The following is a 56,976-nucleotide window of genomic DNA, read 5'->3' as shown; positions in this document are numbered from 1 at the left end:
CTGGCCCTCGGCGTAGATCGTGTCGAAGGCGAGCGACGACTTCCCCGAGCCGCTCACGCCGGTCACGACCGTCAGTGACGCGCGCGGAAAGGAGACGTCGATATTCTTGAGGTTGTTCTGCCGGGCCCCGAAGAGGCGAACCATCGGGACGCCGGCGGTCGCGGCGCGGTCGGGCACGGCCCGATTGTCCCAGCGGTGCGTGTCGGTGTCAAACGGCCGCGAGTTCTACCGAGTGTGACGGGGGGTGCACCCTTGGTGCTCAACCTATTTGGCGATGACGATCCGGCCTCCGAGGACCCCGTCTGAGCTCTCGATCCGGTAGAAATAGACTCCGGAGGCGAGCGCGGACCCGCGATCGTCACGCCCGTCGATCCGGACGTCGTGGATTCCCGCGTCGGTGAAGGCGGAGGTCCAAACCCTCCTGACGCATCGGCCCCTGACGTCGAACAGACGAACGGTGACTCGCCCCAGATTGACCGTCTCGAAGGACAGAGTTCCGGTCGGGTTGAAGGGATTTGGCCGCAGCGAGAGGTTCGGCTCCTTCCCTCCGCCTCCCCCAGCCACTGCCAGTGAGAGTGGCGCGCGGAAACGCCGGCCACGGACCAGGCGCCCTTCCAGGGCGACTTCCACAGTGCGGCGGCCCCGAATCGTGGAGAACAGGCGTGAGAGATCGGCCTTCGTGAAGCACGCCGCGAGCTCCGCGATTCCGTTCCGGTCCGTGTCGCCCTCATCGGGGAACTTGGAGGGGATGGCTGAGATCTCCCCGACATCACCCGTCCCCGGCGAGACCAGTCGGAGGCTAGCCGGGTCCACATCGGCGTTAGAGTAAGAGCCGTTGACCGGTTCAAAACGAAGACATACCGGCGGGGACCCCGAATTCAGGGTGATCGTGCCATGTCGGGGCAAGGCACGCGATTCAAGTGGTGAGGAGACGTCGAAGACGTAAACGTGCCCCGAGCCACCAAAGTAGTCTGTCGCGGTCACCACGGCGTCCGCTACGCCGTCGCCATTCAGATCGCCCACCGCCATTCTCGCTCCGAAATCACTCCGCTCAAACAAGGCGCAAACGACGTCGTCCGGAACGGAATCAGCGCCGGCTCCACCGTAGAACACGAACGCCCGTCCAAAATCCCCGATCAACAAGTCCGGCTTCCCGTCACCGTTCAAGTCCCGGCCACCGAGGATTGTCCTTCCAAATTGGTGCCCCGAAGGGTCGCCAACCAAGATCAGATTTGGAGTGGGATTTGCGGTCGTAACGGGGCCGCCGAAGTACAGGTAGGCGCGGGTGGAGATTACGCCTGTCGAGTCGGCGACATGTCCTGTAAGGGCCACGTCGTCATAACCGTCTCCATTGAAATCCCCCGCGCCAGAGACAGAGTGGTTCAGGCCATTCGAGAAGCTAGACCTGACAGCCCAGTCGGGGCTGCCGTCAAGACTATGACCGCCGTAATAGATGAACGCCCTCGCGAAGCAGCAGGGGCCGGCATCCGGAACCTCCGCGTATCCGACTACCAGATCGGTCATTCCATCCCCGTTGAGATCACCAGCCGGTGCCACCGCATTGCCGAAGTGTGTAGAGAACTGCCTCACCTTCGGATAAGGGGTTTCCAGGATCAGGTCCGGGGTGGCATCGACCGTCGGTCCCCCGAAATAGATGTACGCGCGACCCTGCACTTCGGCCTCGGGATCAGTCAGAGGAATGAAATTCGGGGAGGTGACGACGAGGTCCTCATACCCGTCTCCATTGAGATCCCCCGCCGAAGAGATTGCAAAACCGAACAATTCGCCGGTGAACGTGCCTGACAACACGAGATCCGGGATGGCATCCATGGCGGGGCCGCCGAAATAAACGAAGACCTGGCCCTTGGAGTTGCCGTAGATGTTCCCGGCCACGACATCCGCGTACCCGTCCCCATTCACGTCGACCAGGGCCGTTCCATACGCCCCGAAATTGCCCGCAGCGTAGTCTGGCTCGCTCGGGATCGTGAGGTCGGGTATCGAGTCCATTCCCGGGCCGCCAAAGTACAGTAGGACCTCGCCCAGGAGCGTCGTTCCAGGGCCGTTAAGCGTAGCCCCGATGAGCACATCCTCGTAGCCGTCACCATTCACGTCCCGACCTGAGGCAACCGATCGCGCGAAGTACTGGGCGGAACCATCGGAGGTCAAAGTCAGAAAAGGAGTGTGTGTCGCCGCCAGCGCAGTGCTCGCTGTCGAGCAGGCAAACAGGCTGATGAGCAGGGCCGACGCGGGGATGGTGTGGAATCGAAGATATCCAGGCATAGGTTCCCCTCGGCTGTGGCAGCTCGGGAGGGGCGAACCACCCTGAGGGTACCTGAATTGTGCTGCAGGACCCATCGATTTCGATGAACTCGGCCGCCCTAATACTCAAAGATGGAGAAAAAACAGGGCCGACCGGCCGAAGCCGGACGACCCTTGAGGACGTGCCCAATCCGCTTGAATCTTGTTACTTCTTCTTGGCGCCCTTCTTCTTGGCAGCCTTCTTCTTGGCCGGCATTCGCAAATCACCTCCCCTCACGTTTGACTTGCTTCGGTATCAGCCCGCGGCCGAATTGCCGCCGGGCCCGATCAGGCTCTGAACTTCGTCCACGAGAACCGTCAGGTCGAACGGCTTCCTCAGGTACCGGTCCACCTTGAGGCGCTTGGCCTCGGACTTCACCTCCGGCGTCTCGTACGCCGTCATGAGGATGACCTTCGACTTCACTGCGGCCTCGCGGAGCCGCTTGATCAATTCGATCCCGCTCTCCTTCGGGAGGCGGTTGTCGACGACGATCAGATCGAACGGAGTGGCACCGAAGACGTGCTTCTCGGCCTGCTCCGCCGATCCCGCGACCGCTATCCGATATCCCGCTTCCTTGAGGACGCTGGAGACGGTGCGAACCAGAAGCTGCTCGTCGTCCACGATGAGGACGGACATCGGCAATCCACACCTCCCATAGTCCACGCTGAGTTCATCGCGCGTATAGATGAAGCACGAAGCGAGCCAACTGATCGCGCGCACGAACGCGGACGTGCGGCGAGCAGTGATCGCGCATCGCGTCCGACTCTTACGCGCGATACTTCGAAACGAAATGAAGCGCGCGCTCGCGCCGTGATTTCAGATCGATCTGTAACGGGAATGGACAGCGAATCTTCGCGCGCGCGCGATTCACGAGGCGCAGCGTGTGAATGTCATCGACTGTCGAGAAACGCGACATCCCAAGAAAGACGACAGGCGATTGGTGGGTTCGCGCGCGGAAGATTCGCGCGGAAGTTCGGCGCGCGATCAGCGCGGACGTTGATCCGTGATCGGCGCGGAAGTTTATTCCGCGATCAGCGCGGGAGGCGGGGACGCGCGGATTCTTCGCTCGCGAGCGATCCGCGCGCGGCTGCGATTCGCTTCAATCGCTCGATCAGGCTTTGGCGGGAGATGCCGAGCACGCGCGCGGCGCGCGACCGATTCCCTTCGGAGTGCTCGAGCACGCGGAGGATGTGCTCCTGCTCCACCTCGGCGAGGGTCGGCATCCCTTCCTCGCCCTCGCCCCGGGCCGCGAGCGCGTCGCGGAGCACGCGCGGCACCGATTCGAACTGCGCGACCATCTCGCCGGGGAGATGATCCTCGCGCAGCACCTCGTCGTCCTCGAGCAGCACGATCCGCTCGAGGAGGTTCCTGAGCTCGCGAACGTTCCCCGGCCAGCCGTAGGAGCGGAAGATCGACTCCACTTCCGCATCGAGCGAGAGGAACCGCTTTCGGAATTTGTCGTTGTAGAGAGCCAGGAAGTGGCGCGCGAGGAGGATCACGTCCTCGCCCCGCTCTCGAAGCGGCGGCAGGTCGACCGAGACGACCTTGAGGCGGTAGAAGAGATCCTGGCGGAATGCGCCGTCCCGGACCGCGGGGTCGAGCTCCCGGTTTGTCGCGGCAACGATCCGAAGGTCCACCGTGATGTCGGCCGCGCCGCCGACCCTACGGAACGTCCGGTCCTCGATGAAACGGAGGAGCTTCGCCTGGGTCGCGGCGGGCAGGTCGCCGACCTCGTCCAGGAAGAGCGTTCCCTGGTCGGCCAGCTCGACCAGCCCGCGCTTCGGCTCCCGCGCGTCGGTGAAGGCGCCGCGCTCGTGGCCGAAAAGCTCGTTCTCCAAAAGCTGCTCCTGGAACGAGGAGCAGTTCAGAGCCAGGAAGGGGGCGTCCTTCCGGCTGCTCTGGAAGTGGACGGCGCGGGCGACCAGCTCCTTCCCGGTGCCGCTCTCCCCTTCGATGAGGACGGTCGTCGCCTCGCTGAGCGAGACCTTCCCCACCACGTCCCAGATCCGGCGCATGGCCGGCGACTCGCCGATGATCCGGGTCTTGAGAAACGACTCGAGCTCGCCGCGGCGGAAGGCGTCGAGCTGGGTCTCGCGGACGATGCCCGACTTCAGCCGCTCCACGGCCAGCAGCATCTCGTGCATCTCGTACGGCTTCTTGAGGAAGTCGGTGGCCCCCTGCCGCATCGCCTCGACCGCGGTCGGGAGGTCCCCGAACGCCGTGATGACGATGACCTTCATCTCCGGGGCCAGCGTCTTCAAGCGCGGGAGGAGATCGAGGCCGCTCCCGTCGGGGAGGCGCAGATCCAGGACGAGGAGGTGGGGAGGGTCGCGCCGGACGGATTCCAATACCTCGGCCGCGGTGCCGACCGCGTCGACGTCGTATTCCTCGTCCCGGAGGAGCTTCACGAGGGACTTCCGGATCAGCTCCTCGTCGTCGGCGATCCGGATGCGGAGCTTCATTTCTCCTCCCGCCCTTCCTCGATCTCGGGCGTCAGGAGCGCCGGCAGGCTGAACCGGAACGCGGCCCCGCCCTGGGCGAGGTTTCGCGCGGTCAGGTTCCCGCCGTGCTCGCGCGCGATCTGGAGTGAGATCGATAGCCCGAGCCCGGTGCCCATGGAACGCGTCGTGAAGAAGGGATCGAAGATCTTCTCCTTCACCTCATCCGGGATCCCCGAGCCGCTGTCCACGACGACAACGTCGACGTATGCCTTCTTGTACCGGGTACGCCTGAGCCCGGCCCCGACCTTCAAGGTCCCGCCTTCGGGCATCGCCTGGATCGCGTTGATCAGGAGGTTCAGCACGACCTGCTGCGCCATGTCGGGATCGACGGTCACCTCTGGGAGATCCTCGTCCAGGTCCCGCTCGACCTCGATCGAGGCGTCTTCGAGCCGGCGCGCGAGGTTGTCGAGAACCTTTTCGGCGATCTCCCGGAGGTCGGTCGGAACGGGACGCCCGGCCTGCGGCCGCGCGAAGAGGAGGAGGTCGGTGATGATCTGCTCGATCCGATCGAGCTCCTTGAGGACATCCTGGAGGTCGTCGCGGCGGGAGTCGCCGGCGCGGAGCTTCGACGCCACGAACTGAACGGTCGTCCGGACGCCGGTGAGCGGGTTCCGGATCTCGTGCGCGACCCGCGCCGAGAGCTCGCCCAGGGAGATCAGGCGCTCGGTGTTCCGGAACACCTCTTCTTCCGAGTCCGCGTCGACGAGGTCCTCGATCCGGATCAGGACCGCGCCGCTTTCCCCGAGGCCGCTCGAGCTGTAGCGCATCAGGACTTCACGCTCGGCCACGGTGCCGCGCACCTCGCGGGTCGCGCGGCCCTGCTCGCCGCGGGTACCGCGCTCGGGCAAGTACCACCGTTCCGCTTCCGAGTCGAAGACCTCGCCGATCGGGCGGCCCATCACGTCCTCGCGATCGACGCCCCAGCCGCGGGCGAGCGTATCGTTGATCGCGGCGACATGACGGTCCTGATCGAGCACGAGGAGCCCCGTATCGAGCGCGTCGAGGACGTGCTCGAAGAGCTCCCGTTCCGCTTCCGGGGCTTCAGCGCGCGGCATTGCGAGATCTCCGCTCGGGGTGGCGCATCATGAATCATGACGTTGCCTCGCGACCGCTGGCACGTCAATGGAAAACGCGTGCCGATGGCCGACTTGCGCGGTCGTTTCGCGACTGTTAGCCTTATTGGGATCGTTCCGCGATTCCCGCGGCACCCCGGGCGGCGTCTCCGTCCCACTCAACTTCAAATCGAGGTATCGCCGATATGATGCAGTCGCTGCGCGAGAACATGAAGCTCATCATCTGGATTACGGCCATCGTCTTCCTGGTCGGATTCGGGATCTTGGAATTGGGCGGGGTGGTCGGCCAGTCGAATTCGCAGGGGCAGGGACCCAAGGGGGTCATCGCCACGATCAACGGGGACCCGGTCCGCTACCAGGATTTCAACCAGCTCTACACGCAGATGGTCCAGCAGCTCACGGCGCAGCGGGCGATGCAGGAGGGCGAGGACAGCTATGTGCGCGAGCAGGCGTGGCAGCAGATCGTGCGCGCCAAGCTCATGGAGCAGGAGGCTCGCCGCCGCCACATCCAGGTCACGCCCGAGGAGATCAAGGCAGCGATCCGGTTGACCCCTCCCGACTTCCTCATGAAGGCCCCGGTCTTTCAGACCAACGGCCAGTTCGACTACCGGAAGTACCTGAGCGAGGTCGACAATCCCAACTCCCAGCTCCCCTGGTCGCAGGTGGAGGCATACGTCGCGGCGAACCTGCCCGCCCAGAAGCTCCAGGACGAGATCGTCGCCAGCGCCAAGGTTTCCGAGGGGGACGTTCGGGACCGGTTCCTTCTCCAGAACGACAAGCTCGATCTGCACTTCGTCGGCTTCTCGCCCGACTCGTTCCCGGTGGACACGACCCGGATCGGCGGGGCGGACGTCGAGACCTACTACAAGGCTCACCCCGAGCTGTTCGTCGGACCGGCCGAGGCGAAGGTTCAGGTGATGCTCATCCCGCGGGCCCCGAACGAGTCGGACTTCGCCGCTTCGAAGGAGCGGCTCCAGGGGGTCCTCGACCAGATCCGGGCCGAGCCGGACTCCTTCGAGGCGTTTGCCCGGACCTATTCCGAGATCGGAAGCGCCGCCGCGGGAGGCAATGTCCCGGGGGAGCCGTACTCCGATGAAATGCGCCCTTCCTTCGTCAAGGGCCTGAGAGACGTGAAGGCGGGGCAGATCTCCGACATCCTGCGCGAAGAGAAATCCCTCCACATCTTCCGCGTCGACAACCGCCACCCCGACAAGGCCACGGGGCGCGAGCGGATCAAGTACCACGAGATCGCGGTGCGGGTGATGCCGGGCGCGGAGGCGATCCGCGTGGCCCGCGAGACGGTTGCCGCGTACACCAAGGAAGCGAAGCGCTCGGGCATCGCGGCGACCGCGACGGCGCACGGCCTCCGAACGTTCCAGTCCGACTTCTTCTCCGAGGGGCAGAGCCACAACGCGCTCTTCGAGAAGTTCCCGGACGTCGAGCTCTGGTGCTTCAAGGGCAAGGTCGGTGACGTCTCCCGCGCCCTCCCGTCGGAGGTCGGATGGTACCTCTATCAGATCCTGGATCAGCGGAAGGCCGGGCTGCGGCCGCTGGAATCGGTGGAGCGTGACGCCAAGGTCGCCCTGATCCGATCGCTCATGACCGCGAAGGCGACCGAGGCGGCGAGGCAGGCGCGAGCGGCCATCCTGGCGGGGATGAAGGTCGAGGATGCGGCCAAGCGATACCGGGCTTCCCGCAGCGGGGAGGCGAAGGACGTCACGCGGAACGGATACATCTCGAACTTCGGACGCGAGCCCAAATTGGTGGGCACGCTCTTCGCTCTGCCGGCGAAGGCATGGAGCCCCGTCCTGACGAGCGAGAGCAGCGTTCTCTTCGCCTTTATCGATGCTCACGCGACCCCGCCGGAAGAGGAGTTTCAGAAACAGGCGGGGACGATCCGCCAGAGCATCCTGAACGAGCGCCGGCAGGTGGCCTTCACCGAGTGGATGCAGGAGGTGCGGCGGCGGGCGAAGATCGTCGACTACCGCGAGAACTTCTTCGAAGTCTAGACGCTGGCGGGCGGCGGCTTCGGCCGCCGTCCAAGAACGCAAAAGATAGAGCGGCGGGTCCTGGGTACACCTGGTCCCGCCGCTTCTCTTTGGAGTTCCGTTTTGAGCTCCGTCTCGGCTCCAGCGTGCTTCCTCAGCTCTTCCGGTGCTCCTCCGCCGTGCCATCACCCACCGACTTCTTCTCGGTGGTCGTGAGCTCGGTTTCGACTTCCTTCATGCCCCGCTTGAACTCCTGAATCCCTTTCCCGATCGAACGTCCGATCTCCGGGATGCGCTTCGCTCCGAAGATGAACAGCACGATGAGAAAGAGCCAGAAGAGCTCCTGTGGACCCAGATTGAACATTTGCTGAAACCCCGCCTCTCTGAGCCTTCCTTTGGGGAGGCTCCGTGGTGGTCTAACGCGGCTGCGTCCAGCGCCGCGCGTCGCGGCCCACGATCACCGTGACTTCGATCATCTCCTGGGTCCCGATCTGCTGGATCACGTGCCGCGTGCCCAGGTACTCGGCCACGATCTTGCCCGGCTCCGGCGCCTCGGTCCGGCACACCACGAGGGTGTTCCGGTAATCGGCCCGATCCGCGTTGCTCACCTCGATCACGTCGAATCCGCCGTCGCGGAGGTACGACGCCAGATCCCCCGCGAGGCCGGGCCGGCCGCTCCCGTTCAGGAGCTCAATCCGGATCGGATGCTTTGGCTTCCCCATCGGCTGCGGACCGACGCGGAGCGCCACCGACACCGCGAACCCCGCAATCAGGACGAAGAGTGTCGCGATCGCGATGTCGAGCGTCTTCGATTCGCGGCTTTCCTTCTTGGCCACCGTCCGGGCGTCCGGCCGTCAGCGTCGCCGCCGCCCGGCGGCCGCGCGGCCACCGAGCGCGGCCTGAAGCCGCCGGTACGTTCGGTTCAGCGATTCGGGGAGCACCTTCGTCCCCGCGATCACCGGCATGAAATTGGTGTCGCCGTTCCAGCGCGGCACGACGTGCCAGTGAAGGTGCCCCAGCACCCCCGCCCCCGCCGTGCGCCCCAGGTTCATCCCCAGATTGAACCCGTGCGGCCGGTACTCACGCTTCAGCGCCTGCTCGATCTTGCCGAGCCACTCGGTCAGCTCCAGCGACTCTTCCGGCGCGAGCTTGGCGAGCGACCCTCGATGCCGAATCGGGGCCACCATCACGTGCCCCACATTATAAGGGTAGAGGTTCAGCATCACGAGGACCTGCGGCGTGCGGGCCAGCACGAGATTCCCGGGTCCCGGCTTCGCCCGGCCGAGCGAACAGAAGAGGCACTTCGCCTTTTTCGCGCGCTTGCCCGAAGCCTCCGCGATGTACTCCATGCGCCACGGCGCCCAGAGCCGCTCCATCTCAGCTCTCCCCCCAGGCGCGCAGGGTCTCGTCGACCAAGGAGAGCTGCTCGGGCGTGTTCACGCCAAACAGCTCGCGGGGGTCCGAGGCCTGGACGATCCCGACCCGCATCCCCCGTCCCTTCAAGATCGCGAGCGTATCGGTCAGATAATACTCCTTCTGGGTATTGTCGGCGCGGAGCAAGCCGAGGGCCTCGCCGAGGGCCTTTCGCTGGAACGCGTAGACCCCGGAGTTCACCTCCGCGATCTTCCGCTCCGCCGCCGTCGCGTCCTTCTCCTCGACGATCTTCACGAAGTCGCCCCGGCGGTCCCGGACGACGCGCCCGTAGCCGGAGGGGGCGTCGAGCTCCCCCGAGAGGAACGTGGCGCCGCTCATGTCCGCGACGTGCCGCTCGAGCAGGCGGCGGAGGGTCATGGTCCGGACCAGGGGCATGTCGCCGGCGAGAACCAGCACGGTCTCGCCTCCCTTCTCGGCTCCCCGCTCCACCTCTTCCCACGCCATCTGGACCGCGTGCCCGGTGCCGAGCTGCGGCGACTGCGTGACGAAGTGGAGATCGCGGTCGTTCAACGCCGACCGCACCAGCTCCTCCCGGTGCCCCACAACCACGATCAGCCGCACCGGGTGGAGCGGCGCGAGCTGGTCGAGAACGTGGGAGACCAGGGGTCGTCCCAGGGCCGGATGGAGCACCTTGGGAAGATCCGAGTTCATACGCTTCCCGAGCCCCGCGGCCAGGATCACTCCGGTGAACGGCGCGACCATCTCAGCGGTCTCCCCGCGGCGCGGCCATCTCAGCGGCCCCCGCCGGGCGCCACGATCGGCATGTTGTCGATCAACCTCGTCTTGCCGATCCGGACCGCGGCGATCAGGAGCCCGCGACGGGTGAGGCGCGGGAGCGGCTCGAAGCTCTTGGGATCGACGACCCCGACGTAATCGATCCGGTCGGGCGCCGCTTCGCGCACCAGCGCACGGCGCGTCTCCGCCACGATCGCGGCCGCGTCACGGCGCCCCGCCCGCGCGACCTGCTTTCCCGCGCGGAGCGCGACGACGATGCCGCGGGCCCGCTCCCGCTCCGAGGCGGTCAGGAATACGTTTCGAGAGGAGAGCGCCAGCCCATCCCGCTCCCGCACCGTGGGACAGACCACGACGCGCACCGGGAGATCGAGGTCGCGCACCATCTGCGTCACGAGGGCCGCCTGCTGGGCGTCCTTCTGACCCAGGTAGATCGTGTCCGGCTCGACCATCTCGAGCAGCTTGAGCACGACGGTGAGCACGCCGCCGAAATGCCCCGGCCGTGCAGCCCCCTCCCACTGGTCCCCGATCGGCCCGGGCACGACGCGCGTCGCGAACCCGGGAGGATAGATGCCCCGCGGGGACGGCATGAAGAGCCAATCGCACCCTTCCTCGCGGGAGAGGCGCAAGTCTTGTAATTCGTTCCGCGGGTAGCGGGCGAAGTCCTCGTGGGGGCCGAATTGAAGCGGGTTCACGAAGACGCTCACGGCGAGCCTGCGGTTCTCGCGGCGGGCGCGGCGCATCAGCGAGAGGTGTCCCGCGTGGAGCGCGCCCATCGTGGGGACGAAGCCGATCGACTCGCCGCTCCTGCGCGCGCGGCGGGAAAGCTCGCGCATCGCCGCGGGGCGGCTCACGAGGCGCAAGGATCTTTCTCGGGAGAGGCTGCTTCCGGGGCGGCGGCGTAGCTCTCCGCGGCCGCCGGGTAGCGTCCGGCCCGCACGTCCTCTCGAAACGTCGTGAGCGCGCCGCGAATCGTCCCCGCCACGTCGGCGTAGCGGCGGACGAATTTGGCGGGCTTTGAGAAGGAGAGCCCGATCAGGTCGTGGAGGACCAGCACCTGGCCGTCGCAGTCGGCGCCGGCGCCGATCCCGATGGTCGGGATCTGGAGCGCGCGGGTCACCTCGGCGCCCAGCTCGAGCGGGATTCCCTCGAGCACGATCGCGAAGCAGCCGGCGCGCTCGAGCGCGAGCGCGTCCTCGAGGAGCGCCGCGCCCGCTTCGCGGCCGCGCGCCTGGACCCGATACCCGCCGAAGCGATGGACCGACTGAGGCGTGAGGCCGAGATGCCCGAGGACGGGGATGTCGGCCGCGAGGATCGCCTCGACCTGGGGCAGCACGCGCTTCCCGCCCTCCAGCTTCACCGCCTCGGACCCGCGCTTGATGAAGCGAGCGCTGTTCCGGACGGCGTCCTCTGGACCCGCCTGGAAGGAAGCGAACGGAAGATCGGCCACGACGAGGGCGCGAGGCTGGGCGCGGACCACGGCGCGGAGGTGGTGCATCATCTCGGCCATGGTGACCGGGATCGTGGTGTCGTATCCGAGGACCACCATCCCGAGCGAGTCGCCGACGAGGATGAGGTCGATCGACGCTTCGTCGGCGAGCCGCGCCGTCGGGTAGTCGTACGCCGTGACCGAGGTGATCTTCTCCCCCCGCTGCTTCATCTCGCGGAAGGTACGCACGGTCACCTTGGGGCGGGCGTCGCGGGCGCCTGCGTCCCGGGCTCCGGCGGGGCGGGCGCCTGCGTCGCGGGCGCCGGCGGGGCCCTGGCTGGAATCGGGCGTCCGAGGCGTCAACGCCCCTCCCCCGCCCGCGCGCCTGGATTCACGTAGGCGACCCCCTCGCGATGCTGCTCGACCCGGTGGATGAGATCCTCGAGGTCCGAGCGGCGGTCGACGAAGTTCATCTCGTCGGTGCTGACCACCAGAAGCGGTGCCTCGCGATAGTGGAAGAAGAAGTAATTGTACGCTTCCGTGAGCGTCGCCGTGTACTTCGGATCCATCAGCCGCTCGTACTGGCGCCCCCGTTGTTGCACCCGCTGAGCGATGACCTCGGGGCTCGCCTGGAGATAGACGACCAGGTCGGGCGTCGGGACCTCGGCCTCGAGCTGCGGCGCGATCGCGTTATAGAGCGTCAGCTCCCGATCGTTCAGGTTCAGGTTCGCGAAAATGCGATCCTTCTGGAAGAGATAGTCCGCCACGATTCCTTCGTGAAAGAGATCGGGGTGAACTCGCTCGCGCAGATCCTTGTAGCGGCTGACGAGGAAGAACATCTGCGTCTGGAACGCGTAGCGCCGGGGATCCTTGTAGAAATCCGGAAGGAACGGATTCGCCTCTGGCTCTTCCAGAACGAGCCGCGCGTGGAAGCGCTCGGCCAGGAGCTTGGCGAGCGAGGTCTTCCCCACCCCGATCACCCCTTCGATCGCGATGTAGCGGCCGAGCGCCGAGGTCACGCGTTCCGCCTCAGTACCAGAAACGGCCGCCCTTGCGGACGGAGGGAGTGGGGTCGAGCCGGCGTATCAGTTTGCGGATGTGCTCGCGCGTCAGGGGGTGCAGGAAATCGGGATCCAGCTCCTGGAGCGGATACAGCACGAACGCACGGCGGTGCGCCTCGGGGTGCGGAAGCTTGAGGTCGGGCTCGTCGAGCGACGTGTCTCCAAAGAAGAGAAGGTCGAGGTCGATCGACCGTGGGCCCCAGCGCTGCGCGCGGACGCGCCCCATCCGCTGCTCGATCAGGAGGAGCTGCCAGAGGAGGGCCCGCGCTTCGAGCTCGGTCTCGAGCCAGGCGACCGCGTTCAGGAAGGGCGGCTGCTCGATCTCGCCGACCGGGTCGGTGTCGTATAGCGACGAGACCCGGACAAGCGCGGTCACGGGCAGCGCGCGAAGCTCCCCGACGGCCTTCCGGATGAGGTACTCCCGGTCGCCCAGGTTCGATCCGATGCCGACGAACACCCGCGTCACGCCCGTGCCCTCTCGATCTCCACTTCGGGAATGCCGCTGAATCCGGCCACCGGAATATGAAGTTTCCGGAGGCGGACCCGGACGCGCGGCGTCTGGAACTCTTTGAGTAGCGCGAGCGCGACCTCCTCGGCCAACGTCTCGATGAGCTTGCAACGCGACATCTCGATCCGGGCCCGCACGAGCTTTCCCAGGTCCTCGTAGTCCACGAACGATTCGAGCGAATCGGGGCGGCGACGCGCGGACGCCTCGTAGGCGATCTCGATGTCGACCTCGACCCGCTGGCCCAGATCGCGCTCCTTGGACGTCACTCCAAGGTGGCCGTATGCCTGCACTCCCATCAGCCGGAGCCAGTCGTATGCAGCTCGCCCCGCGACGCGAGCGGCGCGAACGGCGCGCGCGGTGCGGGCGGTGGGGGCGGCGCGGACCACGCGGCCCGCCTTAGCGCGCGGCCGGCGACGCGGAGGCATGGGGCGCCTTCCAGGGCTGGAGCGCCTCGAGCTTCGCGAGGGCCCGCTCGAAGCTCTCGACCGGGCAGGTGAGCGCGATCCGGAAATAACCTTCGCCCGCGCTCCCGAAGCCGATGCCAGGCGTCAAGAGCACGCCGGTCTGCTCGAAGACCCGGGACGCGAAGTCCATCGACGACTCGCCGGCGGGAACGCGCCCCCAGAGGTAGAACGCGCCGCCCGGCGTGCGTATTTGGCAACCCATCCGGCGGAGCGCCTGAAGCGCGAGATCGCGCCGCTCCTTGTAGACCGCGCGGAGCGCGGGACCATGGGTTGGGAGCGCCGAGAGCCCCCACGAGGCAGCGAGCTGGATCGCCTGCGGCGCGCCCGAGTCGACGTTCGCCTTGAGGCGGACCAACGCCTCGACGAGCGGGGCCGCGCCCACGACGAAGCCGATGCGCCATCCGGTCATGTTGAAGGTCTTGGAGAAGGAGTGAAACTCGATCGAATGCGGGCGCGCGGCCGCGATCTCGAAGATGGAATGCGGCGCGTCGTCGTAATAGAGATCGGAGTACGCCGCGTCGCTGACGATCAGGAGCCCACGCCGCACCGCCCAATCCGTGAGAAGACTGTAGAACTCGAGCGGGGCGGTCGCGCCGGTGGGATTGTTCGGATAGTTCACGAACACGAGGCGGGTCTTGTCGGTCACGAGCCGGTCCAGGTCCGAGATCTTGGGCACGAATCCCTGCTCCTCCTGGAGCGGGAAGCGCACCGGGGTCGCTCCCGCGAACACGGTCCCCGCCGTGTAGACCGGATAGCCCGGATCGGGCACCAAGGCCTCATCGCCGGGATTCAAGATCGCGAGCGGAAAATGTCCGATCCCCTCCTTCGACCCGATCAGGATCGCGACCTCCCGTGCCGGGTCGACCGATACGCCGTAGCGCTTCTGAAACCACTGCGCGATGCGCGACCGCACCTCGAGGAGTCCCGCGCTGGTCGGATACCGGTGATTCTGGGGCGCGACGGCCGCCACCGCGAGCTGATCGAGGATCGGCTGGGGCGTAGGAAGGTCGGGGTCCCCGATCGACAGATCGAAGACCTCGCGTCCCGCGGACTCCGCGTCTCGGCGCTTTCGCTCCAGCTCCGCAAAGAGGTATCGCGGCAGGACCTGAAGCCGCTTGCTGGGTTCTATCTCCGCCATAGCCCCCGACGTTAACGGGGCGGACGAACGGGCGTCAAGGGGCGGGGTGGGCGGGGGCGCTTTCAAGGGGCGAGGCGGGTGGGCGCTTTCAAGGGGCGGGTGGCTAGGCTTATGAGGCGCCCCTCAGCGCCTGATGGCGCGCTGCGATTCGCCTGCCTCAGCGCCGAACGGCGATGATCTCGAGGACGGCTGGCGCGATCACGAGGGAGTTCGGGTCAGCGCTCCGCGCGGCGAATTCCTGCGCCATGGTCCGGGCGCGCTCCTTGGTTACTGCGCCCAGGTCGATCAGCCGATCCAGCCCCACCTGCTCGAAGGCTTTCGGCCACTCCCACGCGTAGCTCTTCGGCGTGACCACGTCGATGATGGGACGGAGCTGCCTGAGCTCGAACCCCACCTCTTCGAGCCAACGGGGCAGATCGAGGCCGATGTCCGGCTCGCCTCCCGCGGCCCGCCAGCTCTCCATCACGGCGCGGACGAACTCGTCCATCACGGGAGAGCGGGGCGCGAATTGCCAGGTCGAATACTGGAAGTACTCGTAGAGCACCCAGGGGGCCCCGGGCTTCAGCCGCTTGGCGACGCGCTCCAGAAGCTCGCGCGGCCGTTTGACGAACGCGAAGACCCAGCGCGACCAGGCTCCGTCGGCTTGAATTTGAGGCAGCGGCGATTCGTCCAGGTCCAGCTCGTGCGGCTCGATCTGAGGAAGCGAGAGCCGCTCGCGGGACGACTCGAGGGCGTCCAGAAATCTCCGCGACCGGTCGATCGCGACGATCTTGCCCGAGCGGCCGACGATCTCCGCGAGATCGATCGACGCGTACCCCGGACCGCATCCGATGTCGATCAGTGTCTGCCCGACCGTGAACCCGGCACGACGCCAAGCGTCGAGGGTCCGCGGACGCCAGACGCGATTCTGGAGTGCGAGGCGCTCGATCTCTTCGTCATGGGTGCCGAGGACGTAGTCCCGCTCGCTCCTCATGGAGCCGGGATCCTACCCGAACGTCGTGGATTCGAGAAGAGGACGAGGAATTTTCTAAATTCTTCAGCAGGACACGAAGAATTTTGTTGACGGGTTTTGGAGGTCACATCACCGAACTTCCGCGGCCCCAACCGGAGGCACCGGCACATCCCCGTGCGTGTCACAGCGAGAGCGATTCTGAACCCGGAATCGCAAAAGACTCCCTGCCCTCCCACGCGTGCGCTGCGAGCCTCTGCGGCCGACGAAATGTGTCGTGATATAAAACGAGCACCCCCATCAAAGCCTGGTTTGTGATCCAGGCAGTTTGAAGGAGATGCCCCGTGAGCAGGTGTTCTCATGCGCGACTTCTCGTTGACCCATCTCAGCGACACCGTTCTCCTTAGCGATCTGGCGGCGCTCATCGCCCACGATCGCGTGACCACGGCCGTGGTCCTCGCCCATATCGCCGAGGTCGATGCACGGCGGCTGTACGCGCCGGCAGGCTACCCCTCCATGCATGCCTACTGTGTCGGGGAGCTGCGCTTGTCCGAGGACGCGGCCTCGAAGCGGATCCAGGCGGCCCGGGCCGCTCGGCAGTTCCCGGCCTTGTTCGACGCGCTGGCTGACGGGCGGCTACACCTGGCCGCGGTATGCCTCTTGGCTCCGCATCTAACGGTGGAGAGCGCCGAATGGCTGATGGAGGCGGCGACCCATCGGCGGAAGGCCGAGATCGAGGAACTGCTGGCCCGCCTCTTCCCGAAGCTGGGACTGCCGGCGATGGTGGGTGCCATCCCGGTCGTCGTCCCCGAGTGTGTGCCAGCGCATGTAGGAGATGTCCTACATCAACATGCCCCGGGGCATGTTGATGGTGACGCTTTCACGGCTGGCGGCGGCGTCGACCCCGCACATGCCCTGGGGCATGTTGGCGATTCGCACGCGGAGGTCTCCGCTACGGCCGAGAGTTTCTTTCTCAAGCTCACGATCGGGAAGAGCACGCGGGACAAGCTCCGCTACGCCCAGGACTTGCTCAGCCATGCCGTTCCGTCGAGGGATGTCGCTCAGGTGCTCGACCGGGCACTCGATGCCCTGATCGTTGACCTCGAGAAACGAAAGGTCGGGGCCGGCACTCGCCGGCGGCCGAAGCTGACCGCCCCCGAACCGACTGCACTCCCCGCAGCCGGAACGCGCCAGCACTCGAGGCAGCGGGTTCCTTCCCGGCGGGGAGCGCCCGCCCGCGACCGCTACATCCCGGCGCAGGTCCGGCGTGCCGTCTGGGAGCGGGACCAGGGCCAATGCACCTTCGTCGGTGCGGCGGGCCACCGCTGCGAGTCGCGGCGATTGCTCGAGTTCGATCATATCGACCCGGTGGCGCGAGGGGGACGGGCCACGGTAGAGGGGATGCGGCTCCGCTGCCGCGCGCACAATCAGTACGAGGCGGAGCGCATGTTCGGGGCGGGGTTCATGAGCCAGAAGCGTCATGAGGCGCGACTCGCGGCGGCGGAATCACGGGCGCGGAACGTAGCGGAATCACGGGCGCGGAACGTGGCGGAAGCACGGGCGCGGGCCGCGCTCAACATGCCCCGGGGCATGTTGGAAGGGACCGATGCCAGGGAGCGTGCAGCGTTGGAGAAGGAGTGCGCTGCCCGGGGGCAGGTCCGCGACGTGTTGGCTGGATTACAAAACCTCGGATGCCGAGCCGACCAGGCACGTCGCGCAGCGGCGATTGCAGCGAACCTTCATGGCGTCACGTTGGAGGAACGGATGCGGGCTGCCTTGATGTGTCTCGGCCGAGGGTGATCCAGGGGCCGCGGGCGGACGTGCGGAGTGCTAGACGGCTCCCGCGCTCGGGGGATCGACGACCACCATCACCTCTTCCTCGAGCGTGATGCCGTTCGCCTCCTCGACGCGTCGCTTCATCTCCTTCGCGACGCGGAGGATTTCGTGGGCGGTGGCGCCGCCCTTATTCACGATGTAGTTGGCGTGGTAGGTGTGTACCCCTGCCCCGCCGTCGCGAATCTCCTTCGCGCCGGCCGCCTCTAAGAGTTGCCCCGCGGCGATCTTGGTTCCGTCGGGGAGCACCGGGTTCTTGAAGAAGCACCCGGCGGTGTGTAGCCCCTTTTCCTGGCGCCGGGCGCGCTGCGCGGCGTGCTGCCCCATGATGCGATCCATCTCGGCGCGGTCGCCTTGCTTGAGCACGAACTCGGCTTCCACCACGATATCGGAGTTCTCCTTGAGCTTGCTGTGGCGATACGCGAAGCCCAGCTCGGCCGGAGTCCGGTCGACGAGCTTCGTTCCCTCGAGGACCCGGATGCGGGTGATGATGTCGCCCACCGCGCGCCCGAAGGCGCCGGCGTTGCCGCGCACGGCGCCGCCGACGGTGCCGGGAATGTCGATCGCGAATTCGAGGCCGGAGAGCGAATGTTCGCGGGCCGCCTCGACCAGCTCGCCCAGATCGGCTCCGGCGCCGGCCACGATGCGCGTCCCCTTCACGTTCATGTGCTCGATCTTGTTCACGATCACGACCCCGCGGAATCCGGTGTCGCCGACGAGGAGGTTCGAGCCGCCGCCGATCAGGAGCCACTTGGTCCCGGTCCGGACCGCCTCGCTCACGACCTGCTGCAGCGCCTTCTCGGTGTAGACCTCGGTCAGAACGTCCGCGGGACCGCCGATGCCGAGCGTGGTATACGGGGCAATCGGCGCGCTCTTGCGCAGCACCAGCTCTTGCGGGGTGACGGCCAGCGTCTCGAAGCTCAACTCATTCTCCTTGGTGTCGTATCTGTTCCGGCGCCCGAGGATACGGCCGTGGTCGGATCGGACCAAGGCATTCCCTAGAGGCCGAAAGCGGCGCGGGCCGTGACATTTGGATCGGCACGAAGCCCGAAAAACTGAAGGGGCTGTCGGGTAATACGCCCCGGCAGCCCCCAAATATTCCCAGAATTCAGCCGGCCGGGATCGGCTGCTACTCCATCCCGCCGCCCGGCATCCCCGGCGGAGCCTTCTCCTCCTCCGGGATATCCGTCACGATCGCCTCGGTCGTGAGCAGGAGCGAGGCAATGCTCGAGGCGTGCTGGAGCGCGGAGCGCGCCACCTTGGTCGGATCGACGATCCCCGCCACGACCAGATCCTCGTACTCCCCGGTCGCCGCGTTGTATCCGACCGAGCCCTTCTGGGCCCGGATCTTCTCGACGACAATCGATCCCTCGGCGCCCGCGTTGTACGCGATCGTCCTGGCGGGCGATTCCAGCGCTGTCGAGATGATGTCGATTCCCGACTTCTCGTCGCCGCTCGCTTCGAGCTTGGCCAGCGCGGCCTGCGCCCGGAGCAGCGCGACACCGCCGCCCGGCACGATCCCCTCCTCGACGGCCGACTTCGTCGCCGCGAGGGCGTCCTCGACACGCGCCTTCTTCTCCTTCAGCTCGATCTCGGTCGCCGCGCCGACGTGAATCACCGCGACACCCCCGGCGAGCTTGGCCAGGCGCTCCTGGAGCTTTTCCTTGTCGTAGTCGGAGGTCGAGTCCTCGATCTCCTTCTTGAGCTGGTCGACGCGGGCCTTGATCTCCGTCTTCTTGCCCGCGCCCTCCACGATGGTCGCATTGTCCTTGTCGACCACGATGCGCTTGGCCTTGCCGAGATCGCCCAGCACGACGTTCTCGAGCTTGAACCCGACTTCCTCGGTGATGAGACGCCCGCCCGTCACGATCGCGATGTCCTCGAGCATGGCGCGGCGGCGATCCCCGAAGCCGGGCGCCTTGACCGCGCACGTCGCGAGAATTCCGCGCAGCTTGTTCACGACGAGGGTCGCCAGGGCCTCGCCCTCGATGTCCTCGGCGATGATGAGCAGGGGTTTACCGGTCTGCGACACCTTCTCGAGGATCGGCAGGATGTCCTTGATCGACGCGATCTTCTTGTCGTGGATCAAAATCACCGCGTCCTCGAGCACCGCCTCCATCCGCTCGGGATCCGTCACGAAATAGGGCGACAGGTAGCCCCGGTCGAACTGAAGACCCTCGACGACCTCGAGCGACGTGTCGAGGCTCTTCGCCTCCTCGACCGTGATGACGCCGTCCTTCCCCACCTTGTCCATGGCATCCGCGATCAGCTTCCCGGTCTCCGGGTCGTTGTTCGCGGAGATGGTCGCGACCTGCGCGATCTCGGCGGGGGTCTTGATCGGCTTCGACATCTTCTTGAGCTCGGCCGTCACGGCCTGCACGGCGCGATCGATGCCACGCTTCAGGAACATGGGATTGGCGCCGGAGGCGACGTGGCGGAGACCCAGATGCAGAATCGCCTGCGTCAGCACGGTCGCAGTGGTCGTTCCGTCGCCCGAGACATCCTGCGTCTTCGTCGCGACTTCCTTGGCCATCTGCGCGCCCATGTTCTCGTAGGGATCCTGAAGCTCGATCTCCTTCGCGATCGTGACGCCGTCGTTCGTGATCGTCGGAGCGCCGAATTTCTTGTCCAGAACGACGTTTCGACCCTTGGGTCCGAGCGTCACCCGGACGGTGTTCGCGAGCTTGTCGACGCCCCGCAGCAACGCGTCGCGCGCCGCGGAATTAAACAGCAACTGCTTTGCCATGGAATTGCTCCCCCTCTTGACGTTTCCGAAATGCGGGGCCGGACGGCGCCGCGTTTGGCACTGAAAGCTTGAGAGTGCTAAGAGCCCAAATGTAGCCGAATCGAACGGGACGCGCAACTAGGCATTTTGGAGCGGGGGCTTCCCCTTATTGGCGCCGCGGCTTGGGCTTGCGCGGCCCGTGGCCCCGCCCGTGGCTCTGCCCATGGCGCGGCCCGTGGCGGTGATGGATCAGGCGAAGTCCGTGCAGGGTCAGGTCGGGATCGACTTCTTGAATCGTCTCCGAGTGGGCCGCGATCGCCGCCGCCAGACCGCCGGTGGCGATCACCTTGGGCTGGATCTTCTCCTCGGCCGCGATCCGCCGGACGATAGCGTCAACCTGGCCGACCGCCCCGTAGAAGACGCCGGACTGGAGGCTCTCCTCGGTATTCCGGCCCACGACGCGGCGCGGGGGCTTGAGCTCGAAGGCGCTCAGCCGGGCGGCGCGCCGGACCAAGTGCTCGGCGCCGGTCAGGATGCCGGGCGCGATCACGCCGCCCCGGTAGCGTCGCCCCTTCAAGAGCACGTCGAACGTGGTCGCGGTCCCGAAGTCGACCACGATGGCGGCAGCGTTCGCGATCCGGTCCGCCCCCGCCGACTCGGGGTCCCGGTACTCGATCTTCACGCGCGCCGTCGTCGCGGCGGTCACGAGGAGCGGCTCACCCAAGGTCATCCGCTTCGCCGCATCGAGGTAGATCGGCGTCTGGGCGGGCACGACCGAGCCCACGATGGCGGCGTGACCCTGGGCGTCTTCGCGGAGTGGAGCCATGCCCTGGGCCCCCGCTCTTGCGATCGCGCGCGATTTCCGGTCCCCCAGCTCGGGGAACGCTTGCCGGAGGAGCAGCTCGACCTCGTCCGCCGTCCGCCGCGTCTCGCTCGAAACGCGGAACGACCGGCGGAGGTCGGTCCCGTCGAAGAGACCCATCGTGACCTCGGTGTTCCCGATATCGATCGCCAGAAGCATCTAGGTACCCTCCGCGTCCTTGGCCCGTCCGTGGCCGCGAATCTTCCAGAGGGCCGTCGCCACCAGGACGCTCAGAAAATAGAGCACCACGAGCGGCGCGGCGAGCACGAGCATCGAGGGCCCGTCCCCGGGCGTGATGATCGCGGCGCCCAGCGCGATGAAGAAGACCGCGTGCCGCCAAGCGCGCGCGAGCGTCCCGGGCGACACGATGCCGAACCAGACCAGAAGGCAGAGCACCAGGGGCAGCTGGAAGAGGAGGCCGCACCCGGCCGCGAGCTGGATCGCGAAGGAGAGGAGCGCGGTCAGGGACGTGCGCGCCTCGACGTGCGGCGTCGCGTAGGAAGCGAGCATCCCCATCAGCACCGGGAGGAGGAGCTGGAGGGCGAACGCGATGCCGCTGTAGAGGAGGACCGACGACGCGACCATCCACGGCACGGCGAAGCGCCGCTCCCGGCGCTTCAGGCCCGGGGCGACGAAGCGCCACACCTCGTACATCAGATACGGGACCGCGAGGAGGCCGCCGGTCCAGATCGCCACGTTGATGCGCGCCGAGAATGCCTCCGCCGGCGCCAGCGCCAGCACCCGCTGCCCGGGCACCAGGAGCGTGATGAGCGCCTCGAGAAGGCGGTCCGAGAAGAACCAGGCCGCCGCCACGAGCACGATCGCGACGAAGAACGCGCGGATGATCGAGCGCCGCAGCTCCTCGAGATGGTCGAGGAACGACATCGGCGTGTCGCTTGCGGCCGCTGTGGCCTCCGAGGGCGGGATCACTTGAGAAGGGACCGCAGCTCTTCCAGGAACTGGTTCAGATCCTTGAAGTGGCGGTAGACCGAGGCGAACCGGACGTACGCCACCTCGTCCAGCTCGTGGAGGGCCTCCATCACGCGCTCGCCGATCTCGCTCGACTTGACCTCGTCCAGGCCCTGGCGGAGGAGATCCGCCTCCAGCCCGTCGACGATCGAGTGGAGCCGCTCGGCGGCGATCGGCCGCTTCTCGCAGGCGCGCAGGAGCCCGTTCAGGATCTTCTCGCGGCTGAACGACTCGCGCCTGCCGTCCTTCTTGATCACGAGGAGCGGGGTCGTCTCGACCGTCTCATAGGTCGTGAATCGCCTGCGGCACTGGAGACACTCGCGGCGGCGGCGGATCGCCTGCCCCTCCTTTGCGGAACGGGAGTCGATCACCTTGTCCTCGAGGTGGCCGCAGGAAGGGCACTTCACGCCAGCTCCCCGGCCGAGACCACGGTCGCCTCGGCGCGGCCGGGCTCCCGAAGCCAGAGCGCTCCGCTCTCGGTGATTCCCTCGACGACGCCCTCGATCCGGCGGCCCCCGCTCACGACCGTCACCTCGGAGCCCGGCTTCGGCAGCCGGCCCGCCACCTCGCGCCAGAGCCCCGCGCCGTCGCCCGAGGCGGCGAGCGCGGCATAGCGTTCGAGCTGGACGAGAATCGCCGGAAGAAGGTCGTCCGGGCGTAGGGGGTTCCCGCCGCCCGCGATCCGGAGGGAGGTAGCGCTCCCACGAAGCTCGGCGGGGAAATCTTCCGCCGTTTGATTCACGTTCACGCCGGCCCCGATCACGACGGCCGGGCGCTTGGTCGACGAGGCTCCCGAAACCCGGGACTCGGCCAGGACGCCGCAGAGCTTTCGTCCGTCGTGGAGCACGTCGTTTGGCCACTTGATCCCGAGTGTTGCCCCGGTCGCCTCGGTTCCCGCGTCCGCCACGGAACAGGCGAGCGCGAGCGCGAGAAGCGGGCACTGGGCGAGAGGGATCGAGGGTCGGAGCAGCACCGAGAAGAGGAGCGAGGCACCCGGCGCGTCCCACCAGGAGCGTCCCTGACGGCCGCGTCCCGCGGTCTGGACCCGCGCCACCACGACGAGCCCTTCCGGGGCGCCCTCGTCCGCGCGCCGGAACGCTTCGTCGTTGGTGGAGCCGATCGACGAGTGTCGCTCCACCGGCACGCGCCCGATCATTTCCCCGCCTTCATATCGTCCATCACGAGTGAGAGGTCCAGCGCGGGGGCCGAATGGGTGATCGCCCCGACCGAGATATAGCTCACGCCGGGAACGGCAAAGTCGCGGACGTTCGCGAGCCGGATCCCGCCCGACACCTCGATCTCGGGCCCGCCGCGCAGCCGCCTCAAGACCGTGACGAGCGCGCTCGGCGTGAAATTGTCGAGCAGGATCCGGTCCGGTTTCAGCTCCGCGGCGTCCAGCGCCTCTTCCGGGGTCCTCGCCTCCACGATGATCTGGAGCCCGTCCGCCGTCTTTCGCGCGCGCTCGACCGCCTGCTTCATTCCTCCCGATGCCCGAATGTGGTTCTCCTTGATCATGACCGCGTCGAAGAGCCCGAATCGGTGGTTCCCCGCCCCGCCGGCGAGCGCGGCGTGCTTCTCGAGGAATCGAAGTCCCGGGGTCGTCTTCCGCGTGTCGAGGATCCTCACGCCGGTCCCCTCCACCGCCTTCACGTAGGCCCGGGCGAGCGTGGCGATGCCGGAGAGATGCTGGAGGAAGTTGAGCGCGACCCGCTCGGCGCTCAGGATCGCGCGCGCCTTCGCCGCGATCGTCGCCACGCGCGCGCCCTTCAAGAGCGCGCCCCCTTCCGCGATCAGCCACTCCACCTTCGCCGCAGGGTCCAGCTCCCGAAACGCGAGCGCGGCCACCTCGGTGCCCGCGAGGACCCCTTCCTGCTTCGCCTCGATGTGGGCGCGCCCGGCGGCGCTTTCGTCAACGACCGCGTCGGTTGTCGCGTCCCCTCCCCCGAGGTCCTCCGTCAGCGCGAGGCGGACCAGGGGCAGGGCGATCGCTTCGAGGCGCATGGCCGGGTTCCTTTCTCGTCGAGAGGCGGATTTCGTCCAACCGGTCCCGGAAGACCGCCGCCACCTCGAAGTCCTCACGGGCCGCGGCGGCGAGCATTTCCCGCTCCAGCAGCTCCATGAGCGCATCCTGATCGAGATCGAGCGCGGCGCTCGGCAGAATCTCCTCCGCGGCGATCGCGGTGGCCGCGTCGGCCACCGAGGTGGAGCGCATGATCTCCTCGACCGACTTGAGGATCGTCTGGGGCGTGATGCCGTGCTCGGCGTTGTAGCGGAGCTGGGCGTCGCGCCGCCGGTTCATCTCCTCGATGGCCCGCCGCATCGCTCCCGTCACCTGGTCGGCGTAGAGAAGCACCTCCCCCCGCACGTGGCGCGCCGCGCGCCCCGCCGTCTGGATCAACGAGGTCTCGGAGCGGAGGAATCCCTCCTTGTCCGCGTCCAAGATCGCGACGAGGGAAACCTCGGGCAGATCGAGGCCCTCGCGCAGGAGGTTGATCCCGACCAGCACGTCGACCTTCTTGAGGCGGAGGGCGCGGAGGATCTCGACCCGCTCGATCGTCTCGATGTCCGAGTGGATGTACCGGACGCGGACCCCGGCCTGGAACAGATAGTCGGTGAGGTCCTCGGCCATCCGCTTGGTCAAGGTCGTGACCAGGACCCGCTCTCCCACGTCGACGCGCTTCCGGATCTCCTCCAGGAGGTCGTCGATCTGCCCCTTCGTCGGGCGGATCGTGAGCTTGGGGTCGATCAGCCCCGTGGGACGGATGATCTGCTCCACCACGACGCCCCTCGCCTTCTTCAGCTCGAACTCGGCCGGCGTCGCCGAGACGTAGACCGTCTGGCCCGTGAGCGACTCGAACTCGTCAAATCTCAAGGGGCGGTTGTCGAGCGCCGACGGGAGGCGAAAGCCGTGATCGACCAGCGTCTGCTTCCGGGAGCGGTCGCCCTCGTACATGCCGCCGATCTGGGGAATCGTGACGTGCGATTCGTCGATGATGAGAAGGAAGTCGTCCGGGAAGTAGTCGATGAGGCAGTGAGGCCGCTCGCCCGCCGCGCGGCCCGAGAGCGGGCGGGAGTAGTTCTCGATCCCGGGGCAATACCCGATCTCCCGAAGCATCTCCAGGTCGTATTCCGTGCGCATCTTGATCCGCTGCGCTTCGAGGAGCTTCCCCTCCTTCTCGAAGAGGGACACGCGCTCGTCCAGCTCCCTCCGGATGGCGTAGAGCCCTTCCTGGAGCCGCGCCGGCGTCGTGATGAAGTGCTTGGCCGGATAGATCGCCGCCGTGCCGATCGACTGGATGGTGCGGCCAGTGAGCGGATCGATCACGGCGATCCGCTCGACATGGTCGGCGTTCAGCTCGATCCGGATCGCGGTCTCCTCATAGGCCGGATGCACCTCGACCACGTCGCCCCGCGCGCGGAACGTGCCGCGCTTCAGCTCCAGGTCTCCCCGGGAATACTGGTTGTGGACGAGCTGGGCCAGGATCTCCTCGCGCGTCACCTTTTCCCCGGTTTGGATCAGGAGCATCTCGCGGCGGAACGATTCGGGCGAGCCCAAGCCGTAGATGCACGAGACGCTCGCGACAATGACCACGTCGCGCCGCTCGAGCAGCGCGCCGGTCGCGGCCAGGCGCAGCCGGTCGATGTCGTCGTTGATCGAGGCGTCCTTCTCGATGTACGTGTTCGTCTGCGGGACATACGCCTCAGGCTGGTAGTAATCGTAGTAGGAGACAAAGTAGCCCACCGCGTTCTCCGGGAAATAGCCCCGGAACTCGGCGTAGAGCTGGGCCGCCAGCGTCTTGTTGTGGGAGATGACGAGCGTCGGCCGGTTCACGGCCGCGATCACGTTCGCCATCGTGAAGGTCTTCCCCGACCCGGTCACGCCGAGGAGCGTCTGGTACTTGTCCCCACGCTTCAGCCCCTCGGTCAGCTCGGCGATCGCCCGCGGCTGGTCCCCGGTCGGCTCGTAGGGCGAACGGAGCTGGAACGGCGCGGCCGGCTCTTCCCGCGTCAGGAGGGTGCTCGAGCGCACGGGCGCGGGGCGGGAGGCGCCGCCGCTCAGCCCGCCGGCGCTCACGACCGGGTGCGGAGTCTGTACGTGATGGTGAACGGTTTCTCGGGCGCGCAGCGCGCGACGAACTCGAAGGTCGTCGCGTCCTTCTTCTTGGCCGGGAGGGTCGATTCGACGATCTCCCAGTCGCCGTACGCGTGCTCCACCACCGTCACCTCCGCCGCCTCCGCCTTGTGATTCTTGAGGGTGATGCTGAACGCGGTCTCCGCGATCCGCGGGGTGACCTGCTTCATGTCGGTCTGCTTCCGCTCCGCCGTGATGTCGAACGCCCCGCCGACGGAAACGCGGACGGTCTCGTTCTTGGGCGTGTGGTCGATCCGGTCCTCGCCCGCCAGCTCCAGCGATTCGTCCTTGTCGCGCTGGAACACCCGGACGATCCCCGCGGGCAGCGGCATGCCCAGACCGGACGCGGCCTCGTTCTCGAACTCCACCGTGACCATCACCTGCTTCGGGTCCTTCTGCGCGTCGTAGGTGTACTTCTTGGTCGACTTGATTCCCGACGCCTGGAGGAGCCCCAGCTGCTTCACCTCGTTGTTTGCGAGCGCCGCGCGGAGCGGGACCTCGTAGAGGTGGTACTCGAAAAAGCCGCGCTCCTCCATCTTCGCCATCATGTCCACCGCCACGCCGCGCTCGAAGAGGGGCTGCGGCGGCCGCTCCGGCCCCGCGCGGTGAATCGAGCCGGCCACCAGCTTGATCTTGGCGTCGTCGAACGTCGCGCCCGAGCGGTTCTCGACCGAGGCCCACCCTTGGAGGTCCAGGCTCGATCCCGCGTCGTCGACCACCGCGACGTACTCCGCGTGCCAGCCCATGCCGCCCGTCATGTAGGAAACCTCGAGCGGCTGGTCGCCGCCCGCTCCCGAGCGGAGGCGCCAGACAAGCGTCGGCCGCGTGATCAGGCCCTTCGGCACCTCTTTGAGCCCGACCTGGCGCACCTCGGCGCGGTTCAAGAGCGAGAGCCCCCCGCCGGTTTCCTGAATGACCAGCGACACGGGATCGTACGAGAGCAGCGTCCCGCGCTTCACCTGGTCGTCCTTGGTTGATACCTCGATCGGCTGGTCGACATAGCGCTCGAGGAGCTTGTCGGTGCTCACGAGATCGAATCGGTAGTCCTGCCACAGGATCTCGAGCGGGGATTTCCCGAGCGAGCGGAGGTGGACGGACGTCGGCTCGATCAGCGAGGCGACGTCGGCGAAGCGGAGCTCCGAGAGGCCGCTCGAGATCGAGAAGCGCCGGCGGTCCTTCACGACGCCCAGGTTCTCGTTGTAGACGGTGACCGCGACCTCGCGCCCCTCTCCCGCCGCGGCCGAGGCCGGCGCGGGCGAGGCGACCGCGGGCTTCCCTGTGTCTCGAGGCTGCGCCCCCGCCGCGTGTGCGGCGCCCAGGAGGACCGACGCGACCGCCGCGACCGCCGCGACCGACGCGACCATCCCGAGTCTCCACCTCATTGCTTCAGTACCTCCAGATTGCGCTCGAGCTTCTCCTTCGTGGTGCCGAGCGTTTCGAATTTTTCCCGTTCCCGCTCCACCACGTCGGTCTTGGCCTTGCCGAGGAAGTCGTCGTTTTGAAGCTTCCGCCTCGAAACGTCGAACTCCTTGAGAACCCGGTCGTATTCCTTCTGGAGCCGCCTTAGCTCCAGGTCCACGTCGATCAACCCCATCAGGGGTAGGAAGATCTCATGATTCCGGACCACGGCCGAGGCCGCGACATCCGGCTTCTGCACCTGGGGGCCCACCTCGAGCGACTCGCCGCGGCCCAAGAGGGCGATCAGGTCCCGCTGCTCGCGGAGGATGTCCGCGTCGTGTCCGGTCGCGCGGATCAGGATCGGAGCCTTTCGCGCGGGTGAGATGTTCATCTCGGAGCGGACGTTCCGCACCGCGCCCACGACCTCCTTGAGCAGGGCGATCTTCGCCTCCGCCGACGTACTCGCGGCGCCGCGAGGGGGGATCGGCCACTCGGCCACGCAGATGTCCCCCTGCGTCCCCGGCAGCGCGTGCCACAGCTCCTCGGTGATGAACGGCATGAACGGGTGGAGCAGGCGGAGCACCGTGCTGAACACGTGATGGATCGTGTACCGGACCGCCGCCGCGTCGGGACTATCCGCTCCCGCGTAGAGACGCGGCTTCGCCATCTCCAGGTACCAATCGCAGAGCTCCTTCCACGTGAAATCGTAGATATCCTTTGCCGCGTCTCCTATCCGATACGTTTTGAGATTCCGCGTCACCGACCGCACGGTCGACGCGGCCGTGCTCAGGATCCAGAGATCGGCGTCGTTCAGGACCGGCCGGGCCTTCGACTCGTCGGGCTCGTAGCCCTGGAGGTACGGCTGCACCAAGCGGAACGCGTTCCAGAGCTTGTTCGCGAAGTGGCGGCCCAGGTCGACCTTATCGTCCGAGAAGCCATGGATGTCGGCCCCCTGCGGCGAGAGGAGCACCATCCTCATCCGGAGGGAGTCGGCGCCGGATCGGTCCATCAGCTCGATCGCGTCGGAGGAGTTCCCGAGGGACTTCGAGAGCTTCCGCCCCTGCGCGTCGCGCACGATCCCGTGGAGGTAGACCTGCTTGAAGGGGGTCGCCCCCATGAACTCGAAGCCGGCCATCACCATGCGCGCGACCCAGAAGAAGATGATGTCGGGCCCGGTGACGAGAACGCTGGAAGGATAGAAGCGCTTCACGTCCTCGGTCTGCTCGGGCCAGCCTAAAGTCGAGAAGGGCCAAAGCCACGACGAGAACCACGTGTCGAGCACGTCCTCGTCCTGGGACAGGGACGCGCCGCCGCACTTGGGACATTTCGCGGGCGTCTCGACTTCCACGATCGTCTCTCCACAATTGCCGCAGGTCCACACCGGGATCCGGTGCCCCCACCAGAGCTGGCGCGAGATGCACCAGTCGCGGATTCCTTCGAGCCAGCGGAGGTAGACCTTCTCCCAGCGCCTCGGCAGAATTACCAGCTGCCCCATCTCGACCGCGCGATAGGCGGGCTCGGCGAGGGGCTTCATCTTCACGAACCACTGGAGCGAGAGATAGGGCTCCACCACCGTGTCGCACCGGTCGCAGTGCCCCACCGAGAGCTTGTGCGGCTCGACGCGCTTCAGGAGACCGCGATCTTGAAGCGCTTCCACGATCCGCTCCCGCGCCACCTCGCGCGTGAGGCCGCGAAAATCGCCCGCGTTCTCGTTCATGACGGCGGTCGGATCCAGCACCGTGATGGGCGTGAGCCCATGGCGCTGCCCCATCTCGAAGTCGTTCGCATCGTGGGCCGGGGTCACCTTGACCGCGCCGGTGCCGAATTTCGGATCGACGGCGTCGTCCAGGATGATCGGGATCTCGCGGCGCAGGAACGGGAGGATCGCCATCTTTCCGTGGAGCGGCGCGTACCTCTTGTCCTTGGGATGAACCGCGACCGCGACGTCGCCCAGCATCGTCTCGGGCCGCGTGGTCGCCACGGTCACCTTCCGCTTCGAATCCTTGATCGGATATTGGATGTAGTAGAGCTTGCCGTCGGTCTCGACGTGGTTGACCTCCTCGTCGGAGAGCGCGGTGAGGCAGCGCGGGCACCAGTTGATGATCCGGTTGCCCCGATAGACGAGCCCCTTCCGGTAGAGGCGGACGAAGACCTCGCGCACCGCGCGGGAGAGCCCCTCGTCCATGGTGAAGCGCTCGCGGGACCAATCGACCGAGTCGCCCAGGCGCCGCATCTGCTCGGTGATGCGGGCGTGGTAGTGCTCCTTCCACTTCCAGACCTCGGCGACGAACGCTTCGCGCCCCAGCTCGTGGCGGGACTTTCCCTCCTCGGCCAGCCGCTTCTCGACCACGTTCTGGGTCGCGATCCCGGCGTGATCGGTGCCCGGGAGCCAGAGCGTGGGCACACCGGTCATCCGCTGCCAGCGGATCAGGAGATCCTGGATCGTGTGATCGAAGGCGTGGCCGAAGTGGAGGTTTCCGGTCACGTTGGGCGGCGGGATCATGATCACGAAAGGCGGCTCCGGGCCGTCCTTCGGGCGGAAATATCCCCGCTCCTCCCAGTGGCTGTACCAACGCTTCTCCACCTGGGTGGGCTCGTAATTTTTCGGTAGTTCGGGCTGGCTCATTTCGGGCTGGGCGTTACCTCGCGTCCCCGTCGCGGCGCCGCGCGCTGCGGCGCGGGTCTAACTGCCGCGTTTTCAAGCAAGTGAAGAACAGTACCATAGGGCCATTGGAGGGTCAATTCGGACACCCGCCGGCTCCCAGGGGAGCCTGCCGGCCACCTGCCAGCCCCTCGGCCGGCCCTTCCGCCGCGCCTCAAGGAGGGGCGCCAACTCGCCGATATACAAGCGGATGAGACTACTCGCAGGCATTCTTCTCGGAGCGATTCTGGCTTCCCCGGCCGGGGCCCAGACATTGGATGCGCGCAGGCTGGGAATGGGCATGGTCGCGACCAGCGACAACGGCGCGTCGACGACCGCCAATGTGGCGTTCCGGGCCGTCCCCAAGGGGACCGGGTGGGGGTCGATCCCGCTGCCGCTGGGGATCATCCAGTACCTGAGCGACCACCCTTCGTTCGATCCCAACGACTCGGACTTCAACGTCTTCTCGATCCTGGACCTCGTGGCGAACCCGCCCATGACGCTGAAGTTGAGCGACCCCGGCAACGTCTCCAGCGACATCTCGATCTTCGTCGCCAAGGACTCGCTCCAGGTCGACCTCGCGGACGTACGAAAGGCCATTCCCAAGGAGTCGATGAAATTCGGCGGCGTCTATCACCTCTTTGGGATCGGAAAGAGCTTCGGGGCATTCTTCGTGCAGTTCAGCCCCCTCGTCCACGTGCGGAACGAGATCAGCCTGAGCGACAAGTTCCGCCGGGCGCTCCGCGATGCGGAGCCGTTCACGTCAAATACCCGATACGGGATCAAGGATGACGGGGTCGCCCAGGCCGCGCTCGCCTATCAGGTGGGATACGCGGTCCGGGCCTTTCACGCGGCGCACGCTGAGAGCGCTTCGGCCGATCCGCGCCGGAACGGCGGGACCGCGATCTACGTCGGCGCCGCTCCCAAGTACCTCATGGGACTGGCCTATGGTCAGATCATCTCGAACGCGGGCGTGACGACCGGCGACACGCTCTTCGGGAGCAGCAATCCCGTCGCGGTCGACATGGCCGGCCTCACGCGCCACGCCGCGGTCGGCGGCGAGGGAGGCATGGGGCACGGTTTGGGCGCCGACCTCGGAACCGTCCTCTACTGGAGAAATTTCGAGCTGGGCGTCGGCGTGACAGACGTTGGAAGCACGATCCACTGGTCAACGTCCCGAAACCTGCTGACCTACGACGATTCGCTCAACCAGTTCACGAACGTGAAGGTGGCCCAGAACGCGGGCTTCTCGTCCCGGATCCCGTCCACGGCGACGTTCAACCTCGCCAAGCGGATGGGGCCGACCACGCTGGCGGCAGACGTCGTGCGGAACGAGCTCTTCACCGGAATCCACATGGGCGCGGAGACCTGGCTCGGCCGGGTCGCCCTTCGCGGCGGCACGTACCGGGACTCGAACGATCGCTGGCAATTCACCGGCGGGACCGGGCTCCGCTTCGGCGGCATCGGCCTCGACACGGCGGTGGGAACCAACCAACGAAATACGCAGGAGGCGCGGGCGGTCGAGCTCTGCGCCTCCGTCACGCTGTACTAGGAGGCCGGAATGCGGCGTCGGGCGGCTTGGCTTCTTGTTCTCCCGCTCTTGCTGGGCGGGTGCGGGGACCGGAGCTTGATCTTGACCGTCGACGTGCTGAGCTTCCTGAGCCCCAGCGACGTGTCGCAGAGCTACTCGATCCCGGGCGGCTTCGCCGCCGACACGCTGGACGTCGCGAGCGAGAGCGTCAACCTTCTCCCGGGTGTCCAGGACGTGACCGAGGTCATGTCCGCGACCCTGAAGATCGGCGCCTCCTTCGCCAACCAGACCGGCACCGCTTCGGGAGCACTCCTGATCTACATCGCGTCGGCGGACTCGACCGACCCGTTCACCACGGCGCCGATCGCGAGCCTGCCGGTCGTCCTCACGCCCAACAACGTCACCAACGTGAGCACCGAGGTCACCTCGATCGCCCTCGCGCAGGCGATGGTGCACAATTCGGCGCGGATCGGAGTGCGCGTCACCTTCGATACGACGGCGACGCCTCCGCTCCAGTTCGTGACCGGGACCGAGACGATCACGCAGCTCCTCGCCACCGTCATCACGAAGAAGAAGCTCTAGCCTCGCCCCCGGCCGCCGCGGCGGCCGGGGCGATCCCGCTTGTCACACGGCGCGCACGCGCCTATGATTTTCGAGCGCCTCGACGGCGCTATCATGACCCCCCACCCGCAACCATCCCAGAACGCTTCCCTGAGCCGCGACGCGGCGCTCGCCCTGCTCCACGAGCATACCGAGGGGCCTGGGCTCCGGAAGCACGCCTACGCGGTGGAAGCCGCCATGCGCGCCTACGCCCGGAAGCAGGGCGCGGATGAGGAGCTCTGGGGCGTGACCGGGCTTCTCCATGATTTCGACTACGAGAAGCATCCGAGCCGGGAAGAGCACCCGTTCGTGGGATGCCGCATCCTCGAAGAGCGGGGATATCCCAAGGAGATGATCCAGGCGATCCTCGGCCACGCGGCCTATTCGGGAACGCCGCGCGAGACGCCGATGGCCCGCGCCCTCTTCGCGAGCGACGAGCTCTGCGGCCTGATCACGGCGGCCGCGCTCGTCCAACCCAACAAGTCGCTGGCCGAGGTCACGCCCGACTCGGTGCTTCGAAAGATGCGGACGAAGGGGTTCGCGCGCTCGGTGAATCGGGACGAGATCGAGCAGGGCGCGAGCGAGCTGGGCGTTCCGCTGGAAGAGCACGTCGCGTTCGTGCTGGCCGCGCTTCAGGGCGAGGCCAAGGCGTTGGGCCTATGAGCCCGAAGCGGGGTCGGTCGGGACGGACCAACGGCGGAGCCACCGAGAGCCACGCGCCGGGCGACGCTGGGACGCACGACGGCGCCCAGGCGCGCGGCCTCGGACCCGACGTGGCGGCCCTCGAGCAGTTCCTCCGGTCGATCGGGATCGATCCGAGGCTCGACCCTGAGTACACGAAGACCGCCGAGCTGGCCGCCGCATTTCTGGCGGACCGGACCGCCGGGCTGCGGGAAGAGATCCGCCCGCTTCAAACCGCGCGATACCGCGGGCACCCCGGCGAGACGGTCGCGCTGGAGGAGATTCCGGTCTACGGCCTCTGCCCGCACCACCTCGTTCCCTATTTCGGCGAAGCCCAGGTGCGCTACGCGCCGCGGAGCAAGGTGGCGGGGCCCTCGTCGATCGCGCGCCTCGTGCGGGACCTGGCCCGCATCCCGCGCATCCAGGAAAATCTGACCCAGGCCATCGCCGACCACTTGGAGCGCGCCCTCGAGCCGGCGACGCTGGAGGTGACGGTTCGCTCGCGCCACCTCTGCGCCGAGATGCGCGGGGTCGAGCAGCGGGTCCAGTTCGTCACCGAAGCGCGCCGAGCCGAGCGCGGCTGATTCGTGGCCTCGATCTCCGTCGTCCTTCCCACGCGGAACCGTCCCGCGTTTCTCCGCGAAGCGCTCGCGACCGTCGCGGCCCAGAGTCATCTGGAGATGGAGCTGGTCCTGGTGCGGGACGGCGGCACACCGCTCGATGACGAGGCACGAGGGTTTCTCGCGACGCTCGAGTTTCCCTACATCCTGGTCGAGCGCGACGACCCGCCGGAGGGGCTCGCCCTGGCTCGCGACCGAGGGATCGAGCGCGCGCGCGGCGATGCGATCGCGTTTCTCGACGACGACGATCTCTGGGAGCGCGGGCACGTGAAGCAGCTGGCCGACGCGCTCGATCGCGACCCGGAAGCGTCGGTCGTCTACTCCGACGCGCGGATCGTGGAGGAGGCGAGCGGCGGTCAGAGGCTGCTCGCCGTCGACTTCGACTTGGCGTTGTTCGGGCGCGACGGGTTCATCCCACCCAGCTCCTTCGCGGCGCGGCGCGACGCGTTCGAGCGATTCGGACTCTTCGACCCCAAGATGGCCTACTCCGAGGACTGGGACTGGCTGCTGCGCGTAGCGCGCGGAGGCGGAAAGATCGAGCGGGTGCGCGGCGTCTCGACGACGATCCGAATCCACTCCGACGGCTTGAGCGCGCTTACCCCGGACCGGCTCACCGATCGAAAGCGCTTCCTGGACGAGCTCAGCCGGCGCCACGGGCTCGGACCGATCGAGCCAAAAACCTTCTGGGAGGTGGCGGGAACCCTATGCCCCGACGGAAACGCGTCGAGGCGCTGATCGTCGGGGCCGGGGTCGCCGGCCTCTCCGCGGCGCTCTTCCTCCGGGATTTCGGGGTCGAGTACCTGATCGTGGAGGAAGCGCTCCAGCCCGGCGGCCAGCTCCACGAGATCCACGCGCCCATCCAAAACTATCTCCTGGGGATCGGATGGGAAAGCGACCGCTTCGCCGCCGCCTTCCTGAACGACGTGCGCACCGCCGGGATCTCGATCCTCGTGGGCTCGCCGATCACCCGGATCGCCGTCCGCACGAAGACCGTGATGCGCGGGAGCGAGCGATACCAGGCGAAGACGCTCCTGATCGCCACGGGGCTAAGGCGCCGGGCCCTCGGCGTTCCGGGCGAGAGGGAGCTGGAGAGCCGCGGCGTGAGCCACTCGGCGAACCGCGACCGCACCGCCTACGCGGGGCGGCCGGTGGTCGTGGTGGGAGGCGGCACGGCAGCAGTCGAGGACGCGCTCCTCTGCTCCGAGGTCGGCTCCCAGGTCACCCTCCTGCACCGCTCCTCCCGATTCCGCGCCCGGCCCGACTTCCTGGCGCGAGCGAAGAAGGATCCGAGCATTCGGATCGTCCGAAACGCGCGCGTTCGCCGGATCGTCGGCGCCGATCGAGTGGAAGCGGTCGAGTACCTAACGCGCGGGTCGAGGACGGTGCGCGTCGCGAAGGCCGAGGCGATATTCATCCGCGTCGGGTGGGAGCCCCGCACCGAGCTGTTGCGCGGGAAGCTCCGACTCGATCGGGGCGGATACATTCAGGTCGGCTGGGGCGGCGTCACGAGCGCCGCGGGCGTTTACGCAGCCGGGGATGTCTGCTCTCCCCGCTGGCCTTCGATCGCGAACGCCGCCGGCCAGGGCGCCGCCGCCGGGTGGGAGATCGCGCGGCGGTTGGGGAAGGCGGGGTGAGGGCGGGGCATCGAGGGGATCAAAACGTCGGGGACACCCCCCCTGCTAAGATCATGGCGAGCAGAAGGGTGCCAAAGGTCCCCACGATCGCCGCCTCTCCACCGAACTTGCCACCGAAGTACCAGGAAACTTCCGTTCGTCCTTCCAGCCGAGACACGCCCTCAAACCAACCTGCCTGGCGGTAAAAATAATAGCGCTCTCGGCGTGACGCCTCCATCTGAGCGGTCACAGACACCCAATCTCCGAAGCTCACTCCCAGCTCTCCCACGAACCCCGGAAGGTAGTGGCTCCCGTAAGAACTGATGTCCTTGGCGAAGAGAATCCCCGGCGCGGCGTCGATCGCGATCGCAGGGCCGAGCCATCGCCGGAATCTCACTTTCGTTCCCAGTCGCGAGAAATCCTCATCGCCCGCGAAACATAGGCTCCAGCCTGCGCTCCAGCGCTCGGTCACGTTTTTCATTCCTCCGAGGTCGAGCATCATTGAGACTGGATGGTCGCTCGGATGGTCTTGATCCCGATCGAGGCGAGCGAGAAGCCCGGCTTGGATCACGGGGAACGATTTCCGGGTCGGAAGCGGGCTTCCTCGGAGTGTCCGCGACGCCCGCCGCGCCGCGTATCGGATGGAAACTGGGGCGTCACCGAGGCTTTTCCCTCGATCGAGAACGTAGGAGGTCCTGTCTCGGCCGTCCGCGTCCCGGATCCAGCGGATCCTGTGATTCGCGACGAACTCCTCGGAGCCGTCCTCATGAATCACCCTCACGATCCCAAGCGAAGACGGCTCGACCCGCGCGACGATCAACGTCGAATCCCGTTCCAGCTGGACCAATACCACCGGCGTGGGAGGCGCGGCCGAATCTAGAGATCCGGTACTGGAGGCGGTCGAACGCGAGGGGAATCCAAGAGCAAGAACAGCGGCGAGGACAGCGACCCGGGGCCGCATAGGGCCTCCTACAACCGGCCGGCGAAAACCGTAGAGCTGGGGGCCGGGGCTAGCAGAGCGGGAGGACTGACTACGAGCTTACCACCGAGCCTTCCGAGCGAGACTAATCATAACTATACGTGGCGATAAAGGCAGCCAGGGCGCCGATAAGCAGAACCGTCCCGACCACACCCGCTCCCGATCCCAGACGACCCCCGATTCGCCAATCCCAGACTGACCCAGCGCCACGAGAAGAGCCGATCTGCTCCGCCTCGAGCGTAGCCCCCACGAGGCCCCCCGCTTGAACCCCGACGCTCCCGACGAATCTGGGTGCCTGGCTGTAGTACGCATCGCTATTCGCGAGCGCTAACCCCACGGTGGCATCGGCGCCGACCGCAGGGGTCAGCCATCGCCGATACCGAGCGCGGACGCCGCCTCGTTCCGACCTCTCGTCGGACAACCCGAAAACGCTAACTCCGACCGCGTTCTCCGGCGACAGATTGCACATATATCCGAGATCGAGCGAGACTCCGACGCGGCTGTCGGTCGAGTAGTAGCCCTTGTCCTTGTTCAATCGATAGGAGAGCCCAAGATCGAAGACGCCGTACGATCGGGAATACGGCAGAGGATGGGGCCTGAAGGTGAACCCGCGGGTCGCGGCGGCCGCTTTCGGCTCTCCTTCCTCGCCTGCGAGGCAGACACAGCAGGGCAGTGGAAGCAGGAGCGCCCCAAGAAAGGCTGCTGCTCGGAGGGCCAAGGTTGGATGGAGGGATCGCCGGGTCACGATCCCCGGATACTACACCCGCTCGACGAAAGATCCATCCCTAGTGTCGATCTTGACGCGGTCTCCGGTCGACATGTGCTGCGGGACCTTGGTGACGAGACCCGTGTTGAGCTTCGCCGTCTTGGGGGATGAAGTGACGGTCGCGCCCTTCATGACCGGATCGGTCTCGACGATCTCCAGCTCGACGAACATCGGGAGATCCACGCCGACCGGCTTCCCGTCGAAGTACGACATCTCCACGGTCATGCCCTCGACCAGGTAGTTCACGGCGTCGCCCAGGTGATCCGCGGGCACGTTCACCATCTCGTAATTCTCGGTGTTCATGAACGTGAACTCGTCGCCGGAGCGGTAGGTGTACTGGAGCGGATGATGGTCCAGCTCGGCCCGCTCCACCTTGTCCTCCGAACGGAACCGGTGTTCCGCCTGGGAGCCGGTCACGAGGTTCACCATCTTCGCGTGCACCATGCCCCGCCAATTGCCCGGGGTGACGTGGAGTACGCTGGTCACGCGCAGGGGCTCCCCTTTGTGCAGGATCACCATGCCAACTTTGACCTGTGTCGCCGGAATCACGGAAATGTCTCCTTGCTCTTGGGATTTCGCTGCGAGCCGATTAGTATACCGAACCCTATGCGAGGAGACAACCCGACGTGAGCTGGAGCTACCTGGTGCGTGGGATCGTGATCGGGTTCTCGATCGCGGCCCCGGTGGGCCCGATCGGGGTGCTCTGCATCCGGCGCACCCTGGCGGAAGGGCGCGCGGCCGGCTTCGTGACCGGCCTGGGCGCCGCGACGGCCGACACGATCTACGGCTTGGTGGCGGCCTTCGGGCTCACGGCGCTCACCGATTTCCTGGTCGGGGGACAGACCTGGATTCGCCTCATCGGCGGGGCGTTCCTGCTCTTTCTGGGGGTCCGCACCATTCGCACCGAGCCTGCCGAGAGGGCGGCCCGATTGCGCGGCACGGGGCTCTTTGGCGCCTATGCCACGACGTTCATCCTGACGCTCACCAACCCGATGACCATCCTCTCGTTCGTCGCGATCTTCGCCACGATCGGCGTCGGGACTTCGCATTCCAATCCGCTTGCCCCGGCGAGCCTCGTCCTCGGGGTCTTCCTGGGCTCGGCGCTCTGGTGGCTGTCGCTGAGCGGGACGATGGGCCTCCTTCGCGCCCGCTTCGACGCGGGCCCTCTTCGATGGGTGAATCGGGTATCCGGGGGGATCATCACCGCGTTCGGCGTCGCCGCGATGCTGAGCGTGATTCGCCTCTAGCGCTTCTTCCGCGGGTGCGGCGCGCGGGGCTGCGCCGTTCCGGGGTGAGCCGCCGCTCGAGGCGCCACCGGCGCGCTCACCTTCCCTGCGCCGTGGATGAAGACGAGCTGCCCGCCGAGGTGGCCGTTCCAGAGGAATATCCCCGCCGCCGCGAGCGTTAGCGCAGTGGAGAGAAAGACGCCGCGGCGCCGCGTATGGGTCGCCCACGTGAGCAGGCAGGCCAGCCCGGTCGTCCCTAGGCCCCAGATGCCGGTCTCCTCGTGCTTCTCGATCGCCGCTTCCGGGACGCCCAACGTTTCGGCGCGATCCTTCGCCGACTCTCCGCTGAAGTACGCGCCGACGGCACCCAGGAGCGCGAGCGATAGGAGCACCGGCGCGAACCAACGGATCCACTCGACGCGGAACAGCATGTAGACAATCGCCGAGAGAGCCGCGACCGCGGTCAGCGCGATCGGAAAGTGGACGATGGCAGGATGAATCTCGAGTCCGCCGAGCACGATTTTCCCCTCCCCCTTACTGGCCCAGAAGATCTTCCGTCTCAAACACCGTACGCGCGGCGCAGGATCGACATCGTGTGGACGACCGGGCGCTTCACGCCGTGAGCGATCTGGATGTTGCAGGTGCCGCATCCGGTGAGGATCGCCTCGGCCTTGGTGCGATCGATCTCGCGAAAGAGCGGGTCGCCGATCTCGATCGCGCGGTCGTAGTTCTCGGCCTTCATCCCGTAGGTCCCCGCGATCCCGCAGCAGGAATCGTCGATCGGACGGACGTCGACACCCGGGATCAGCTTGAGCAGCTGGATCGGCTCCTCGGTGATCCCCTGGGCCACCGAGTGGCAGGCGTTGTGGTAGACGACCGAGATCGGCACGGCCCGGAAGTCGGTGCGCATCTCCCCTCGCTGGTAGAGGCGCCAGAGGTACTGGTGCACGTCGATCGTGTGGTCCGAGAGACGCCTCGCGTCGTCGGTCCCCAGGATCCGGGGATAATCCTCGATCAGGGCCAGGCCGCACGAGGGCGCGCTCGCCACCACCGTGAAGCCGCGATCCACGAGCGGCAGGAGCGACCTGAGGTTGCGCTCCGCGTCCGCGCGCACCGACCGCTCCGCTCCCATCGTGATCAGCGCGATGCCGCAGCAGTGCTGCTCGGGAACGATGACCTCGATCCCGTTCGCCTCGAGCACCTTCACGGTGGCGGCCGCCTCCCCTTCGGGATCGTGGAAGCGCGCGAAGCAGCCGGCGAAGTAGGCGACCCGCTTGGTGAGCGGCACGTCGCGGTATGGCATCGGCCCCAGCCGCGCGTGGGTGCCGCCCGGTCCAGGCGCCGCCGGCGTGAGCGGCAACGCGAGCACCCGCTTCGATCCTTGGTCGCCTGTCCCGAACGAGCGGCGGAACCGCGGGAGATCGAGCTTCCCGGCGATCCCACCGAGCTTCTCGCGCGCGGCGCGCTCCACCGGGTTCCCGATCGCGAGGTTGGCGAGGCCGGCGATGCCGGGCGCGGCTCCAACCAGGCTCCCGACCCGGTCGGCGCGCCCCAACACCCAATTCCGGAGCGGCATCCCGCGCGCCTCCACGAACTCCTTCCGGGCGGCGATCGCGAGACCCGGGATGTCCACCTGACTCGGACACTCGGTCAGGCAGAGCTTGCAGTTGAAGCACGAATCCATGACTTCCTTGAACGGCTTCTCGGTCAGGAGCGCCCGCGGCAGCTCGCCCCGGATCACCTCGAGCAGGAGTACCGACTTCGCGCGCGCCGTGTGCGGCTCCCGCAGCGTCGTGCTCCCCACCGGGCAGTAATCGCGGCAGGTGCCGCACCCATGGCAAAGCTCGATCATCGCGCGGTACTCCGGCTCGTCGAAGACGGTGCCGGTCTGCACGAACGAGTTCGTGAACCTCAGGAACTTCTCGGGAAACGTCGTCTCCCCCGAGATGACGTTTCCGGGGTTCAGGATCCCGTCCGGGTCGAGCACCTGCTTCACCGCCGCCATGACCGGGTACGACTCCGGATATTGCCGGCGCAGGTACGGCGCGCGGAGGACCCCGTCGCCGTGCTCCCCGGTGATGGTGCCGCCGAGGCGCCACGTCAGCTCGAAGGCTTCCTCCGCCATCGCGGCCATGCGCGCCGCGAACGTCGTCTCGTGCGGATCCATCAGAGGCATGACGTGCACGTTCCCGTTGCCCGCGTGGCCGAAGATGACGTACCGCGTCCGATGCTTCGCGAAGATCGCGCGCAGCCCCTCGATGTATTCGCCCAGCTTCTCCACGGGGACGGCGGTGTCGTCGATGAAGTTCATCGGCTTCTCGACGGGCGAGGCCCGGTAGACCAGCGGCAGCGCCGCGCGCCGCACGCCCCAGAGCGCCGATCGCTCCTCGCCGGTGCGGGCCGCGCGGAAGTCGATCACTTTCCCCCGCCGCGGCGCGACCCACTCCTCGAGCGCCGCGATCCCGGTCCGCGCCTCCTCCTCGGTGTCTCCCTCGAACTCCACCAAAATCCCCGCCACGAACTTCTCCGGGACGAGATCGCGAAGATCGGGACGGTAATCGCGAACGAAGGCGAGGAACGTGTGGTCCATCGCCTCGACCGCGGACGCGCCCATGCCCCTCGCCTCGAGCACCGCCTCGCTCGCGTCCGTCCAGCTCGCGAAGTAGAGGAGCGCGACCGCGGTGGCCCTGGGCTTCTCCACCAGCCGCATCGTGACCTCCGCGACGACGCCGAGCGTTCCCTCGGATCCCACGAAGAGCCGGATCGGGTCGAAGCGGGGACCGATCGAGGAAACTGAATCGCCCGGGTTCCAGGCGCCCCAGAGGTCGTACCCGGCCGAGTTCTTGTTCGACTTCGGCTTCTCGGGGAGGAACGCGGAGGCGCCGCGCCGGAGCAGGTCGGTCAGCTCGCGCTCGATCGGCCCCCACGCCGGGCTCCCCGAGGAGCCCTCCTCGGAGAGGGTCACGACCGAGCCGTCGTGGAGCACGACGGTGAGCGCGGCGACGTGGTCCTTCATCGCGCCGTGCCGGAGCGTGTGCGCCCCGGCCGCGTTGGTCCCTACGTTCCCGCCGATCGTGCAGAAATCGCCGCTCGAGGGGTCCGGGCCGAGCCGAAGCCCATGCTTCCCCACGGCGCGCTGGACGCGCGTGTGGATCGCGCCCGGCTCCACGCGCACGAGCCGGCGGTCCGGGTCGACTTCGAGGATGCGATGGGTGTGGGTGGAGAAGTCGAGGATGATGCCGTCGCCCAGAGCCTGCCCCGCGAGGCTCGAGCCGCCGCCTCGGGGCGTGACCGGGATCCCCTTCGAGCGCGCGTACTCGACCGTGCGCGCGACATCGGCGGTTCCGCGGGGGGAGACGACCGCGACCGGCTTACGGCGGAAGATGCACGCGGCGGTGGAAAAGAGAGCGAGCGTGATCGGGTCGGTCCGGACCTCGCCTTCGAGGAGAGGACCGAGATCACGCTCGATTGCGGCCGGACGTGGGTCCATCAGATCCCCCGCCCGAGGTGTGTTTTCAGGCGCGCTGGAGTAGTACCCGCTCGTAGACCAAGGCGGCGATCGCGCCGCCGAGCAGCGGCCCGACCCAGTAGAGCCATTGATCCTGCCAATAACCCGCGATCAACGCCGGGCCGAACGCGCGGGCCGGATTGAACGCCGCGCCCGTGAGCGAGCCGCCCGCCAGGATGTTTCCGACCAGGGTCAAGCCGATCGCGAGACCGGCGAACCCCTTCGGCGCGCGGGGATCGACCGCGGTGCCGAAGATCACGATGACGAGCAGGAAGGCCATCAGGCCCTCGAGGCTCATCGCCATGAGCGGGGTCACGCCCGCCGAGACCGTCGGTACGCCCAGGTGCGCCTCGGTGGGGCCGCCGTAGGCGCGACAGAGGACGTATGCCCCGAGTGTAGCGCCGACGAGCTGGGCGACCCAATAGGAGATCGCCCCGCCGGGGCGAATGCGGCGCGTCACCAGCATTCCGAATGTGACCGCTGGGTTGAAGTGGCCGCCGGAGATGTGGCCGAACGCGTAGACGCCGACGAGGATCGCCATGCCGTGCGCGACCGCGATGCCCGTGGTTCCGACGCTCTGGGTCGCGTTCTGCTGGAGGATCGCCCCCGCGCCGAAGAAGACCAGCGCGAAAGTCCCGATCAGCTCGGCCAGAAACTTCTTCGCCTCCTGGCTCATCCGCCCTCCCTCCACTCGAGAGAATCGCCGGGGGACGCCTCTAGAGCGACGCCACCGTCTTCTTGTCCAGGCGCTTCGTGAGCTCGGTCAGGAGCCGCACCGCCTGGTCATAGTCCTTCCGATCCATGATCGTCGAGTGGCTGTGGATGTACCGGGTCGGAATGAAGATCACGAGCGAGGGGATGCCGGTGTCGTAGACGTGGAAGCGGCCCGCGTCGGTCCCCCCGCGCTCGACCGTGCCCAGGTGGTAGGTGATCTTGCCCTTCTCGCAGATGTCGACCGCGAGATCGCGGAGCTTCCGGTTCGGCACCAACGTGGCGTCGTAGACCAGGATTCCGACCCCGGCGCCGAGCTTCTCGTCGCCGTCCCCGATGGAGCCGGGCGTGTCGTGGGCGATGCCCACGTCCACGGCGATCGCGACGTCCGGCTTGACCGACGCGACGCTCGTCTGCGCGCCGCGCAGCCCGACCTCCTCCATCGTCGTGGCGACGCCGTAGAAGGTGTTCGGGTGGCTCGTGGCCTTGAGCTTCCGGAGCGTATCCACCACCAAGGCGCAGCCGACGCGATTGTCGAGGGCCTTCGCCAGGTAGAGCCGCTCGTTGTTCATGACCGAGAACGGCGCGTCAGGGATGATCGGGTCGCCCGCGCGGACGCCGAGCTTCTTCTTCACGTCGAAGTAGGAGGTCGCCCCGACGTCGATGAACATGTCCTTGAGCTCGAGGACCTTCCTCCGCTCCTCTTCCTGAAGCTCGTGCGGCGGCTTGGACCCCACGACGCCGACGACGTCGCCGCGCTTCGTGCGGATCTTCACCTTCTGGGCGAGGAGGACGTGGCCCCACCAGCCGCCCATGGGGAGGAACTTGATGAATCCCTCGGGCGTGATCCCCTTCACCATGAAGCCGACCTCGTCCATGTGCCCGGCGACCATGATGCGGGGCTCGTCCGAGGTGCCTTTCTTCTTGCAGATGATGCTGCCCAGACCATCCTGCGAGACCTCGCCGAGGCCCTTCAGGTGCTTCCGCATCTGGGTGGCAATTTCTTCCTCGTGGCCCGGCGGGCCGAAGCCCTCCGTCAGTTCTTTGAGCAGTGCGTGGGTGGCGTCCATCCAGGAAGCTCCTCGTCTCGTAGGCCCAATTGGGAAAGGAATGCGGGAGTATCCGCCCCGGACGTGGAGGTGTCAAGGACTCGCCCGCCTCTGCTAGACTGCTCGGCCCTATGAACCCACGCACGCGCCAGCTCGAGATCATCGGCGCCCCGGTCGACCTCGGCCAGGGCCGCCGCGGGGTCGACATGGGACCCTCGGCGATCCGGATCGCGGACCTCGAGCGCCATCTCGAGGCCCTGGGCCACACCGTTGTCGACTTCGGCGACATCGACGTGATGATCCCCGAGACGCTCGAGGTCGGCGCCCCCGTGCTCCGCTACAAGCGGGCGATCCTCGCCGCGTGCGACGCGCTCCGGCGCGAGGTGGAGCGAAGCCTCGGCGAGGGCCGGATGCCGGTCGTCCTGGGCGGCGACCATTCCATCACGATCGGCTCGTTGGCGGGCGTGAGCAACCATGTCAGTCGCCAGGGCGGCTCGATGGGCGTCATCTGGTTCGACGCGCACGGCGATGCCAACACGCCGGAGACGACCCCGTCCGGGAACATCCACGGCATGTCCCTCGCGATCTCCATGGGAATGGGCGATCCCGACCTCGTGGGTCTCGGCGGGCGGGGACGGAAGGTCGAGCCGGGCCGCGTCGTCCTGGTCGGCGTGCGCGACCTCGATCCCGGCGAGCGGGAAATCTTGAAGAAGAGCGGCGTCACCGTCTACACGATCCGCGACGTGGACGAGCGCGGCATGCGAGACGTGGTGAGCGACGCCATGCGGATCGCGGGCGAAGGCACCGCGGGAATCCACGTCTCCTTCGACCTCGACGTGGTGGATCCGGAGGACGCGCCGGGCGTGGGAACGGCCCTCTGGGGCGGGATCAGCTACCGCGAGGCGCACCTCGCCATGGAGATCCTGAGCGAGCGCGCGAACGTCCTCTCGCTCGACCTGGTGGAGGTCAACCCGGTCCTGGACACGCGGAACATGACGGGGATTCTCGCGGTGGAGCTGGCCCAGAGCCTTCTGGGAAAGCGGATCCTCTAAGCTTTTCGCTTCAGGCCGCTAAGCTTTTCGCTTCAGGCCGCGGATGTGGTGATACGGCCTTTCGACCTTGGGGAATTCGTCCTCGCGCAGCACGCTGATCGAGCCGTCGACTTCCAGGATCGCGGCGCGCACCAACTTCACGTCGTCGATGCCGTGCTCCCGGAGCGCCCTCCGCAAGTCTTCCGCCGAGATCCCTTCGTTGTCGAGATTCTGCTGGATGACCTGGCCGTGGCGGATGAGCAAGGTCGCCGTGCCCTCCACCACCTTCGCCGCCCGGCGGCTCCCCCGCGCGATCGCCGCGACGATCAGGTTCGCCCCGAACAGCGTGCACGCGGCAATGAGCCCGCCGGCCACGGACGTATCGGGGCCGACCATCGCGTTTTGAACCGCGTTCGAGAGGAGGAGGAGGAGAAGGAGGTCGAACGGAGTGAACTGCCCTACCTGACGCTTCCCCGTGAGGCGGAGCCCCACGAGGAGCGCCAGATAGATGACCGCGGTGCGCGCGACGATGTTGAGGAGCGGGTTCGACAGATTGAACACCGCGCCTCCCATCGCGCTACTTCGAGACGACGGTAATCGGCTCCTCGGCCCGGAGCGAGACCTTGCTCCCGGCGGGGACTTCGAGCTCGTGGCCCTTCGACGCCATCATCGCGCCGGTCCCGAGCACGGCGCCTCCGAACGCCCCGACGACCGCACCCTTCGTATCCTTCCCGATGATCTTGCCCAGGATCGCGCCGGCCATGGCGCTGCCGCCGATCACGAGCGCGTCACGCTTGGTCGTGCTCCCCGCGACCATTTTCCCCTCGGAGTTGGTCACGGTCGTGCTCAAGCTCTTTTCGCCGTCCACGGTCTGGATGGACGTGAAGGCCAACTTCAGCGAAGCGCGATCTTCCGCGGCCCTCGACTTGCTAGCACGGGTCAGCTCGGCGATCTCTCCCCGAACCAACGCCCCCTTGTTTGCGATCACTTGCCCATCCGCCGCGACCAAGGGCTGGATCAGCGTCGCCTCGATCTTGTCGCCCACGTTCGAGGTCTTGGTGCTCACGGGCGTGGTCAGCTGCACGTCGAACGCCGCCCCGGCGGGCATTGAGACGGTATGCGTCTCCGCCGCAGGCACCGCCTTCGTCGTCTTGGAGGGCGACGACTTGGTCGTGTGCTTCGAGGATGTCGTGGTCGTGGTGGTGGTTGTCGTGGTCGTTGGCGCCGGCTGGGACGTGCTCGGCTCGGGCGAAGGGGTTTCCTGCGTGGTCGCCGGGTTCGAGGCGGTAGCCTGGCTCCCCTCGGTTGTCGTCGAGGAAACGTCGGTCTCGGCCTTCTTGTTGCAAGCCGACAGGCCGACTGCCAAGAACAGCGCAAGGAAAATCACTCCGAAAAGGCGTATCTGTCTCATCTTTCCCTCCTCAGGCGCTTCGCGCGCCTAGTAGATGAACTTGTAGGTGAACCCGCCCAGGATCTTGAGCTGGTTCGCGTCGGTCACGAAGGAGTACCGGAGCTCCCCGAAGATCGCCAGGTTCGGCATGACGTCGTTCCTCATGCCTCCCAGGAGGTTCAGGCCGAGCTTGGTGTCGTTGGCGCTGACGCTGTTCGGGGCGTTGGAATCGAAGGAGAGAAAGTTCAGCCCGAGCCCTCCGCCGAGGTAGGGCGTGAAGCGGCCGCCCTGGAGCGGAAAGTCGACGTTCACATCCGTTGCGAACGCGAGGTCCTTCACGTCGGCGTGATACGCGCCGACGTCGGTGCCGACATTCCAGTAGCTGAACGACGGGATCAGGTGGACGTTGCGGACGATCGTGCCCGCGTCGACGTGGAATCCCAGAGCGACCGCGCTGCTCGCGTTCTCGGGGTCGACCAAGCCGAGACTTCCGCCGATTCCCTTGAATCCGAGGCCGACGTCATTCTGGGCCGCGGTCTGCGCGTGCTGCTGCGCGAAAGCGGGCGAGAGGGCGCAGCAAAGCCCAATCGCGGTGAAGAGCGCAACGAAGCGGAACGAAGCTCGTGTCATCGCGAATTTCCTCCTTGGACTGCGTTGGGTTCAGACCCCCCCGGTCCCCACGCGGACGGCCCTGCTCGTCGCCAAGGTAACCCACAAGCGTTTGGGAGACAACTAGAACCGAACGCGAATGCCGCCGTGGAGCGCGAGCCCGTCGAAGTCGAGCGACTCCCGAACGTTCGCGTTGATGAAGGGGTCGTAGAAGTCCGCGTGCACGGTGCTGAAGTTATACGTGGTCTCGGCGTAGAGCGCGGTCGAGGACGACGCCGAGAGGTTGACTCCCGCCATGAGCTGGGCTCCGAAGCCCGCGTAATCGTTGCTGAACGCATTGCCCTGGCTGTCGGTCCCCTCGACGAGGAGCCATTCGTACCCGGCGCCCGCGCCGAGGTAGGGCTGGAATTGCGGCGTGAGCGGGAATTTCACGCGGACGATCCCCATCAGGGGCACGAGGTCCGTGTTGACCGATTGCGTCTCGACCTCCTGCCGCACGGTATTTCCGGCCGGGTCGGTATACGAGGCGAACACGCGCTCGCCGCGCGAGCCGCGGTGATACCACGAGAGCTGGGCGCCGAGATCCATCGCGTCGCCGGCCTCGGTGCCGCCGGACACGGTCCCGTAGAACCCGGTCCCAGGCTGGTTCGAGGGATCGAAGACGCCCCCGCCGACATTGAAGAAGCCGTACGACGATTGGCGCCGGTACCCGTAGTCGTCCGAGCGTCGAGAGCCGCGGCGACGGAGCGGACGCTCCGACATCGATGCGAACGATTCCTTGGCGAACACATCGCCGCGAAGGAAGGTGGATGTATCTTCCGATGCGGCGGAAGCGGACGGTTTCGCGGACAACGCGAGGAGCCAGACTGCGGCCAGGCCCGCTCCAACCAGGACGGTTCGATAGGGATTCACGGCGACTCTCTTCGATCTGCGCGCACGGCGCTCCATGACGGCCTCCGGGGTTTAGAGTGACCACCAACCACACCCATCCTTTGCAGCCGACGTGCCATGGGAGTTTTCATTGTAAATGAACGAGTTAGGGGGATGCCGGGCGATCGGGAGGGCACACCGGTCGCTGCCCCGGGAACACCCTGTGGCCTCCGGGCCACACCCCAGGTACTCTCGCGCGATGCGCTTCGGCACACCCTTCCGCGCGGTTCTCATTGGCGCATGCATTGCCGCGTGGGGCGGCCCTGGCGCCGCGGCGTGGAGCCCGCGCCCGGCCTCCGCGGACCCCGCCGAGTTTCTCCCGGTCCGAAGCGCCGCGTACGAGGAGATCGAAGTCCTGGCCGCGCGCGGTCTGCTCGACTCCCTGCGAATCTACACGCGCCCCTTGGTCCGCGTCGACGTGGCCCGCGCCCTCCTACGTGCCCGCCGCCTCCACCCCGAGGTGGAGCGAAATCTCAGCTACCGGCGTCTCGAGCGGGAGCTCGCGCGCGAGCTGACCGATCTGGGCCAAGCACCCGAGCGTCCGGAGACCGGACCCCTCGCGGATTGGCGCGGCGGCGATACCCGCTTCCGGATCGTGAGCGCGGGGCACGCCCGCGGCGATTACGACGAGAAGCGGAACGCGGCCCATTTCCGATTCCGGGACGAAACGGCCGTCAGCGCCCGGATGGGACTTCAGATCCAGCCCGGCTTCGGCGAATTTCTGGAATTGGGCATCACGCGGATCCGCGGCCAGCGGAATTTCATCGATCCGCTCGCCGTCCGCACCGACGTCGAGATGGCCGTACTCCACACGGAGCTGACGGGACGCCTGAGCGCGGTCACGGCGGCGGTCGGCTATGACTACTTCCGTTGGGGCCCGGGGCGCCGCGGCACGCTTCTCCTGGCCGACGCCGCGGGACCGATGGGATTCCTGTGGCTCCAGGGCAACGCCGCGGGTCGCGTCACCGCGACCGCCGTCTCGGGAATCCTCTCGAGCGCGGAGCACCGGATGTTCGCCGCGCACCGCCTCGAGCTCGCGGCCACGCCGTGGCTGAACCTGGGACTCGCCGAGGCGGTCCGCTACACCGGGGACGGCATCGACCTGCTCTATGGAATCGGCGCGATCCCCTACACGCTCGTCGAGCGGATACACATCCGCGAAGCCTCGACCGATTCGGTGCGGACGCTCGAGCGCTCGAACGCGATGGCGTCCGCCGACGCCGTCGTGCGCGTCTCGCCCAACCTGACGCTCTACGGCGAGCTTCTTGTCGACGATTTCACCACCGAGAACAAGGCGATGCCCGATCGGTTCGCGTGGCAGGCCGGCTTCCGGAGCGACCGCCCGATGGGCGACGGGATGATCCACTTCCTCGCCGAGTACGCCCGGGTCCGCATCTACACCTACAGCGTCTACTACGGCCAGAATTTCGAGTACCGGGGCCGGCCGCTCGGATACCTGTACGGTCCCGACGTCGAGAACCTCTGGGTCGAGGCCGGCTATGACCTATCGCGCGACTGGCAGCTGCGCTGGAGCGGCGAGTTCGTCAACAAGGGCGAAGGACGTCTCGGAGAGTCGTGGAGCCCCGCCCAGGGCGAGGTGGGCTCGGGGCTCTCCGGCGTCGTCGAGGAGCGGCGCGAGGTCTGGGGGGATCTGCGGTGGCTCCCGCGCGATAACGTCGACCTGAGCGCCGGCGCCGGCTACCGCCGGCGCGAGAACGTGGATCACGTGAGCGGCGCCACGGAGAACGCCTGGCTCGCGCGGCTCGCGGCCGAGCTCCGCTACTAGACCCCGGTCATGTTCTTCACGCTGAGCACGGCGATGCCCAGGAGCGAGGCGAGCGAGACGAAGATGATGACGTTCACGAACCAGCCGATCCCACACACCAGGATGGCCGGCCGGTTCTCTTGTAGTCGAGGGCCTGGCGCACCGCCACGATCATCGCGACCAACATCCAGACCCACGCGGCGAGATCGATCAGCGGCCCTAGGATCGGAATCCACGCGAGGAAGCGGATGATCCCGGGGCCGGCCGCGAAGCCGATCGTTCGCATCAGCTGCCCCACGTCGGCGTTCGTTTCCGGCTCCGCGAGAAACTTCGTCCCGATCAGCCAAATGAGAAAGGCCCACGCGACCCATCCGATCAACGAGGCGGCGACCGCCACGGTGATTCCGCGCACGCCGTATCCGATCTCGCCGACTCCCGCCGCCGCCGCCGAGAGGAGCACCACTCCCATCGCCTGAACGGTGGCGGTCGAGTCCGCCTCGACCTCTTCGTAGGTGGCGACGTCGAGCTTCGCCGCTCCCACGATCCGCTGAACCCAAGACGCCATGGCCCTACCCTCCGTGGTTGGGAACGCTCAGCCGCGCGCGGACCGCTGTCACGGCGCCTTCCGGATCGGGCGGACCGCCTCCCGCTCGGGATGCGGCGGTCGGGTGGCCCGTTCCTGCGCCTCATGCCAGAGTGCTTCCTGCGCGCGGAACGGCTTCTTCCGACCGTCCCGCTTCACGAGCGTGCCGTCGGACTTGAGCTCCCGGGCCTTCACGTTGTCGGCGAAGAACGTGTCCAGGATCAGGCTGAGCCGCTCGCGGTGCTCCGGGTCCACGATTGGTGCCACCAGCTCGACGCGCCGGTCGAGGTTCCGCGGCATCCAATCGGCACTGCCCATGAAGACTTCGATGTCGCCGCCGTTCCGGAACTCGAAAATTCGAGAATGCTCGAGGAACCGGTCCACGATCGTCACGACGCGGATGTTCTCGCTCATCCCTTTCACCCCCGGCCGGAGGAGGCACGACCCGCGGACGTTGAGATCGATCCGCACGCCCGCCCCCGAGGCCTCGTAGAGGGCGTCAATCAACGCGGTGTCGACGAGGGCGTTCATCTTCGCGCGGATCTGCCCTGGCTCCTCCGCACTCGACTTATCGATCTCCCGGCGGATCAGGCCGAGAAAGCGCTGCCGAAGTCCCAGCGGCGCCATCGCGAGGCGCCGCCACGGGAGCGGCTCGGAGTAGCCGGTCACCACATTGAAGAACGCGGTCAGATCGGCGCAGAGATCCTCGTCTGCGGTGAGGAGGCTCAGGTCGGAGTACTCGAGGACCGTCCTTTCATTGTAGTTACCGGTCCCGAGGTGAGCGTAGCGCTCGATCCCTCCGGGACCCCTCCGGACGATCAGGAGCGCCTTGGCATGCGTCTTCAACCCGGCGAGCCCGTAGAGAACCTGGGCCCCCGCGTCCTCGAGGCGGCGGGCCCAGTTCACGTTACGCTCCTCGTCGAATCGGGCCTGAAGCTCGAGAAGGACGGTCACCTGCTTCCCGTTCTCGGCCGCGCGCTCGAGGGCGCGCACCACCTCGGAGCCCGAGGACGTGCGGTAGAGCGTCTGCTTGATCGCGAGGACCGAAGGGTCCTCTGCCGCCAGCCGCAGCATCCGAATCACAGGCTCGAAGCTCTCGTAGGGATGGAAGAGGAGAATGTCCCGCTCGGCGAGCGCGCTCAAGATCCCTTCGTTCGGCCGGAGCCCAGGATGAGGCTGAGGGGCCCACGGCTCGGCTCGCGGGGCAGGAAGGGACGGAAGGCGCGAGAACTCCATCAGGAACCTGAGATCGAGCGGCGCCGGAAGCTTGAAGACGTCGTGGCAGGCCAGCCCGAGGGCCCCGGCGAGCTGGGCGACGATCGCGTCGCTTCCGCCCTCCTCCACCTCCAGCCGCACCGGATCGCCTCGGAGCCGGCTCTTCAACACCAGCCGCACCGCGTCGACAAGATCCTCTGCTTCCTGGTCGTCCGTGGCGAAATCGGCGTCCCGCGTCACGCGGAAGGCGACCGCCTCGGCCACCGTGTGCCCCTCGAAGAGATCGCCGATGTGCTCGCGGATCACCTCTTCCAAAAGCACGAACCGCACGGCGTCCTTCCCCCCGACCTGGATCCAGCGCGGCGCCGTCCGCGGGAGCTGAAGGATCGCGAGGCGCGGCTCCGCACCCTCGCGCTCCAGGCGGACGGCGAGGTAAAGGGCAAGGTTGGTGACGTGCGGAAACGGAAGCAGGGCGTCGATCGCCGCCGGGGTCAGGACCGGAAAGATTTCCTTCGCGAAGAGATTATCGAGGAATGCGCGCTCACGCGGCTCCAGATCGGCCAGCGCGAGAAAGCGCACTCCCGCGTCGCGCAACGCGGGCACGATCTCCTTCACGTAGACCGCGGCCGCCGCGGCGCTCAGCTCGCGCGCCCTGCCGGCGATCTTCTCGAGCAGCTCGGCCGGTGCCAGCCCATCCGGCTCGCGGTGGTCGAGCCCGGCTCGGACCAGCTCCCGGACGCCGGCGACGCGGATCATGAAGAACTCGTCGAGGTTCGACGCGAAGATTCCGAGGAAGCGGGCCCTCTCGAGAATTGGGTTCGATGCGTCCTGCGCCTCTTCGAGCACGCGCCCGTTGAACCCGAGCCAGGTCAGCGCCCGGTTCAGGTACTTGGGCTCGCTCACGCCTCTTCGACCAGGGCCGGCTTGAGGCCGAAGGCCTCCTCGAAGAGGCTACTCTTGGAATCGAGCGCCATCCGCTCGAGCGCCAGATCCTCCCCGGCGCCGACCTCGATGCGAAGCTCGTCCCCGTCGACCGAGATCTTGGGGTTTTGAATCCGCTGGGTGTGCCCCTTGTCGAGCGCGTCCGCCACGCGAAGGATGCCCGAGAGGCGATTCACGGTGAGCCGGGCGGGGCGCGGGAGCGACGCGTACTCGGGATGGTCCGACTGCGGCCCGCCCTTGCGGTGGTAGCGGGCGACGTTCGCCACGATCTCGAGATCCTGGCCGGAGAGCCCGAAGATCTCGGAGTGGGTCAGCAGGTAATAGGCGTGGCGGTGGTGCCCGCGCGCGGCGACGAAGCCGCCGATGTCGTGGACGATCGACGCCACCTCGAGCAGCAGGAGCTCGCGGTCACCCATCCGGTGCTGGGCGCGCGTCGCCTCGAAGATGGCGTGGGCGAGCGCGGCGGTGTGGGTCCCGTGCTTCTCGTCGGCCGAGTACTTCCGCGCGAGATTCACCGCGGCCGCGATCGTCTGCTCGGGGAAGAAAACGCTCGATCCGCTTTGGATCGACTTCGCCATCTGGAGCACCAGCCCGTCGCGCATGCTGACGCTGGGCACGAGCAAGCGCTCCACCTGGTTCAAGCGGATCAGCTCGGCATAGGCGAGGAGCGCCGGCGCGAGCGACTCGGCCTCGTTCGCGGCCACGCCGTACGCCGACGCCACCTGCTCGGGCGTCATCGGAAGGATCTGGTCGGCGAGCTTCCTCAAGTCCTTGGCCGCGACCGCCGCGCCCTCTCCGCCGGCGATCGCCCGCGCGGCGAACCGCGCCTCCGAGCCGACCGCGATCAGGTTCGCGACGTCTTTGAAGGGGAGTGAGCGGCGGACCACGTTCATCATCTCGCGCACGTTGTGCTGGATCAGCCGCGTCTTCGCGCGCCGCTCGGTCTCTCCCGTGCGGAGGAGCTCGCGCATCCGCACCGTGCCCAGGTCGTGCGTGATCGACGCGACGACCTCGCCGTCGCGCATGAGCGCCCACTCGGTCGCGCCGCCGCCCAGCTCGAACATGAGGGCGTCGCCGGTGCCGACCTCCGGGTGGCCGCCGAGCGCGCGCTGGACCGCGGCGAACGTGAGGAGGGTCTCCTGCGAGCCCTCGATGATCTCGATCTCGATCCCCGTCGCGAGGAAGACACGGTCGACGAAGGTGTCGCGGTTCAGGGCCTGGCGCACCGCACTGGTGGCGACGGCACGGGTGTGGGTCACGCTCCATGAGCGCGCGATACTGGCGGAGGACGTTGACCGCTTTCTGGATGCTGGCCGCCGAGAGCGTCCCCGTGCGGAAGGTATCGCGACCCAGCGAGAGCGGCCGCTCGAGCTGCTCCAGCGTCTTCACCTCGCCGTCGGGATGAAGCTCCGCGATCAGCATGCGGATCCCGCTCGCCCCGACGTCGATGACCGACATGATCGGCGGAGCGGCGACAGCCGGCGGGCCAGGCGCCGCTGCGGGCGCCGCTGAGGGCGCCGCGGCGGGCGGCGTTGGCGCGACCGCCGCCCCGCCTGCCCCGTTCTCTACGGTCGTGTCACTCACGACCCGATACCACGGGCTTGAGCCCGAACTCGCCCTGGAAGAGGTCACCCTTGTCGCCCACCGACCACTCGTCCAGGGTCATGTCGCCACGCGTGCGCAATTTCAGCCGCAGCTCGGAGCCCCGCTGCTTCGCCCGCACTGCGGTCACCCGCTGGCGGTGGTCGTGGTCGAGCGCGTCGGCCACGCGCAGGATCGCCGCCAGCACGCGCACCCGCTCGCGGTCACCCTCCGAGAGGTCCCGATAGCCCTCGTGGCTCATATCGGGCGGGGCCTTCCGGTGATATCGCGCGACGTTCGCGACGATCATCAGCTCATCGTCGGTGAGACCCAGGATCGGCGTTTGGGCGATGATGTAGAACGAGTGGCGGTGATGGCCGTTCGGCCCGATGAAGTTCCCAACCTCGTGGAGGAGCGCCGCGATCTCGAGGAGCAGCCGGTCGCGCTTGCCCAGGCCGTGCATCGGCTTGAGCTGGTCGAAGAGCGAGGCCGCGAGCGTGCTCACGCGCTGCGCGTGCTTCGGCTCCGGGTCGTACTTCTTCAGAATCGCGACGGCGGCGTTCCTCGTCTGCGAGACCTCGAGCTGCTTCATCCCCTCGGCGCCCGCCGCCTGCGCCACGTCGATCAGGACGCCGTCGACCAGCCCCACGAACGGTACCCAGATCTCACGCGCGCGGACGCGAGTCGCCACGTACTCGAAGATCGCGCCCGCGGGAACGATCACGTCGGCGCGATCGGCCTTGAACCCGAAATGCTCGACCCGCTCGGCCGGGGAGAGCTTGGCCAGCTGGCTCAGGAGCTTCCGAAGCCGCGGCACGGTCACGCGCGTGGGCGGCCGCTCCGATCCGCTCCCCTTGGCGGCGCCGTTGGTCGAGGCTAAAGTCGCGATCGTCTCGATGTTTCCCCCCGTGCCGACAAGGCGCTGGAGCTTCCTGCGCTTGAAGTAGTCGAGGATCGGAAACCGCGCCGAGCGGAGCGTCGCGTGGATCATCTTGAGCAGCTTCTCGGGCGATCCCTTTCCCGCGCGATCCAGAAGCCGAACCGCGCCGACGTCGTGGGACTCGACGATGAGGATCTCGCCGTGACCGACGAGCGCGATCTCGCTCGAACCGCCACCCACGTCGAGGATCATCGAGAGCCCGCGCTCGAGGGAGATCTTGGTCTTGACGCCCAGGGCGACGAGGCGCGCCTCTTCCGTTCCCTGGATCAGTTCTAGATCCAGGCCCGTTTCGCTTCGCACGCGCTCGAGGAAGGCGGCCCGGTTCTTCGCCTCGCGCGTCGCGCTGGTCGCGACCGCGCGGTGGACGACCACGCCGTGCTGCTCCATCTTGCGACGGAACGAGCGGAACGCGTCGAGCGCCGCCTCCATGGTCGCCGGGTCGATCCGCTGGGTCTTGAAGACCGACTCGCCCAGGCGGACCGGGGCCCGCACCCGCTCTAGGATTTCATACTGGGTGGGGCTTCTGAATTCCGCGATCGCGAGCCGCAGCGCGTTCGAGCCGACGTCCATTCCGGCGCAGCGGATGGGAAAGGAAGTCTTTGTCGGTGAAGGCATTAACGGCATCTTCCCCCGCCGGAGGGGGGTCCGTCAAGTTGCGGCTGGGGCGCCCCGTCACGGTTGACCAGAAGGCTCCGCCTATGAGACAATTCCGCGGCTACGATATCGCTAGCCTCGCCACAAGTCTTGTAATGCCAGGCTTTTCCCCGAGGGGAGAGTGAATCTCTACATCGTGCGTCACGCCATCGCCGTCGAGCGCGGCGACCCCGCCTATCCCTGGGACGACGACCGCCCGCTTACCCCAGAGGGAATTCACAAGTTCCGCCTCGCCGCCAGGGGCCTGGAGAAGCTCGAGGTGCGCCCCGAGCGGATCCTCTCGAGCCCGCTCATTCGCGCCCGCCAGACGGCCGAAATCTTGCGCGACGCCGTACGGCCTGACCTGGAGATCGAGTACACGCCACACCTGAAACCGGACGCCGACTTCGCCGAGGCGCTTGGCGCCGTCGCCGTGCTCGGCGCGAAATCGGTCGCCGTGGTCGGGCACGAGCCGCACCTGAGCGGCTTCGCGTCGTACCTGCTCTCTGGTCCCAGCAACACCGCCTCGCTCGTATTTCGGAAGGGCGCGGCGGCGTTGATCGGCTTCCCCGCCGAGGCCGCGCCCGGCTTGGGCTTCCTCGAGTGGCTGATCCAGCCTGCCGCGCTCCGTCGGATCGCCGAGACGTGATCGAGGCCATGATGATCGAGCGCGAGATCAAGTTCCGCCTGCCCGAGGGGCGCGACGCCGAGTCCGTTCGCGCGGCCGTCGAGTCGGCGGGATTTCGTCTCGAGCCGAGCGGCACTATCGCGCAGGAAGACCGCTACCTGGACACCGAGGACTGGACGCTCTACCGGGCAGGGATCGCTTTGCGGCTGCGCGCGGACGGTCACCGGCTTCGCCTGGAGGCGAAATCGCTTCGATCCACCGAGACGGAGGCTCTCGCCCGCACCGAGTGGACCCAGGACGCGCCGAACGGGGATCCTCCCTGGGCCGCGCTCGATCCCGGCCCGGTGACGGGGCTTTTGCAGCCCCTCGATGGACTAGGGACCGTGATGCGGCTTCAGGTCCGCGCGCGGGTCCGGAACGACCGCGAGCGCTTCCGCTGGCTCCGCGGGGAGACGCTGCTCGGATCGCTCACCGTCGACCACGTCAGCGTTCCGCCCGCTTCGTTCCAGGAGATCGAAGTGGAGCTTGAGAACGGCGCAGGCGAGGCGCTCGGCGAGGTCGAGCGGGCCGTGGAGGAGCGGCTGGGGCTCCAGCAGACCGCCGAAACCAAGCTCGCAGCAGCGATGGCCGCCCTCGGCGAGAAGCTCCCCGAGCGGGACGAGCGAGCGTTCGCGCTCGACCACGCCGACCGGCTCCTGGATGTCGCGCACAAGACGTTCGGGAGGCAGCTGGGCCGGCTGTTCTGGAACGAGCCCGGCACCCGGCTCGGCGTCGATCCCGACTACGTCCACGACATGCGCGTGGCGTGCCGGCGGCTTCGTACCGCGCTCGAGGTTCTGGGCGAGGGCTACCCCGAGGTGCTTCGCGAGGCCCTGCGCGGGGAGCTCCGGTGGATCGGTCGCGGTCTCGGCGCCGTTCGCGACCTGGACGTCGCCATCGCGCGCGTGGGCGCGATGGAGGCCGAGGCCACCTCGTTCGAGCGGCCCGCGTATCGGATTTTCGCGCAAGGGCTCTCGGTGCGCCGCGCCGCGCGGCGCCTCGAGATGATCGAACGCCTCGACTCGGAGCGGTTCCGGACCGTCGCATCCCAGGCGCGCGCCACGCTCGAGGCCGGTCCGCCGGCGGCCGATTCGGTGCCTGAGGGTGTTGCGCCCGCTTATCTGATCGCGCCCCGGATCATCGAGCATTGGAAGCGCGGCATGAAGGACGCCTACGAGAAGGCGGAACAGACGATGGAGGAGCCGGACCTCCACGCGCTCCGGATCGCCGCGAAGAAGGCCCGCTATGCGATCGAATACTTCGCAGAGCT

Annotated in this window: 53 protein-coding genes and 2 pseudogenes (1 of these 55 only partly in view); 13 read left to right on the top strand and 42 right to left on the bottom strand. The window is 67.3% G+C overall.

The annotated features are described in order from the left end of the window. From uvrA to E6K79_04585, 5 genes are all read right to left on the bottom strand, one after another. A protein-coding gene (uvrA, locus tag E6K79_04605; protein TMQ65614.1) for an excinuclease ABC subunit A crosses the window boundary here: on the bottom strand, nucleotides 1-177 show its beginning. 2,604 nt of this gene lie to the left of the window's left edge; the window shows 177 of its 2,781 coding nt (coding positions 1-177); it begins with the start codon at nucleotides 175-177; the stop codon falls past the left edge of the window. 87 nt (nucleotides 178-264) lie between these two features. Further along, the gene (locus E6K79_04600) at nucleotides 265-2,355 is read right to left on the bottom strand and encodes a T9SS type A sorting domain-containing protein (GenBank protein ID TMQ65613.1); all 2,091 of its coding nucleotides are present in this window, start codon (nucleotides 2,353-2,355) and stop codon (nucleotides 265-267) included. A gap of 199 nt (nucleotides 2,356-2,554) precedes the next feature. Further along, nucleotides 2,555-2,935, bottom strand: coding sequence for a response regulator (locus E6K79_04595; protein ID TMQ65612.1), 381 nt, complete (start codon nucleotides 2,933-2,935; stop codon nucleotides 2,555-2,557). Nucleotides 2,936-3,330: 395 nt separating this feature from the next. Further along, on the bottom strand, nucleotides 3,331-4,761 hold the full coding sequence (locus E6K79_04590) for a sigma-54-dependent Fis family transcriptional regulator (protein ID TMQ65611.1): 1,431 nt from the start codon (nucleotides 4,759-4,761) through the stop codon (nucleotides 3,331-3,333). Beyond that, complete coding sequence (locus E6K79_04585; GenBank protein ID TMQ65610.1) at nucleotides 4,758-5,855, bottom strand: PAS domain-containing protein; 1,098 nt, start codon at nucleotides 5,853-5,855, stop codon at nucleotides 4,758-4,760. The genes E6K79_04590 and E6K79_04585 overlap by 4 nt, the downstream gene beginning before the upstream one ends. 203 nt (nucleotides 5,856-6,058) lie before the next feature. On the opposite strand from E6K79_04585, the gene E6K79_04580 reads away from it, so the two are divergent. After that, complete coding sequence (locus tag E6K79_04580) at nucleotides 6,059-7,882, top strand: hypothetical protein (GenBank protein ID TMQ65609.1); 1,824 nt, start codon at nucleotides 6,059-6,061, stop codon at nucleotides 7,880-7,882. Nucleotides 7,883-8,015: 133 nt separating this feature from the next. Here the strand turns inward: E6K79_04580 and E6K79_04575 are convergent, their stop codons facing one another. From E6K79_04575 to E6K79_04520, 12 genes and pseudogenes are all read right to left on the bottom strand, one after another. Then, nucleotides 8,016-8,225 carry a twin-arginine translocase TatA/TatE family subunit gene (locus tag E6K79_04575; protein ID TMQ65608.1) on the bottom strand — a complete coding sequence of 70 codons (210 nt, stop codon included), beginning with the start codon at nucleotides 8,223-8,225 and terminating at the stop codon, nucleotides 8,016-8,018. Between the two features lie 52 nt (nucleotides 8,226-8,277). Next, nucleotides 8,278-8,697, bottom strand: a complete 420-nt coding sequence (locus E6K79_04570; protein ID TMQ65607.1) for a LytR family transcriptional regulator — start codon at nucleotides 8,695-8,697, stop codon at nucleotides 8,278-8,280. A gap of 18 nt (nucleotides 8,698-8,715) precedes the next feature. Next, a complete protein-coding gene (locus tag E6K79_04565; GenBank protein ID TMQ65606.1) occupies nucleotides 8,716-9,237 on the bottom strand; it encodes an HIT domain-containing protein in 522 nt (173 codons plus the stop codon). Nucleotide 9,238: 1 nt separating this feature from the next. Then, nucleotides 9,239-9,997: a UDP-N-acetylglucosamine pyrophosphorylase gene (locus E6K79_04560; protein ID TMQ65605.1), complete on the bottom strand. Its 759-nt coding sequence runs from the start codon at nucleotides 9,995-9,997 to the stop codon at nucleotides 9,239-9,241. A gap of 29 nt (nucleotides 9,998-10,026) precedes the next feature. Further along, nucleotides 10,027-10,890 (bottom strand): pantoate--beta-alanine ligase, encoded by an 864-nt coding sequence (locus E6K79_04555; protein ID TMQ65604.1) that lies wholly within the window; start codon nucleotides 10,888-10,890, stop codon nucleotides 10,027-10,029. Further along, on the bottom strand, nucleotides 10,878-11,687 hold the full coding sequence (panB, locus tag E6K79_04550) for a 3-methyl-2-oxobutanoate hydroxymethyltransferase (protein TMQ65649.1): 810 nt from the start codon (nucleotides 11,685-11,687) through the stop codon (nucleotides 10,878-10,880). The genes E6K79_04555 and panB overlap by 13 nt, the downstream gene beginning before the upstream one ends. A gap of 20 nt (nucleotides 11,688-11,707) precedes the next feature. Beyond that, nucleotides 11,708-11,803 (bottom strand): annotated as a pseudogene (locus E6K79_04545) (dynamin). 12 nt (nucleotides 11,804-11,815) lie between these two features. Further along, entirely contained in the window at nucleotides 11,816-12,475 is a 660-nt protein-coding gene (locus tag E6K79_04540) for a deoxynucleoside kinase (protein TMQ65603.1), read from the bottom strand. 10 nt (nucleotides 12,476-12,485) lie between these two features. Then, nucleotides 12,486-12,983, bottom strand: a complete 498-nt coding sequence (gene folK / locus E6K79_04535) for a 2-amino-4-hydroxy-6-hydroxymethyldihydropteridine diphosphokinase (protein ID TMQ65602.1) — start codon at nucleotides 12,981-12,983, stop codon at nucleotides 12,486-12,488. Then, entirely contained in the window at nucleotides 12,980-13,450 is a 471-nt protein-coding gene (gene folB, locus E6K79_04530) for a dihydroneopterin aldolase (GenBank protein ID TMQ65601.1), read from the bottom strand. The genes folK and folB overlap by 4 nt, the downstream gene beginning before the upstream one ends. Beyond that, nucleotides 13,422-14,627, bottom strand: a complete 1,206-nt coding sequence (locus E6K79_04525) for an aminotransferase class I/II-fold pyridoxal phosphate-dependent enzyme (protein ID TMQ65600.1) — start codon at nucleotides 14,625-14,627, stop codon at nucleotides 13,422-13,424. The genes folB and E6K79_04525 overlap by 29 nt, the downstream gene beginning before the upstream one ends. Before the next feature lie 157 nt (nucleotides 14,628-14,784). Then, nucleotides 14,785-15,600, bottom strand: a complete 816-nt coding sequence (locus tag E6K79_04520) for a methyltransferase domain-containing protein (GenBank protein TMQ65599.1) — start codon at nucleotides 15,598-15,600, stop codon at nucleotides 14,785-14,787. Between the two features lie 336 nt (nucleotides 15,601-15,936). Here E6K79_04520 and E6K79_04515 point away from each other — a divergent pair, with 336 nt between their 5' ends. Continuing rightward, entirely contained in the window at nucleotides 15,937-17,376 is a 1,440-nt protein-coding gene (locus tag E6K79_04515; GenBank protein TMQ65598.1) for an HNH endonuclease, read from the top strand. Nucleotides 17,377-17,406: 30 nt separating this feature from the next. On the opposite strand, the gene murB is transcribed toward E6K79_04515, so the two are convergent. The 10 genes from murB to E6K79_04465 form a co-directional block, all read right to left on the bottom strand. Then, entirely contained in the window at nucleotides 17,407-18,594 is a 1,188-nt protein-coding gene (gene murB / locus E6K79_04510; GenBank protein TMQ65597.1) for a UDP-N-acetylmuramate dehydrogenase, read from the bottom strand. After that, nucleotides 18,539-20,155: a chaperonin GroEL gene (gene groL / locus E6K79_04505; protein ID TMQ65596.1), complete on the bottom strand. Its 1,617-nt coding sequence runs from the start codon at nucleotides 20,153-20,155 to the stop codon at nucleotides 18,539-18,541. Before groL ends, murB begins: the two co-directional genes overlap by 56 nt. A 145-nt stretch (nucleotides 20,156-20,300) precedes the next feature. Continuing rightward, entirely contained in the window at nucleotides 20,301-21,155 is an 855-nt protein-coding gene (locus E6K79_04500; GenBank protein TMQ65595.1) for a type III pantothenate kinase, read from the bottom strand. After that, complete coding sequence (gene tatC, locus E6K79_04495; GenBank protein TMQ65594.1) at nucleotides 21,156-21,926, bottom strand: twin-arginine translocase subunit TatC; 771 nt, start codon at nucleotides 21,924-21,926, stop codon at nucleotides 21,156-21,158. Next, entirely contained in the window at nucleotides 21,923-22,372 is a 450-nt protein-coding gene (gene nrdR / locus E6K79_04490) for a transcriptional repressor NrdR (protein TMQ65593.1), read from the bottom strand. Before nrdR ends, tatC begins: the two co-directional genes overlap by 4 nt. Further along, nucleotides 22,369-23,121 (bottom strand): biotin--[acetyl-CoA-carboxylase] ligase, encoded by a 753-nt coding sequence (locus E6K79_04485; GenBank protein TMQ65592.1) that lies wholly within the window; start codon nucleotides 23,119-23,121, stop codon nucleotides 22,369-22,371. The genes nrdR and E6K79_04485 overlap by 4 nt, the downstream gene beginning before the upstream one ends. Beyond that, on the bottom strand, nucleotides 23,118-23,966 hold the full coding sequence (gene nadC, locus E6K79_04480; protein TMQ65591.1) for a carboxylating nicotinate-nucleotide diphosphorylase: 849 nt from the start codon (nucleotides 23,964-23,966) through the stop codon (nucleotides 23,118-23,120). The genes E6K79_04485 and nadC overlap by 4 nt, the downstream gene beginning before the upstream one ends. Further along, nucleotides 23,875-25,977: an excinuclease ABC subunit UvrB gene (gene uvrB / locus E6K79_04475; protein ID TMQ65648.1), complete on the bottom strand. Its 2,103-nt coding sequence runs from the start codon at nucleotides 25,975-25,977 to the stop codon at nucleotides 23,875-23,877. Before uvrB ends, nadC begins: the two co-directional genes overlap by 92 nt. 59 nt (nucleotides 25,978-26,036) lie before the next feature. Continuing rightward, nucleotides 26,037-27,479 (bottom strand): DUF4139 domain-containing protein, encoded by a 1,443-nt coding sequence (locus E6K79_04470; protein ID TMQ65590.1) that lies wholly within the window; start codon nucleotides 27,477-27,479, stop codon nucleotides 26,037-26,039. After that, nucleotides 27,476-30,121: a valine--tRNA ligase gene (locus E6K79_04465; protein TMQ65589.1), complete on the bottom strand. Its 2,646-nt coding sequence runs from the start codon at nucleotides 30,119-30,121 to the stop codon at nucleotides 27,476-27,478. The genes E6K79_04470 and E6K79_04465 overlap by 4 nt, the downstream gene beginning before the upstream one ends. A 226-nt stretch (nucleotides 30,122-30,347) precedes the next feature. Between E6K79_04465 and E6K79_04460 the strand changes: the two genes are divergently transcribed. The 6 genes from E6K79_04460 to E6K79_04435 all read left to right on the top strand — a co-directional run bounded on the left by E6K79_04460 (nucleotide 30,348) and on the right by E6K79_04435 (nucleotide 35,202). Further along, on the top strand, nucleotides 30,348-31,688 hold the full coding sequence (locus tag E6K79_04460; protein TMQ65588.1) for a hypothetical protein: 1,341 nt from the start codon (nucleotides 30,348-30,350) through the stop codon (nucleotides 31,686-31,688). Nucleotides 31,689-31,697: 9 nt separating this feature from the next. Next, entirely contained in the window at nucleotides 31,698-32,249 is a 552-nt protein-coding gene (locus E6K79_04455) for a hypothetical protein (GenBank protein ID TMQ65587.1), read from the top strand. A gap of 93 nt (nucleotides 32,250-32,342) precedes the next feature. Next, a complete protein-coding gene (locus E6K79_04450; protein ID TMQ65586.1) occupies nucleotides 32,343-32,930 on the top strand; it encodes an HDIG domain-containing protein in 588 nt (195 codons plus the stop codon). Further along, nucleotides 32,927-33,532: a hypothetical protein gene (locus E6K79_04445; GenBank protein TMQ65585.1), complete on the top strand. Its 606-nt coding sequence runs from the start codon at nucleotides 32,927-32,929 to the stop codon at nucleotides 33,530-33,532. Before E6K79_04450 ends, E6K79_04445 begins: the two co-directional genes overlap by 4 nt. A 3-nt stretch (nucleotides 33,533-33,535) precedes the next feature. Continuing rightward, the gene (locus E6K79_04440; GenBank protein ID TMQ65584.1) at nucleotides 33,536-34,303 is read left to right on the top strand and encodes a glycosyltransferase; all 768 of its coding nucleotides are present in this window, start codon (nucleotides 33,536-33,538) and stop codon (nucleotides 34,301-34,303) included. Continuing rightward, nucleotides 34,273-35,202 carry an NAD(P)/FAD-dependent oxidoreductase gene (locus E6K79_04435; protein ID TMQ65583.1) on the top strand — a complete coding sequence of 310 codons (930 nt, stop codon included), beginning with the start codon at nucleotides 34,273-34,275 and terminating at the stop codon, nucleotides 35,200-35,202. The genes E6K79_04440 and E6K79_04435 overlap by 31 nt, the downstream gene beginning before the upstream one ends. Before the next feature lie 19 nt (nucleotides 35,203-35,221). Here E6K79_04435 and E6K79_04430 read toward each other — a convergent pair whose 3' ends face one another. From E6K79_04430 to efp, 3 genes are all read right to left on the bottom strand, one after another. After that, nucleotides 35,222-36,001 (bottom strand): hypothetical protein, encoded by a 780-nt coding sequence (locus E6K79_04430; protein TMQ65582.1) that lies wholly within the window; start codon nucleotides 35,999-36,001, stop codon nucleotides 35,222-35,224. A 244-nt stretch (nucleotides 36,002-36,245) separates the two neighbouring features. Further along, a complete protein-coding gene (locus E6K79_04425) occupies nucleotides 36,246-36,905 on the bottom strand; it encodes a hypothetical protein (protein TMQ65581.1) in 660 nt (219 codons plus the stop codon). A 12-nt stretch (nucleotides 36,906-36,917) separates the two neighbouring features. Beyond that, nucleotides 36,918-37,475, bottom strand: a complete 558-nt coding sequence (gene efp / locus E6K79_04420) for an elongation factor P (protein ID TMQ65580.1) — start codon at nucleotides 37,473-37,475, stop codon at nucleotides 36,918-36,920. 77 nt (nucleotides 37,476-37,552) lie between these two features. On the opposite strand from efp, the gene E6K79_04415 reads away from it, so the two are divergent. Beyond that, complete coding sequence (locus E6K79_04415) at nucleotides 37,553-38,173, top strand: LysE family translocator (protein TMQ65579.1); 621 nt, start codon at nucleotides 37,553-37,555, stop codon at nucleotides 38,171-38,173. On the opposite strand, the gene E6K79_04410 is transcribed toward E6K79_04415, so the two are convergent. The 4 genes from E6K79_04410 to E6K79_04395 are packed head-to-tail and all read right to left on the bottom strand — an operon-like array spanning nucleotide 38,170 to nucleotide 43,441. Continuing rightward, nucleotides 38,170-38,670: a hypothetical protein gene (locus E6K79_04410; GenBank protein ID TMQ65578.1), complete on the bottom strand. Its 501-nt coding sequence runs from the start codon at nucleotides 38,668-38,670 to the stop codon at nucleotides 38,170-38,172. The two genes, E6K79_04415 and E6K79_04410, sit on opposite strands and share 4 nt — an antisense overlap. Before the next feature lie 41 nt (nucleotides 38,671-38,711). Next, nucleotides 38,712-41,642: an anaerobic glycerol-3-phosphate dehydrogenase subunit C gene (locus tag E6K79_04405; GenBank protein TMQ65577.1), complete on the bottom strand. Its 2,931-nt coding sequence runs from the start codon at nucleotides 41,640-41,642 to the stop codon at nucleotides 38,712-38,714. Nucleotides 41,643-41,667: 25 nt separating this feature from the next. Next, a complete protein-coding gene (locus E6K79_04400) occupies nucleotides 41,668-42,336 on the bottom strand; it encodes an aquaporin (protein ID TMQ65576.1) in 669 nt (222 codons plus the stop codon). Nucleotides 42,337-42,376: 40 nt separating this feature from the next. Next, nucleotides 42,377-43,441 carry a M42 family metallopeptidase gene (locus tag E6K79_04395; protein TMQ65575.1) on the bottom strand — a complete coding sequence of 355 codons (1,065 nt, stop codon included), beginning with the start codon at nucleotides 43,439-43,441 and terminating at the stop codon, nucleotides 42,377-42,379. Nucleotides 43,442-43,551: 110 nt separating this feature from the next. On the opposite strand from E6K79_04395, the gene rocF reads away from it, so the two are divergent. After that, nucleotides 43,552-44,472: an arginase gene (gene rocF, locus E6K79_04390; protein ID TMQ65574.1), complete on the top strand. Its 921-nt coding sequence runs from the start codon at nucleotides 43,552-43,554 to the stop codon at nucleotides 44,470-44,472. 18 nt (nucleotides 44,473-44,490) lie between these two features. Here the strand turns inward: rocF and E6K79_04385 are convergent, their stop codons facing one another. The 4 genes from E6K79_04385 to E6K79_04370 all read right to left on the bottom strand — a co-directional run bounded on the left by E6K79_04385 (nucleotide 44,491) and on the right by E6K79_04370 (nucleotide 47,362). Further along, the gene (locus E6K79_04385) at nucleotides 44,491-45,024 is read right to left on the bottom strand and encodes a DUF421 domain-containing protein (protein TMQ65573.1); all 534 of its coding nucleotides are present in this window, start codon (nucleotides 45,022-45,024) and stop codon (nucleotides 44,491-44,493) included. 4 nt (nucleotides 45,025-45,028) lie between these two features. After that, nucleotides 45,029-45,862 (bottom strand): hypothetical protein, encoded by an 834-nt coding sequence (locus E6K79_04380; GenBank protein TMQ65572.1) that lies wholly within the window; start codon nucleotides 45,860-45,862, stop codon nucleotides 45,029-45,031. A 27-nt stretch (nucleotides 45,863-45,889) separates the two neighbouring features. Beyond that, complete coding sequence (locus E6K79_04375) at nucleotides 45,890-46,471, bottom strand: hypothetical protein (protein TMQ65571.1); 582 nt, start codon at nucleotides 46,469-46,471, stop codon at nucleotides 45,890-45,892. Between the two features lie 102 nt (nucleotides 46,472-46,573). After that, entirely contained in the window at nucleotides 46,574-47,362 is a 789-nt protein-coding gene (locus tag E6K79_04370; GenBank protein ID TMQ65570.1) for an autotransporter outer membrane beta-barrel domain-containing protein, read from the bottom strand. Nucleotides 47,363-47,477: 115 nt separating this feature from the next. Between E6K79_04370 and E6K79_04365 the strand changes: the two genes are divergently transcribed. Next, nucleotides 47,478-49,166: a capsule assembly Wzi family protein gene (locus E6K79_04365; GenBank protein ID TMQ65569.1), complete on the top strand. Its 1,689-nt coding sequence runs from the start codon at nucleotides 47,478-47,480 to the stop codon at nucleotides 49,164-49,166. Here the strand turns inward: E6K79_04365 and E6K79_04360 are convergent. From E6K79_04360 to E6K79_04345, 4 genes and pseudogenes are all read right to left on the bottom strand, one after another. Next, a pseudogene (locus E6K79_04360) lies at nucleotides 49,163-49,710 on the bottom strand (hypothetical protein). The gene E6K79_04365 and the pseudogene E6K79_04360 overlap by 4 nt on opposite strands. 48 nt (nucleotides 49,711-49,758) lie before the next feature. Then, entirely contained in the window at nucleotides 49,759-51,846 is a 2,088-nt protein-coding gene (gene ppk1, locus E6K79_04355; protein TMQ65568.1) for a polyphosphate kinase 1, read from the bottom strand. Next, nucleotides 51,843-53,144, bottom strand: a complete 1,302-nt coding sequence (locus tag E6K79_04350) for an HD domain-containing protein (protein ID TMQ65567.1) — start codon at nucleotides 53,142-53,144, stop codon at nucleotides 51,843-51,845. Before E6K79_04350 ends, ppk1 begins: the two co-directional genes overlap by 4 nt. Before the next feature lie 317 nt (nucleotides 53,145-53,461). Further along, nucleotides 53,462-55,030, bottom strand: coding sequence for a Ppx/GppA family phosphatase (locus tag E6K79_04345; protein ID TMQ65566.1), 1,569 nt, complete (start codon nucleotides 55,028-55,030; stop codon nucleotides 53,462-53,464). A 151-nt stretch (nucleotides 55,031-55,181) separates the two neighbouring features. Here E6K79_04345 and sixA point away from each other — a divergent pair, with 151 nt between their 5' ends. Together sixA and E6K79_04335 are read left to right on the top strand one after the other, a co-directional pair. Then, nucleotides 55,182-55,688 carry a phosphohistidine phosphatase SixA gene (gene sixA / locus E6K79_04340; GenBank protein TMQ65565.1) on the top strand — a complete coding sequence of 169 codons (507 nt, stop codon included), beginning with the start codon at nucleotides 55,182-55,184 and terminating at the stop codon, nucleotides 55,686-55,688. Then, nucleotides 55,685-56,976, top strand: a 1,292-nt coding sequence (locus tag E6K79_04335) for a CHAD domain-containing protein (protein TMQ65564.1), incomplete at its 3' end; no start/stop codon positions are given. The genes sixA and E6K79_04335, both read left to right, overlap by 4 nt.

The organism is Candidatus Eisenbacteria bacterium, assembly GCA_005893305.1.
Lineage (GTDB): Bacteria > Eisenbacteria > RBG-16-71-46 > SZUA-252 > SZUA-252 > WS-9.
This window is presented reverse-complemented; position numbering and strand designations above follow the sequence as displayed.

What these genes read in the sequence shown, in the direction of transcription:
- E6K79_04560 (TMQ65605.1), bottom strand. Translation starts at nt 9,997, where the DNA reads ATGGTCGCGCCGTTCACCGGAGTGATCCTGGCCGCGGGGCTCGGGAAG.
- E6K79_04600 (TMQ65613.1), bottom strand. Translation starts at nt 2,355, where the DNA reads ATGGGTCCTGCAGCACAATTCAGGTACCCTCAGGGTGGTTCGCCCCTC.
- E6K79_04405 (TMQ65577.1), bottom strand. Translation starts at nt 41,642, where the DNA reads ATGGACCCACGTCCGGCCGCAATCGAGCGTGATCTCGGTCCTCTCCTC.
- E6K79_04345 (TMQ65566.1), bottom strand. Translation starts at nt 55,030, where the DNA reads ATGCCGTTAATGCCTTCACCGACAAAGACTTCCTTTCCCATCCGCTGC.
- E6K79_04450 (TMQ65586.1), top strand. Translation starts at nt 32,343, where the DNA reads ATGACCCCCCACCCGCAACCATCCCAGAACGCTTCCCTGAGCCGCGAC.
- E6K79_04395 (TMQ65575.1), bottom strand. Translation starts at nt 43,441, where the DNA reads ATGGACGCCACCCACGCACTGCTCAAAGAACTGACGGAGGGCTTCGGC.
- E6K79_04470 (TMQ65590.1), bottom strand. Translation starts at nt 27,479, where the DNA reads ATGAGGTGGAGACTCGGGATGGTCGCGTCGGTCGCGGCGGTCGCGGCG.
- E6K79_04520 (TMQ65599.1), bottom strand. Translation starts at nt 15,600, where the DNA reads ATGAGGAGCGAGCGGGACTACGTCCTCGGCACCCATGACGAAGAGATC.
- folB (TMQ65601.1), bottom strand. Translation starts at nt 13,450, where the DNA reads ATGCCTCCGCGTCGCCGGCCGCGCGCTAAGGCGGGCCGCGTGGTCCGC.
- E6K79_04595 (TMQ65612.1), bottom strand. Translation starts at nt 2,935, where the DNA reads ATGTCCGTCCTCATCGTGGACGACGAGCAGCTTCTGGTTCGCACCGTC.
- E6K79_04575 (TMQ65608.1), bottom strand. Translation starts at nt 8,225, where the DNA reads ATGTTCAATCTGGGTCCACAGGAGCTCTTCTGGCTCTTTCTCATCGTG.
- E6K79_04460 (TMQ65588.1), top strand. Translation starts at nt 30,348, where the DNA reads ATGAGACTACTCGCAGGCATTCTTCTCGGAGCGATTCTGGCTTCCCCG.
- E6K79_04500 (TMQ65595.1), bottom strand. Translation starts at nt 21,155, where the DNA reads ATGCTTCTGGCGATCGATATCGGGAACACCGAGGTCACGATGGGTCTC.
- groL (TMQ65596.1), bottom strand. Translation starts at nt 20,155, where the DNA reads ATGGCAAAGCAGTTGCTGTTTAATTCCGCGGCGCGCGACGCGTTGCTG.
- E6K79_04400 (TMQ65576.1), bottom strand. Translation starts at nt 42,336, where the DNA reads ATGAGCCAGGAGGCGAAGAAGTTTCTGGCCGAGCTGATCGGGACTTTC.
- nadC (TMQ65591.1), bottom strand. Translation starts at nt 23,966, where the DNA reads ATGCGCCTCGAAGCGATCGCCCTGCCCCTGGTCCGCCTCGCGCTGACG.
- E6K79_04455 (TMQ65587.1), top strand. Translation starts at nt 31,698, where the DNA reads ATGCGGCGTCGGGCGGCTTGGCTTCTTGTTCTCCCGCTCTTGCTGGGC.
- E6K79_04525 (TMQ65600.1), bottom strand. Translation starts at nt 14,627, where the DNA reads ATGGCGGAGATAGAACCCAGCAAGCGGCTTCAGGTCCTGCCGCGATAC.
- E6K79_04565 (TMQ65606.1), bottom strand. Translation starts at nt 9,237, where the DNA reads ATGGAGCGGCTCTGGGCGCCGTGGCGCATGGAGTACATCGCGGAGGCT.
- E6K79_04465 (TMQ65589.1), bottom strand. Translation starts at nt 30,121, where the DNA reads ATGAGCCAGCCCGAACTACCGAAAAATTACGAGCCCACCCAGGTGGAG.
- E6K79_04375 (TMQ65571.1), bottom strand. Translation starts at nt 46,471, where the DNA reads ATGACACGAGCTTCGTTCCGCTTCGTTGCGCTCTTCACCGCGATTGGG.
- rocF (TMQ65574.1), top strand. Translation starts at nt 43,552, where the DNA reads ATGAACCCACGCACGCGCCAGCTCGAGATCATCGGCGCCCCGGTCGAC.
- panB (TMQ65649.1), bottom strand. Translation starts at nt 11,687, where the DNA reads ATGAAGCAGCGGGGGGAGAAGATCACCTCGGTCACGGCGTACGACTAC.
- E6K79_04435 (TMQ65583.1), top strand. Translation starts at nt 34,273, where the DNA reads ATGCCCCGACGGAAACGCGTCGAGGCGCTGATCGTCGGGGCCGGGGTC.
- E6K79_04380 (TMQ65572.1), bottom strand. Translation starts at nt 45,862, where the DNA reads ATGAGACAGATACGCCTTTTCGGAGTGATTTTCCTTGCGCTGTTCTTG.
- E6K79_04590 (TMQ65611.1), bottom strand. Translation starts at nt 4,761, where the DNA reads ATGAAGCTCCGCATCCGGATCGCCGACGACGAGGAGCTGATCCGGAAG.
- E6K79_04485 (TMQ65592.1), bottom strand. Translation starts at nt 23,121, where the DNA reads ATGATCGGGCGCGTGCCGGTGGAGCGACACTCGTCGATCGGCTCCACC.
- E6K79_04445 (TMQ65585.1), top strand. Translation starts at nt 32,927, where the DNA reads ATGAGCCCGAAGCGGGGTCGGTCGGGACGGACCAACGGCGGAGCCACC.
- E6K79_04385 (TMQ65573.1), bottom strand. Translation starts at nt 45,024, where the DNA reads ATGGGAGGCGCGGTGTTCAATCTGTCGAACCCGCTCCTCAACATCGTC.
- E6K79_04365 (TMQ65569.1), top strand. Translation starts at nt 47,478, where the DNA reads ATGAACGAGTTAGGGGGATGCCGGGCGATCGGGAGGGCACACCGGTCG.
- E6K79_04515 (TMQ65598.1), top strand. Translation starts at nt 15,937, where the DNA reads ATGCGCGACTTCTCGTTGACCCATCTCAGCGACACCGTTCTCCTTAGC.
- E6K79_04585 (TMQ65610.1), bottom strand. Translation starts at nt 5,855, where the DNA reads ATGCCGCGCGCTGAAGCCCCGGAAGCGGAACGGGAGCTCTTCGAGCAC.
- E6K79_04580 (TMQ65609.1), top strand. Translation starts at nt 6,059, where the DNA reads ATGATGCAGTCGCTGCGCGAGAACATGAAGCTCATCATCTGGATTACG.